The 57,671-nt window shown below is 72.7% G+C and carries 43 protein-coding genes (2 of these 43 cut by a window edge); 26 read left to right on the top strand and 17 right to left on the bottom strand.

What is annotated here, in order from left to right:
- From WME96_RS05485 to WME96_RS05470, 4 genes are all read left to right on the top strand, one after another.
- Window positions 1-573 carry the 3' end of a DUF5924 family protein gene (locus WME96_RS05485; RefSeq protein ID WP_437289114.1) on the top strand. It extends 972 nt beyond the left edge of the window, so 573 of the gene's 1,545 nt are visible here — the last part of the coding sequence; the start codon falls outside the window, past its left edge; it ends in the stop codon at window positions 571-573.
- Window positions 570-1,415, top strand: a complete 846-nt coding sequence (locus tag WME96_RS05480) for a hypothetical protein (protein WP_437289113.1) — start codon at window positions 570-572, stop codon at window positions 1,413-1,415. The genes WME96_RS05485 and WME96_RS05480 overlap by 4 nt, the downstream gene beginning before the upstream one ends.
- Window positions 1,416-1,857: 442 nt before the next feature.
- Window positions 1,858-3,585, top strand: coding sequence for a DUF1592 domain-containing protein (locus WME96_RS05475; protein WP_437289112.1), 1,728 nt, complete (start codon window positions 1,858-1,860; stop codon window positions 3,583-3,585).
- A gap of 4 nt (window positions 3,586-3,589) precedes the next feature.
- A complete protein-coding gene (locus WME96_RS05470; RefSeq protein ID WP_437289111.1) occupies window positions 3,590-5,062 on the top strand; it encodes a DUF1552 domain-containing protein in 1,473 nt (490 codons plus the stop codon).
- 23 nt (window positions 5,063-5,085) lie between these two features.
- Here the strand turns inward: WME96_RS05470 and WME96_RS05465 are convergent, their stop codons facing one another.
- The 4 genes from WME96_RS05465 to WME96_RS05450 all read right to left on the bottom strand — a co-directional run bounded on the left by WME96_RS05465 (window position 5,086) and on the right by WME96_RS05450 (window position 10,148).
- A complete protein-coding gene (locus WME96_RS05465; protein ID WP_437289110.1) occupies window positions 5,086-6,996 on the bottom strand; it encodes a sensor histidine kinase in 1,911 nt (636 codons plus the stop codon).
- Between the two features lie 164 nt (window positions 6,997-7,160).
- Window positions 7,161-8,342 carry a formimidoylglutamate deiminase gene (locus WME96_RS05460; RefSeq protein ID WP_437289109.1) on the bottom strand — a complete coding sequence of 394 codons (1,182 nt, stop codon included), beginning with the start codon at window positions 8,340-8,342 and terminating at the stop codon, window positions 7,161-7,163.
- A gap of 49 nt (window positions 8,343-8,391) precedes the next feature.
- The gene (locus WME96_RS05455) at window positions 8,392-9,012 is read right to left on the bottom strand and encodes a hypothetical protein (RefSeq protein WP_437289108.1); all 621 of its coding nucleotides are present in this window, start codon (window positions 9,010-9,012) and stop codon (window positions 8,392-8,394) included.
- 158 nt (window positions 9,013-9,170) lie between these two features.
- On the bottom strand, window positions 9,171-10,148 hold the full coding sequence (locus tag WME96_RS05450) for a YegS/Rv2252/BmrU family lipid kinase (RefSeq protein ID WP_437289107.1): 978 nt from the start codon (window positions 10,146-10,148) through the stop codon (window positions 9,171-9,173).
- 200 nt (window positions 10,149-10,348) lie between these two features.
- Here WME96_RS05450 and WME96_RS05445 point away from each other — a divergent pair, with 200 nt between their 5' ends.
- The gene (locus tag WME96_RS05445; RefSeq protein ID WP_437289106.1) at window positions 10,349-13,444 is read left to right on the top strand and encodes a PEP/pyruvate-binding domain-containing protein; all 3,096 of its coding nucleotides are present in this window, start codon (window positions 10,349-10,351) and stop codon (window positions 13,442-13,444) included.
- Between the two features lie 209 nt (window positions 13,445-13,653).
- The gene (locus tag WME96_RS05440) at window positions 13,654-14,166 is read left to right on the top strand and encodes a DUF1993 domain-containing protein (protein ID WP_437289105.1); all 513 of its coding nucleotides are present in this window, start codon (window positions 13,654-13,656) and stop codon (window positions 14,164-14,166) included.
- Between the two features lie 85 nt (window positions 14,167-14,251).
- On the opposite strand, the gene WME96_RS05435 is transcribed toward WME96_RS05440, so the two are convergent.
- Window positions 14,252-14,965, bottom strand: coding sequence for a hypothetical protein (locus tag WME96_RS05435; RefSeq protein ID WP_437289104.1), 714 nt, complete (start codon window positions 14,963-14,965; stop codon window positions 14,252-14,254).
- Window positions 14,966-15,621: 656 nt separating this feature from the next.
- Here WME96_RS05435 and WME96_RS05430 point away from each other — a divergent pair.
- The 3 genes from WME96_RS05430 to WME96_RS05420 are packed head-to-tail and all read left to right on the top strand — an operon-like array spanning window position 15,622 to window position 17,521.
- Complete coding sequence (locus tag WME96_RS05430) at window positions 15,622-15,801, top strand: hypothetical protein (protein WP_437289103.1); 180 nt, start codon at window positions 15,622-15,624, stop codon at window positions 15,799-15,801.
- 38 nt (window positions 15,802-15,839) lie between these two features.
- The gene (locus WME96_RS05425) at window positions 15,840-16,607 is read left to right on the top strand and encodes an ABC transporter permease (protein ID WP_437289102.1); all 768 of its coding nucleotides are present in this window, start codon (window positions 15,840-15,842) and stop codon (window positions 16,605-16,607) included.
- Window positions 16,604-17,521 (top strand): ABC transporter ATP-binding protein, encoded by a 918-nt coding sequence (locus tag WME96_RS05420; RefSeq protein ID WP_437292277.1) that lies wholly within the window; start codon window positions 16,604-16,606, stop codon window positions 17,519-17,521. The genes WME96_RS05425 and WME96_RS05420 overlap by 4 nt, the downstream gene beginning before the upstream one ends.
- Here WME96_RS05420 and WME96_RS05415 read toward each other — a convergent pair.
- The 3 genes from WME96_RS05415 to WME96_RS05405 all read right to left on the bottom strand — a co-directional run bounded on the left by WME96_RS05415 (window position 17,487) and on the right by WME96_RS05405 (window position 22,388).
- On the bottom strand, window positions 17,487-18,143 hold the full coding sequence (locus tag WME96_RS05415; RefSeq protein ID WP_437289101.1) for a cysteine hydrolase family protein: 657 nt from the start codon (window positions 18,141-18,143) through the stop codon (window positions 17,487-17,489). The genes WME96_RS05420 and WME96_RS05415 overlap by 35 nt on opposite strands.
- A gap of 160 nt (window positions 18,144-18,303) precedes the next feature.
- Window positions 18,304-20,337 (bottom strand): sulfatase-like hydrolase/transferase, encoded by a 2,034-nt coding sequence (locus WME96_RS05410; RefSeq protein ID WP_437289100.1) that lies wholly within the window; start codon window positions 20,335-20,337, stop codon window positions 18,304-18,306.
- A 5-nt stretch (window positions 20,338-20,342) separates the two neighbouring features.
- Window positions 20,343-22,388: a sulfatase-like hydrolase/transferase gene (locus tag WME96_RS05405; RefSeq protein ID WP_437289099.1), complete on the bottom strand. Its 2,046-nt coding sequence runs from the start codon at window positions 22,386-22,388 to the stop codon at window positions 20,343-20,345.
- 157 nt (window positions 22,389-22,545) lie between these two features.
- On the opposite strand from WME96_RS05405, the gene WME96_RS05400 reads away from it, so the two are divergent.
- The 5 genes from WME96_RS05400 to WME96_RS05380 all read left to right on the top strand — a co-directional run bounded on the left by WME96_RS05400 (window position 22,546) and on the right by WME96_RS05380 (window position 28,243).
- Window positions 22,546-23,820 carry a SprT-like domain-containing protein gene (locus tag WME96_RS05400; RefSeq protein WP_437289098.1) on the top strand — a complete coding sequence of 425 codons (1,275 nt, stop codon included), beginning with the start codon at window positions 22,546-22,548 and terminating at the stop codon, window positions 23,818-23,820.
- Window positions 23,821-23,971: 151 nt separating this feature from the next.
- Entirely contained in the window at window positions 23,972-24,436 is a 465-nt protein-coding gene (locus WME96_RS05395) for an SRPBCC family protein (RefSeq protein WP_437289097.1), read from the top strand.
- A gap of 312 nt (window positions 24,437-24,748) precedes the next feature.
- A complete protein-coding gene (locus WME96_RS05390) occupies window positions 24,749-25,417 on the top strand; it encodes a hypothetical protein (protein WP_437289096.1) in 669 nt (222 codons plus the stop codon).
- The gene (locus WME96_RS05385) at window positions 25,414-26,433 is read left to right on the top strand and encodes a hypothetical protein (RefSeq protein ID WP_437289095.1); all 1,020 of its coding nucleotides are present in this window, start codon (window positions 25,414-25,416) and stop codon (window positions 26,431-26,433) included. Before WME96_RS05390 ends, WME96_RS05385 begins: the two co-directional genes overlap by 4 nt.
- A 337-nt stretch (window positions 26,434-26,770) precedes the next feature.
- Window positions 26,771-28,243 (top strand): sensor histidine kinase, encoded by a 1,473-nt coding sequence (locus tag WME96_RS05380; protein WP_437289094.1) that lies wholly within the window; start codon window positions 26,771-26,773, stop codon window positions 28,241-28,243.
- 125 nt (window positions 28,244-28,368) lie between these two features.
- On the opposite strand, the gene WME96_RS05375 is transcribed toward WME96_RS05380, so the two are convergent.
- Window positions 28,369-30,039 carry a hypothetical protein gene (locus tag WME96_RS05375; protein ID WP_437289093.1) on the bottom strand — a complete coding sequence of 557 codons (1,671 nt, stop codon included), beginning with the start codon at window positions 30,037-30,039 and terminating at the stop codon, window positions 28,369-28,371.
- 909 nt (window positions 30,040-30,948) lie between these two features.
- Here WME96_RS05375 and WME96_RS05370 point away from each other — a divergent pair.
- From WME96_RS05370 to panD, 12 genes are all read left to right on the top strand, one after another.
- Entirely contained in the window at window positions 30,949-31,470 is a 522-nt protein-coding gene (locus WME96_RS05370; protein ID WP_437289092.1) for a hypothetical protein, read from the top strand.
- 447 nt (window positions 31,471-31,917) lie between these two features.
- A complete protein-coding gene (locus WME96_RS05365) occupies window positions 31,918-32,286 on the top strand; it encodes a c-type cytochrome (RefSeq protein ID WP_437289091.1) in 369 nt (122 codons plus the stop codon).
- A 207-nt stretch (window positions 32,287-32,493) separates the two neighbouring features.
- Window positions 32,494-33,033 (top strand): hypothetical protein, encoded by a 540-nt coding sequence (locus WME96_RS05360; RefSeq protein WP_437289090.1) that lies wholly within the window; start codon window positions 32,494-32,496, stop codon window positions 33,031-33,033.
- An 83-nt stretch (window positions 33,034-33,116) separates the two neighbouring features.
- On the top strand, window positions 33,117-35,741 hold the full coding sequence (locus WME96_RS05355; protein ID WP_437289089.1) for a transglycosylase SLT domain-containing protein: 2,625 nt from the start codon (window positions 33,117-33,119) through the stop codon (window positions 35,739-35,741).
- Between the two features lie 123 nt (window positions 35,742-35,864).
- Complete coding sequence (locus tag WME96_RS05350) at window positions 35,865-37,205, top strand: serine/threonine-protein kinase (RefSeq protein WP_437289088.1); 1,341 nt, start codon at window positions 35,865-35,867, stop codon at window positions 37,203-37,205.
- Window positions 37,202-38,278: a dipeptidase gene (locus tag WME96_RS05345; RefSeq protein WP_437289087.1), complete on the top strand. Its 1,077-nt coding sequence runs from the start codon at window positions 37,202-37,204 to the stop codon at window positions 38,276-38,278. The genes WME96_RS05350 and WME96_RS05345 overlap by 4 nt, the downstream gene beginning before the upstream one ends.
- A 44-nt stretch (window positions 38,279-38,322) precedes the next feature.
- A complete protein-coding gene (locus WME96_RS05340) occupies window positions 38,323-39,426 on the top strand; it encodes a hypothetical protein (protein WP_437289086.1) in 1,104 nt (367 codons plus the stop codon).
- The gene (locus WME96_RS05335; protein WP_437289085.1) at window positions 39,419-39,595 is read left to right on the top strand and encodes a hypothetical protein; all 177 of its coding nucleotides are present in this window, start codon (window positions 39,419-39,421) and stop codon (window positions 39,593-39,595) included. Before WME96_RS05340 ends, WME96_RS05335 begins: the two co-directional genes overlap by 8 nt.
- 102 nt (window positions 39,596-39,697) lie before the next feature.
- Window positions 39,698-40,243, top strand: a complete 546-nt coding sequence (locus tag WME96_RS05330) for a DUF1232 domain-containing protein (RefSeq protein WP_437289084.1) — start codon at window positions 39,698-39,700, stop codon at window positions 40,241-40,243.
- Window positions 40,244-40,344: 101 nt separating this feature from the next.
- A complete protein-coding gene (locus WME96_RS05325; RefSeq protein ID WP_437289083.1) occupies window positions 40,345-41,421 on the top strand; it encodes a metallophosphoesterase in 1,077 nt (358 codons plus the stop codon).
- Window positions 41,422-41,779: 358 nt separating this feature from the next.
- Entirely contained in the window at window positions 41,780-42,961 is a 1,182-nt protein-coding gene (locus WME96_RS05320) for a hypothetical protein (RefSeq protein WP_437289082.1), read from the top strand.
- Window positions 42,962-43,086: 125 nt separating this feature from the next.
- The gene (gene panD / locus WME96_RS05315; protein ID WP_437289081.1) at window positions 43,087-43,548 is read left to right on the top strand and encodes an aspartate 1-decarboxylase; all 462 of its coding nucleotides are present in this window, start codon (window positions 43,087-43,089) and stop codon (window positions 43,546-43,548) included.
- Between the two features lie 9 nt (window positions 43,549-43,557).
- On the opposite strand, the gene WME96_RS05310 is transcribed toward panD, so the two are convergent.
- From WME96_RS05310 to WME96_RS05275, 8 genes are all read right to left on the bottom strand, one after another.
- The gene (locus WME96_RS05310; protein WP_437289080.1) at window positions 43,558-44,943 is read right to left on the bottom strand and encodes an MATE family efflux transporter; all 1,386 of its coding nucleotides are present in this window, start codon (window positions 44,941-44,943) and stop codon (window positions 43,558-43,560) included.
- A gap of 379 nt (window positions 44,944-45,322) precedes the next feature.
- Window positions 45,323-47,020, bottom strand: coding sequence for a hypothetical protein (locus WME96_RS05305; RefSeq protein ID WP_437289079.1), 1,698 nt, complete (start codon window positions 47,018-47,020; stop codon window positions 45,323-45,325).
- Window positions 47,021-47,025: 5 nt separating this feature from the next.
- Window positions 47,026-49,446: an alkaline phosphatase PhoX gene (locus WME96_RS05300; RefSeq protein ID WP_437289078.1), complete on the bottom strand. Its 2,421-nt coding sequence runs from the start codon at window positions 49,444-49,446 to the stop codon at window positions 47,026-47,028.
- Window positions 49,447-49,637: 191 nt separating this feature from the next.
- A complete protein-coding gene (locus WME96_RS05295; RefSeq protein ID WP_061626777.1) occupies window positions 49,638-49,841 on the bottom strand; it encodes a hypothetical protein in 204 nt (67 codons plus the stop codon).
- A gap of 133 nt (window positions 49,842-49,974) precedes the next feature.
- On the bottom strand, window positions 49,975-52,428 hold the full coding sequence (locus WME96_RS05290) for a sodium-translocating pyrophosphatase (protein WP_437289077.1): 2,454 nt from the start codon (window positions 52,426-52,428) through the stop codon (window positions 49,975-49,977).
- 440 nt (window positions 52,429-52,868) lie between these two features.
- Window positions 52,869-54,617: a serine/threonine-protein kinase gene (locus WME96_RS05285; protein ID WP_061616903.1), complete on the bottom strand. Its 1,749-nt coding sequence runs from the start codon at window positions 54,615-54,617 to the stop codon at window positions 52,869-52,871.
- A gap of 206 nt (window positions 54,618-54,823) precedes the next feature.
- The gene (locus tag WME96_RS05280) at window positions 54,824-57,316 is read right to left on the bottom strand and encodes an ATP-binding protein (protein WP_437289076.1); all 2,493 of its coding nucleotides are present in this window, start codon (window positions 57,314-57,316) and stop codon (window positions 54,824-54,826) included.
- Window positions 57,317-57,371: 55 nt separating this feature from the next.
- A protein-coding gene (locus WME96_RS05275; protein ID WP_437289075.1) for a TonB-dependent receptor crosses the window boundary here: on the bottom strand, window positions 57,372-57,671 show its end. It continues 1,926 nt past the right edge of the window; 300 of the gene's 2,226 nt are visible here — the last part of the coding sequence; its start codon lies beyond the right edge, outside the window — the gene reads right to left on this strand; it ends in the stop codon at window positions 57,372-57,374.

The raw sequence follows: 57,671 nt of genomic DNA, 5'->3' as shown, positions 1-57,671 counted from the left end.
TTCGCGTGCCTGAACCTCGTCATCCCCGCGCTGCTCCCCAACACCCGGACGCTCTACACGCTGCTCTCCGCCGCCCTCGTGTCCGTGCTCGGCTTCTGCACGCTGCACCTGCCGTTCGGCGCCCTCTGGAGCCGCGTGGGCGTGGTGTTCCTCGTCGTGGCGGCCGCCGCCGGCGTCGGCCTCGCCTACGGGACGCGGGAGATCATCCCCCCGGTGCCGATGCACCTGTCGTCCGCGGCGGTGGGCCCTTCTATACTCCCGGACGGCCGCCTCGCCATGTCCGTGAAATCGCTGCACTTTTCTGTCATCCGGGAGCTCCGCGCCGTCACCGACGTGGTGGTGCCGGGCGGCGACGGCGACCGCCTGCTCCACGTCTGGCGGCACGAGGGGCGCGAGGTGCTCCGCGCGCCCGAGGAGACGCTGCGGGTGCCGGGGCCCGAGGGCGCGGTGCGGCTCAAGTCGCAGCTCGTGGGCGGGAGCCTGCCGCGCAAGCTGGCCGGGCACTGGACGGTGGACGTCGAGACCCAGGACGGCCAGCTCGTCGGCCGCACCGCGTTCGAGGTGACGGAATGAGCCGATCGCGAGAGGCGCTGCGGGGCGATGCGCCGGCGCGCGCGCGCGACGTCGAGCGCGCGCGCTGGGTCGACGCCGGCAACATGGCGAACGGGTTCCTCGTGTTCGGCAACGTCGTCACGGGCTTCATCGCGATCGGCAACGTCGCGCGCGGCTTCATCGCGATCGGCAACGTCGCCGTCGGCGTCGTCGCGGTGGGCAACGTCGCCTTCGGCGTCGTCGGCGGCTTCGGCGCGACCATCGCCGTCGGCGCCGTCGCCGCCTCGGGGGTGCTCGCGTTCCCGGTGCTCCGCGGGACGGCGGGCGTGATGAGCGCGCTCGACCTGAACCTGCTCCTGTCGCTGTTCCCGATCGTGCTGTGGCTCCTCGCCGCGCGCGTGTTCCGCGGCGAGCGCGCGCCCCGCCTGGGGCCGAGCCCCGCGCTCACGCCGCTCCGCGCGCTGCTCCGCGGCGAGCGCCCCGACGGCTGGGTGCGCGCGCGGGTCGAGCGCGCGGGCGGCGGCGCGCTCCGCGTGAAGCAGGGCGGCGCCGAGGTCGAGCTGCCCGCGGCGCCCGAGGCGCTCGGCGCGGTCGGGGCGCTCGTCCCGGAAGGCCGGGGAGCGCGGCTGTTCGCGTACGTGCGCGCGGAGGAGCACGTCGGCGGCGGGGGCAGCGGCTACCGCGAGGCGCAGCGGCGGGAGCGGGTCCTCACCGTCGCCGACCTGGTGCAGCCGCCGGCGTGGGTCGCGCCGTGGAGCAGCGGCGCCGAGGTGCAGTGGTGGCTCGCGCGCGCGTGGGAGGTGGGCGCGGTCGTGGCGGCGGCGCTGAGGGCGGCGCAGCTCGCCGTGGGCGCGGTGGGGTGAGCCCACGCCTCCGACGAGGAGGCAGCCCCGGCACGCCCGATCCGCTTCACCACGAGCCCGACATGCACAGGATGCATGAGGCCCATGCCTCCTGTGCGCTGGTATCGCACCGGCGAGCCGACTACGTCTCCATGATGGAAACGAGCGTCGTCCCCGCGATCGCACGATTGATCGATACATGCCTTCGGCAGGCCCGATGATCGCGACATCTGGCATGGGCGCGTCGCGCTCATGGATCATCTCACTCACGATGTAACTCATTGACAAGGAGCGAAGCTTTGCTTTGCTTCATTGCTCTGCTGGCGAGGTGCGGCTTTCTTGATCTCCCCGCGACGGCGCGAGGGCGGAAGCCATGATCATCCGCCGGCGGCGGGAGCGGCCTCCTTGCTCTTCCTGTGACAGCGAGAGGACTGAAGCCATGGAGCGGACGGAGCCTAACGGCGTGAAATCCCTCGAAGAACTCGCGCTCTTCGCCGCGTCGAGGCGGCGCGCGACGGCGCTCGTCGGCGCGCTCGTGCTCGCAGCGTCCGGCGCGACCGCGGGCTGCGTCGGCCGCGCCGGCGACAGCGACAGCGACAGGCCGCCGGCCGAGGGCGGGCTCGTCGACGTCGCTCCGGCGGGGATGCGCCGGATGACACCGGAGCAGTTCACGAGCTCGATGCGCGATCTGTTCGGCGATCCGGCGCTCGATCTGGACCTGGACGCGGACACGGGAGAGGTCACCTCGCTGCTCGCCGTGGACAAGCTCAACGCTGCGGCGGAGGCGATCGTCGCCCGGCGCCCCTCGTGGGGGACAACGGTGTTCCCGTGCGACACGAGCGGTCCTGAGGACGAGGTGTGCGTGGACGACTTCGTGCGTACGTTCGGGCGTCGCGCCTTCCGGCACTCGCTCGACGAGGCCGAGGTCGCGATGCTCAAGGGCCAGTATTCCCGGGCGCGAAAGGAGCAGTCGTTCGAGGACGCCCTGCTCGTCGTGCTCAAGACGATGATCCAGTCGCCCGGCGTCTACTACCTCGTCGAGCTCGGCCGCGACGGAGACGGGGGCGAGGCGCTCGCCTCCGGCGTTCGCCCGCTGACGGGCTGGGAGCGGGCGGCGCGCCTGTCGTATTTCCTCTGGAACACGACGCCGGACGACGCGCTGCTCGACGCCGCGGAGTCCGGCGCGCTCGACACGGCGGAGGGCGTGCGCGCGCAGGCGGAGCGGCTCCTCTCGGACGACCGCGCCCGGGCGACGGCGAGGCGCTTCTTCGCCGACTGGCTCGAGCTCGACGGCACGAACAAGCACGCATCGCTCGAGAACGCGCCGAAGAGCCCCGAGCTCTACCCCGAGGATTCACCCGCGCTGCGCGCCGCCATGCGCACCGAGATCGAGGCCCTCGCCGAGCGCGTGCTCTTCGAGGGGGACGGCCGCTTCGAGACGCTGCTCACGACGACGGACGCGTACGTGAACGGGCCCCTCGCCGCGCTCTACGGGGTCGAGGCACCGGCGGGCGACGGCGCGTTCGCCTGGGTCTCGCTCCCCGGCGACCAGCGGGCGGGCATCTTCACCCGCGCCGCCTTCTTGAGCGTGTTCGGCAGCATCGAGGTCAAATCGCCGATCCGCCGCGGCGCGTACCTCCTGGAAGAGGTGCTCTGTCGTCCCCTCGGCCCGCCGCCGCCCAACGCGAGCGACGTGCCGGTCAAGGGCGGAGTCGTCGAGGAGAACGGCGAGCTGGTCCACCGGACGATCCGCCAGGACGTCGAGGCCAAGACGTCGAGCGGCAACTGCGTGAGCTGCCACGCGGCCATCAACCCGATCGGCTTCGCGTTCGAGCATTACGACGCGCTCGGGCGGTGGCAGTCGCAGGAGACCGGCGGCGACGCGGCCGCCCCGTACACGCTCGACATCGACGCGCGCGGGTTCCTCCCTGCGGTCGGTCCGGACGGCCAGGGCGTCGAGGTCGACGGCGCCGTCGAGATGTCGAAGGCCCTCGCGGCGAGCGCCGCCGCGCGCGCGTGCCTCACGAAGCATTTCTTCCGGACGGCGCTCCGCCGCATCCCTGTCGATCAGGATCTCGCGTCGATCGAGGCGGCCACGCCGACGCCCGAGAGCGGCGGCAGCCTGCGTGACCTCATCCTCGCCCTCACGACGAGCGACGCCTTCTTGCACCTGCGCCACCCCGAGGAGTGATCCCATGAGCCGCGCCGCTTTCAGCCGAAGGAATTTCCTCCGAACCGCCACCGGCCTGTGCATCGCGCTTCCGTTCCTCGAGGCGACGCACGGCGACGTCTGGGCCGCCGACGGCAGGGCCAGGCGGTTCATCGTGTTCTTCAGCCACGGCGGCACGATCACGTCGCGCCACAACTCGGGGTCGAAGGGGGATCCGTGGAAGGAGGGCGCCTGGAGCATGCTCGACCTCTGGGCGCCCGGCGACGAGGGCCAGGCGCTCCAAGTCCTCGGCGAGGAGATGGCCCCGCTCGAGGCCCTCAAGGGCGATCTCACCCTGCTGCGCGGCGTCGACGACGCCGCCGGGCTGGTCCAGGGAGACTACGGCGGTCACCACGGCTGCTCCAACGCGACCGTGCTCACCTGCGCCGACACGACCTCGGGAGGCGACGACGCCAGGGCGCTCGGCCCCTCGATCGATCAGGTGATCGCAGCGCGGCTCGCCAGCGAGAGCCCGACGCCGTTCTCGTCGATCGATCTCATGGTCGACGGGCACAACTACGGAGAGCCGCTGTACAACGCGGCGGGGGAGCAGGTGTCCACCGAGAAGGACCCGACGAGCGCCTTCGACCGGCTCTTCAAGGATGTCGCGGAGTCCTCGTCGGGCCCCACGCCCGAGCAGCTCCGCATTCGGGCCCAGCGCAAGAGCGTGCTCGACGGCGTGAGCGAGCACCTCGCGGCGCTGAAGGGGCGCGTGAGCGCGGCCGACAGGCACCTGCTCGACGCGCACGCCGAGCACATCCGGAGCCTGGAGAAGAAGCTCGACGGCGTCGCCAACCTGGCGGCGTGCACGAAGCCGGACGTCCGCGGCGCGCCCGTGTCCCAGGGATACGGATCCTACACGGGGGAAGGGATCAAGGAGGCCGCTCCGCTCCTGGTCGATATCCTCCTGCACGCGCTGCGCTGCGGCCTCACGCACGTCGCCACCTTCCAGATCGCCGACGTCCTGACGCCCTGGCTGCCTCAGCCCTACAGTACGGATCTCGGCCACAGCCTGGGCCACGCGGGCCTCGACGTCGGTCCGAGCGGCGCGGAGCCGGACAAGCTCGAGGACTGGCGCGCGACCATCGTCGCGAACCGCGCCTGGCGCATGGAGATGTTCGCGCGCCTGCTCGACGGGCTGAAGAGCACCCCCGAGGGCGACGGCACGATGCTCGACAACAGCGTCGTGCTCTTCACGAGCGAGTTCGGGTGCGGCGGGGGACACTCACCTCGCGACGTCCCCGTCCTGCTCGCCGGCAAGGCAGGCGGCAGGTGGCCTGGCGGCCGGCACGTCAACTACAACAAGCGCGCGAGCGCAGACCCGACGCAATCGGACTACGAGACCGACGTCTCCTTGCACAACGTCTACACGTCGATCCTGCGCGCCTTCGGCCAGGAGGACGCGCACTTCGGGAACGACACGGCGTACCGGAAGGGCCCTCTGGCGGAGCTGCCGTAGGACACGGCTCCTACCGGCGCGGTTCATCCCGTTTCACGGGCGCCCGGTCGTCCTCCCCCGGGCTCGGACGCCGGAGCGACGTCGCTCCCGCCGAGGTCCGGGGGCAGCGGCAGCCGGACGCGGAACGTCGTGCCCTCGCCGGTCCCGCTCTCGACAAGGATCTCGCCGTCGTGCGCGAGGACGATCATCCTGCAGACGTAAAGCCCGACGCCGAGACCGCCGTGCGCGTCCGGCTTCCATCGGAAGGGCTCGAAGAGCCTCTCGCGCTGCTCCGGTGTGATGCCCATCCCGCGGTCTTGCACGGAGATGACCGCAAAGCTGACCTGCGAGCTGACCGACAGCGTGATCGGCTGCCCAGCCCCGTGCCGCGACGCGTTCGACAGCAGGTTCGTGATGACCTGCTCGATGCGCGACTGGTCCCAGTAGCCGAACACGGGCCCGTCGAGCAGGAGCTCCAGGGAACACCCGTCGGCCTCGATCTGCTCCGTCATCAGCCGGACGGTCCTGCGCACGATCTCGGTGAGCTCTGCCCTCTCCAGGTTCAGCGCCGGCGGGCCGCTCGAGAAGCTCGCGACGACGAACATGTTGTTGATGACCTGCGTGATCCGGGCGAGCTCGCGCGACGACACCTTCAAGAAGCGGCCGAGCTCCTTCGGGCCCATCGTCGGCACGACAGGCTGAGCGCGCGATCGCACCATGTGCTCGTACAGGAGCCGCAGGCTCGTCAGCGGCGTACGCAGCTCGTGCGAGGCGAACCGCAGAAACTCCTCGCGGATACGGACGGCCTCCTTGAGCGCCGCCTCTGCGCCCTCCAGGCGACGGACACGATCCTGGAGCTCGGTGCGCAGATCTTGCTCGCGCGCCACGCCGGCGGCCAGGTCCTTCGCGCGCCGCTGCAAGAGGAGCGTCATGGAGATCGTGATGAGCAGCGTGGCGGCACAGGCAGCGAGGACCACGCGGCGCGTCGTATAGAAGACGATGAAGGCCTCGCTCCTGTCGATCTCGGTCGCGAGGCCGAGGTCGAGCTCCGGATCCCACAGCCACGCGCCGACGACCTTCACGCCGCGATAATCGCGGTAGCCGTAGACATCGACCCCGGCGTTCCCCGCGATGGCGCTGGTCGCCATCCGTGTGAGCGGCTGCTCCGATCGGGGCAAGCGGCTCGGGACGCCGTACGACAGGTCGACCCCGGGGTCGCGCAGCTCCACGTTGAGGGCCGAGCGCTTGCCGGCGGCCAGGAGGCCCAGATCGCGCAGATTCTGAGAGAACCTGAGCTCCGAGACGACACGCCCGCGCCTGTCGAAGGCGTAGGTCTCCCCTCGTGTGCCGACCTGTCCACGTTGAATGGTCTCCGAGAACTCCTTTCCAGGATCGATGCGGAACGCGAGCGCCGCGATGATCTCCCCTCCCCCCGCGGGAGCGCGCACCGGCGCCGCGACGAGGAGCGTGGGGGCACCGCCGTCGAGGACAGGAGACCCCATCGCGAACGGCGCGCCGATGGCGACCGAGCCGCGCATGGCCGCGGCGAGGGTGCCCGGGTCGTGGTCGCTCAGGGTCCTGGTGGCGACGAAGTCACCGCGATCCGAGGCGATGTGGGTGCCGTCCATCGCGATGACGTCGAAGCCGAGGTATTCGTTCTGTCGAACGATCTCGTTCAGCTCGCGCCGCAGCTCCTCCAGGTGCGGACAATCGCGGGGCGCACCGGCGTCGCGGCGACGCTCCAGCCGCGCGGCGACCGCTCGCCGTATGCTCGGCTCGCTCGCCCAGAACGCCGTGGTGGCCTTCGTCTGTCGCGCCCATGTCAGGAGCCCTTTGTGGGTCGTCGAGAGCACGGCCTGGACAGCCGCCGCGACGTTCCTGCGGTGGACGGCCCGGATTTCATGGAGGCTCAAGAGCAAGACAAGGCCGACCGGCAGCAGCACCGCCAGGGGCATCCAGTCGTGCCAGTCTCTTCTTGGCGTCCGATGCATGGCGCAGGCGAGACGCCTGGACCTCACAAATCACACCATCGTGATGTGTGAGCGCCTTGCACGCTCGCCCGCCCGGCCCGGGCCCGCCCGGGCGCCCTGGCGCGCGACGGCCCGCCGCGCCGCCTCGATCAACGCGCGGGCGGGCCCCAGGGCGCGGCGCCGTCGTCCACGATCGCCGGGCTCCCGCTGTACACCACCGCGTCGAGCAGCCGCTCCTCCCGCACGAGCGCGAGCGCCGGCGCGTCGCGGCGGATCGAGACGGTGCCGCCCGCGTCCGCGAAGCCGCACGCCTCCGCCCCCAGCCGCGCGCCGATGTCCCACAGCGCCTCGGCCGGCGTCTCGCCGCCTGGCCCTCCGCCGCCGCCCTCCCGCCGCAGCGTCACGCGCTTGCCGGTCCGCAGCCGCTCGCCCAGCTCGACGCCGCGCAGGTCCTCGAACGGATCGGTGATCACGTGGCTGTCGATGCCCACGCACAGCCGCACGCCGGCCCCGGCCAGCGCCCCGACGTCGGGCAGCCCGTCGCCGAGGTCGCGCTCGGTCGTGGGGCACAGGCACGCGAACGCCCGCGCCGCGCCGAGGAGCGCCGGCTCGTGGGGCGCGAGGTGCGTCGCGTGCACCGCGACGAAGCGCTCGCTCAGGACCCCGCGCTCGGCCAGGAGCTCCACCGGGCGGCGACCCGTCTCGGCGACGCACGCCTCGATCTCGGCGGGCTGCTCGGCCACGTGCATGTGCACCATGAGCCCGCGCTCCGCGGCATACCGCGCGATCTCGCCGAGCCACGCCGGGGGCACCGCGCGGACGCTGTGCGGCGCCACGCCGACGCGCACGTCCTCGCAGCCCGCGTAGCGCGCCCGCAGCGCCTCGACGTCCGCGAGCGCCGCGTCGAGCGAGGCGTCCGAGAACCGCCGCTGCGCCCCCTCGGGCTCCCGGCCAGCGCCCGCGCGCGCATAGACGACCCGGAGCAGCGCGATCCGGAGGCCCGCCGCGCGCGCCGCCTCGATCACCGCGTCCGCGAGGACCGTGCGGTCCGCGTAGGGCGCGCCGCCCGGCTGGTGGTGCACATAGTGGAACTCGCCCACCGTGCGGACGCCCGCGGCGCGGAGCTCGCGATAGGCCACCTTCGAGATCGCGTGAATGGACTCCGGCGTGAGCGACTCGGCGAGCGCATACATGGCAGTCCGCCACGACCAGAAGTCGTCCGACCCCGACGGCCCCGGCCGCTGCGCCTCCCCGCGCATCCCGCGCTGGAATGCATGGGAATGGGCGCTCGCCAGCGCCGGCAGCTCGATGGCGCCCGCCGTCAGCCTCATCGCTGCTCGCCGTACCACGCCGGGGGGCCCGGCGGAAGGCGCGGGGCGGTCACTCCTCGGCGGGCTCCGCGAAGAGCGGCACGCAGCCCGGCTCGATGTTGCCGCAGGCCGCCATGACCGCATCGCTGTTCCGCTCTTCCTCGTAGAACGCCAGGGTGAGCGCGCTGCACTCGGGGAGCACGTTGCGTGAGTACTCCCCCAGGGCGGCGGCGCACGCGTCGATCTCCGCGATCGTCGCCGTGCACTGCGTGGGCTGGACGCAGGGTCGCGCCTCGAGGCCCGCGACGGCCTGCTCGATCAGCTGCTCTGCTTGCGTGGGGTCGGCCATGCAGCTCTCGTACTGCTCGGCGCACCGCGCTCGCAGCCCGGCGTCGTCGGTCCCGGGATCGTCCCCGAACCTCGCGCCCATCACGCCCATCATGCGGCAGATGTACTCCACGTCGATCGCGTCGACGCTGCACTTGCGGTATCCCCTGCACGCCTGCTCGGCCTCCGCGGGCGTGAGCTCATCGACGACAGCCGACGTGTCGAGCCCCGAGCACGACGCCTCGCCGGCCCCATCGCCGCCCGTCGTGTCCCCGGGCGCCGCCTCGCCATCGCCACAGCCGGGGCCCGAGAGACCACACGCCAGGCACACCCCCACCACACCAGCCCAGAACGTCGATCGCATATGTTCACGCTCCCTGTAAGGATTGAAGCTCGAGCTCCGCCTCGTCGGCGAAACCACGTTTCCCTACGCAGGAACGCTGTCGCTTCCTCCTCCGTGATCGACGCCACAATGCTGCTGTCATCGCGGCGCCGGGCGCGCGCATCGCGGCGCCGGGCACGTCACGCCTTCGGCTCGACCTCGAGCTCGGGCAGGCCTTCGAGCTTCACCTCGACCTCCGCGGAGGGGGGCGGCGCGGGGACGACCTCGCGGCTCGACGCCATGACCGTCAGGGCGCGCGGCAGGCACTCGACCACGAGGGGCGTGGTCCCGACCTCCTCGCCATCGATGAGCACGTGCTGGGGCGGGTCGGTGGTGATGCGGAGCCGCCGGGCGGCGAGGAACCCGATGTTGTCGCGCTCGGCCGGCTCGCCGTCGAGCGCGGTCCGCAAGAGGTGCAGGCCGGTCGCGACCGCCTCGACCAGCGTGGTGGCCGACACGATGGTGAGATCGAGCCGCCCGTCCTCGGGGGAGAGCACCGGCGGCCCCTGGGCCAGCACCGTGCGCGCGGGCGCCATGTTCGCGACCGTCACCGCGACCGCCCGGCAGTGGATCCGCTGGTCCTCCGTCTCGATATCGACCTGGAACGGCTCGAGGCTCATCAGCTTCTTCAGCCCGGTGCTGATGTACGCGAGCACGCCCCAGCGCTGCTTGGCGTCCTGCGGGGTCTCGCCCACGGTGTCGGCGTGCAGCCCGACCGCTGACAGCAAGATCATGGTCCTCCCGTTCGCGCGGGCGGCGTCGATGCGCGTCGGCTCCCCGTGGACGAGGACCTCGATGGCCCCCTCCAGGTCGTCCGGGATGCCCAGGGTATTCGCGATCGAGTTCGCCGTGCCGAGCGGCAGGACGCCCAGGCACGTGTCCGTGCCGAGGAGCGCCGACGCCACGCTCGAGATCGTCCCGTCGCCGCCCGCCGCGATCACCAGGGGGACGCCCTCCCGGCGGGCGGCCTCGGCGCACGCGGCCGCGCTGCGCTCCGCGCTCGTCTCGTAGACGCTCAGCGCGAAATCGCGCTGGAGCCGCTCCGGGAGCGACTCGACGGCATCGCCTGCGTGGCCAGCAGCAGGGTTGAAGATCAGCGCCGCTCTTCGCTCCGTCATCGCCGTATCCTAGAACGCCGAACCGGTTGAAACCCCAAGAAAAATCGACGCCGGCGCCGGATCGCCATCGCGCCCGCCCGCCACCGCTGCTGTGCCTGCATGCGCCAGTCTCGCGACATCGACGCCCCGCCGCGCGGCCCCCGGACGCCATGCGGTTTCTGGCGAGACGCTGGCACGGTAGTTGTACCTCGGTGTTGCTCATGAGGTTTCAACGAATCGGTCGACTGGCTTGCCTTGCGCTCGCGCTCCTCGGCGCAGGGAATCTCGCCGCGTGCGGCGACGGCTCATCGGGGGGCTCGGGGGGCAGCGGCGCCGCGGGCGGCGGGGGCGGCGCAGGCGGCACGGGCGGCGAAGGTGGGGGCGACGGGGGCGAGGGAGGAGGCGTCGGCTTTGAATGGCCCGTCGAGACCTACCCGATCGACATCACCCCATCCGAGGACTGGAAGAACCAGCTCGACTTCCCCTTCGACCCGTTCGTCGCCTACTCGGCGTACGACGGGCCGGGCTGGGTGAAGTTCACCGTGCTGATGCACGATCCCACCAAGGTCTACTACCAGGACAGCAACAAGTTCCCGTTCCACGGCGAGTTCGCGACGGCGCGGCTCGACCCGTTCTTCGGCATGCAGCTGGACGAGTACGACCAGGTCTCCCTGCACGCGGAGGGGCAGAAAGCCATCCTCGGCGCGGTGCTGATCTCCCCGTTCGCGAGCACCGAGCCGGAGTACGGCATCCAGCTCGTCCGGCAGGACGCGTACGATCCCGAGATGGCGCGCGTCGTCCTCGATCTCGTGAAGGACAGCATCGTCGCGCCCGACGGCACGAGGCCCTTCTATTTCCCGACCCACGAGCAGGCCGCGTCGGCCGCGGAGAACAGCGCGTTCTTCGAGCAGAGCGGGTTCCCGGTGAGCTCGGTCGAGCGGTGGTTGAACGGCGATCAGTGCTATTCGACCGGCTGGGCCGTCGGCCGGCTCCGCTACGTGCCCTCGGACATGATCGACGCCGCCTACGCGAGCGGCGATCTCCGGGCCGAGGACATCCTCCTCACAGACTCCATCCCTGCGGAGGTGCCTTATGTGGCGGGCATCATCTCGCTGTCTCCCTCGACCCCGAACGCGCACACGGCCCTCCTGGCGACCTCGTTCGGCATCCCGTTCGTGTACATCGGCGATCCGGCCGCCGCGGAGGCGGCCAAGGCGCTCGACGGCGAGGACGTCGCGCTGCGGGCCTCGCTGGAGTGGGGGGTCGTGTGCCGCGCCGCGGTGCTCAGCGCCGAGGGGAAGATCGCCCCGGCGGACCGGGAGCAGCTCCTCGCGCTGAAGCAGCCGGGCGATCTCGGGATCCAGCCCAAGCAGCCCCTGGGCGCCTATTTCGGATCCACCGAGGATCTCGGCCCCGCGGACATCGTCCACTTCGGCGGCAAGGCCGCGAACTATGGCCTGCTGCGGGACGCCATCCCGGAGAACTCCGACGTCGCGGTCGCGCTGTCGTTCGATCTCTGGGACGACTTCCTCGACCAGACGATGCCCGGCGGCAGCACCCTGCGCGCCGAGATCGCGGAGCGCCTCGGCGGGCATACCTACCCGCCGGACATGCCGGCGCTCAAGGCCGATCTCGCGGCGATCCGGGACCGGATCACCAAGGATACCGCCTTCTCCGCCGGTCAGCGGCAGGCGGTCGAGGAGGCGATCGCGGGCTTCTCGCCCACGAGGAAGATCCGGTTCCGGAGCTCGACGAACGTGGAGGACAGCGCCGTCTTCACGGGCGCGGGCCTCTACGACAGCTACAGCGGCTGCCTGGCCGACGACCAGGACGCCGACGACGCGGGGCCGAGCCTCTGCGACGCGGACGAGGTGAACGAGCGGGGCGTGTTCCGCGCGATCCGCAAGGTGTACGCGAGCTTCTACAACGACAACGCGTTCCTCGCCCGGCTGCTCTACGGCGTGAACGAGGACGAGGTCGGGATGGGCGTGCTCGTCCACTACTCCTATCCTGACCAGAACGAGATGGCGAACGGCGTCGCCACGCTCTCGCACGGCGCCGGGATCTCGCCCGGCGAGCCGGGCACGGACGAGATCAAGCTCGTGACGCAGCTCGGGGCGACCTCCGTCACCAACCCGGAAGGGGGCACGCTGCCGGAGGTCGTGAACATCAGCAGCCTTGGCGGCGAGACCTACCTCGACCTCCGCTCCGGCTCGACGCTCGTGCCGCTCGGCGGTCACGTGATGGAATGGGAGAGCGATTATCGCGCGCTCGCCGGCCTGCTCGGCCGTGTCCAGCAGCGGTTCGTCGAGGCGCACCCGGGCAAGACGTCGTACCTGCTCGATTACGAGTACAAGAAGATGAAGCCCGGTGAGCTCGTGGTGAAGCAGGTGCGCGAGGTCTCGCTGCCGGACACGACGCCGAGCCTCACGCCCTACCTGCTCGACGACCCGCGGGAGGTCTGCACGTTCCAGGGCGAGTTCGGCGACGTCTTCGCGAACCACCGGCTCAAGGTGCGCGCGCGCCTCTCGACGAAGAGCGCGTTCCTCACGCCGGCGGCCCTCGGCAGCACGCTGTTCGCGGACGCGACCCTCGATTACGTCTCCGGCGGCGCGGTGGCGACGTTGACGGGCAGCCCCGCGGCGTGGCCTGGCGCGGCGCACACGTACGCCGACGGGAGGGCCACGGACGCCTTCGTGGACGGCGAAGGGGCTGCGGCGACCACCTATGCGCTCGCCGCCGAGAGCGTGCCCGATCTGCTGCCGCCGTCGCTCGGCCCGCTGGTCGCGCTGCGCGATTTCGGGCTGACGCTCGGCGCCGAGTACGCGACGCCCGCGCCGACGCTCGACTGGGAGGGCACGCCGGTCCCCGTGTCGTCGGAGGCGGTGCGGCTCGGCGACTGCCCTGCGGAGGGTGATCCCGCGGAGGGCTCGTTGCTCCAGGAGCGCTCGCTCTCGCCGAAGTCCGGCGGCGTCGTCGTGCAGACGTCGTTCTACTGGCCACCGTACCCGTCGGGCCCCACGGCGGGGTACACGGCGCCTCTGCACAAGTGGGTGGAGACGCGCATCGAGGGGCTGACGAGCAGCCCGATCGTGCTCAGGGGCTATCACGCGCAGACCTACCGACCGGCGCACCACAACTTCTCGGAGGACTTCATCTTCGAGCCCCGCCTCGAGCCCGGCGTCGACCCCGCGCTCCTCGCCGAGCTGGAGGAGAAGGGCATCCGGTTCATCTACATCCGGACATCGGATATCCCCGGGGAGCCGCCGCAGATGTGGACCCTGGACCCGGAGGGCGTCTTCCACCCGATCGAGTGAGCGCCTCGCGGGCGATCCGCGGAGCCCCGGCGTGCCGCGCCGCCGGCCGGGGCTCCGCGTCGCCAGCGCTCCACGCCGCCGCGCGCCGTGGAGCGGGCGGTCGCGCGCGGGCACGAGGCGCGTCGCGCAGGGTTGACGCGCGACGGCCGCGGGGCGACCAGCAGCGCCGGCTGCCACCGCTGGCGTTTGCCGCTGACGAGGAGAAGACCATGAGCCTTTACGACAGCTCGTTCCCCCAGATGGCCCGCATGCTCGGCCAGGTGCCGACCTGGTTCGACAAGGCGCAAGCCCACGCCGAGCAGAAGAAGTACGACCCCGAGGTGCTGCTCACGGCGCGCCTCGCGCCCGACCAGTGGAACTTCAGGCGTCAGATCCAGAACGTCATCTCCTGGCCCCTGCGGCTGAGCGCGCTCCTGGTCGGCGCGGAGCCGCCGGCGCTCCAGACGGGAGACGAGACGATCGCGGAGCTGCGCGCGCGGATCGGAAAGACGCTCGAGCAGGTGAACGCGCTGAAGCCGGAGCAGTTCCAGGGCGCGGGCGACCGCATGATCCCGCTCTTCTTCATGCCGGGCAAGGGCATGAAGGCCCCGGACTTCGTGTTTCAGTTTGCGCTCCCCAACTTCTACTTCCACGCCACCACGGCGTACTCGATCCTGCGGCACAACGGGATCGACGTCGGGAAGATCGACTACATCGGGCCGATCGCGATCCGCGATCTCTGAGCGCGTCAGTCCTGGCGAGGCGGCCCGGCGGCTCATCCGCCGCCTGGGCCGCCGTGCCTGCCGCCGTGGTCTCCGCGGACGAAGACTAGAAGCCGCCGCTGCCGCCGACGCCGACGCCCGAAGAGCCGACGGACACCGCGATGGCGCCGCCGGCCCCGCCCGTGCCCCAGTCGCCGCCGCCCGCGCCCCCGGTGCCGCCGTAGCCGCCGTAGTATTCCTCCGGATCTTCGTAGACGTTGATGCTGAGGTTCAGCTTGCCGTTGAGCCAGAGCGCCCTGTCCCCGATACCGAACTGATACTGAGCCCAGGTCGTCGAGTGCGGCGAGACGTAGACGTAGATCATCTGCGACGAGAGCAGCGTGGCTTCCACCGCCGTCGCCGTGCCGCCCTCGACCTTCTCGAGGTGCCAGCCCGGGAGCAGCTGGACATAGTACGAGCCCTGCTCCAGATCGACGAGGATGGAGCTCGCGTCCGGATCCTCGTCCTCGGAGTTGATCGTCAACAAGGTTCCACCGGGGAAATACCCGGTGCTGCTGCTGGTGGTGCTGCCGGGGCTTCCGCCGACGCCGCTGCTGCTGCCGACCGACACCCCGTCATACCAGTAGTAATCGCTCTGGATCTGGAACGTCGCGTTGCGTAGCCGGTAGCTCACGCCGGACGGCGCCTGCGCCGCGAGCGGCAAGCTGAGCGAACCGAGCTCTGCGTCATCACCGGCTGGCATGTTGCAACCGCTGATCCCGGCCACGAACAACCCGCCCACCGCCGCGAACACCCCGAGTCCCTTAAGCATCCTGGTCATCGTGTTATCCTCCTGAAGCTACCGCTCGGGACCACCGGCCGCATGCGCCATTATCTGCCACCGGTCCCCGTGCACGAGCACCTGCCCTCAAGCAATCCGCGATCCAGTACGGATCTCTGCGATTTGCAGGCTCCTGTCAGCGGCCCGCGGGCGACATGGCGCACATTGGCTCAGCCGGATTGTGCCAAGCGTCGCGAAGCAGGTGGTGGCGGCGTGGGCTTCCGGGCGGCGCCGGAGGCGCTGGGCGCCGAGGAGGTGGGTGACGGAATCGAACTAGGAATGTATTGCCGCCAACACCCTGGCGCTACTACGCTGCTCGACGACGGGCGGTTGCACGTGGACCTGATGGCGAATGACCTTCTTCCGGCAGACGAGGCCGCCGGACATGCGCGCAGCGAGCCTGCGCTGGCCAGGATCGCGGGACGCGGAGCGCCGCTCCTGAGATCCGCCGCCGCCTTGTTTCTCGTGGCGGGCTGCGCGCTCGCGGGCTGCCGCTCCTCCGGCCCGAGGAGCGATCAGGCGGACGCGGGGGAGCCGGCTGCCGCTGCGCCTCCGGCCGCCGCCGCGCCTCCGGCGGCGCCGTTCAAGGTGGCGTTCAACACCTGGCTCGGCTACTCGCCCCTCGTCATCGCCAAACCGTCGCCGGCATCAAGTTCATGTCCCTGCCCCGCAACGCCGAGCTCTTCGGGACAGAGTCCGCGCCAGGGCAGCTGCTCGACACGGTGCGGAGGGCGAACGATGTCTGGCTGAAGGCGGGCATCACGAAGAAGCCTGTCGAGCCGGCCGCCTTGCTCGACTTCGCGTCGGTGAACAGGGCCGCGAAGGAGAAGCGCTAGCCCTTGGCCGGAAGCCAGCGCCACCGCCGCACGCTCGCATGAAGCTCTACCGTGGGATCAGCCGACGTGCCTACGTTGGGCTCGCCGCGCTCTCGTTCTCGGCTTTCCTCGCCGCCTGGGTCGTGCTGTCGAGCAGCATGGAGTCTGCTGCGGTGTTCCTCCCCTCGCCGCTCGACGTGGTGATGGCGGGCATCTCGCTGTTCCGGGAGCGGGATTTCGCGAGCGACGTGCTCGCGAGCATCTACCGGGTCACCGTCGGGTTCGCGGCCGCCGTCGCGGTGGCGCTCCCTGTCGGGCTCCTCGCGGGGACGGTGAAGCCGGTCGACGCCCTCGTTCAGCCGTTCAACGACTTCCTGCGGTATCTGCCGGTCGCGTCGCTGATACCGCTCAGCATCCTCTGGGTGGGCATCGGCGACGCCCAGAAGATCGCCATCATCTTCGTCGGCACCGTGTTCCAGCTCATCCCCCTCGTCGCCGACACCGCCGCGCGCGTGCCGAAGCACCTCGTCGAGCTCGGGTACACGATGGGAGCGCGCTCGCGGCAGGTGCTCCTGCGCGTGGTGCTGCCGTGGTGCATGCCGACGCTCTACGACCACTTCCGCGTCGCGCTCGGGTGGGCCTGGTCGTACCTCGTCGTCGCCGAGCTCGTCGCCGCGACGAGCGGGATCGGCCACGTGATCATCCAGTCGCAGCGCTTCATCCAGACGGGCAACGTCATGGCCGCGATCGTCGTCATCGGGCTGGTCGGCGTCTTCTTCGACCAGCTCTTCAGGCTCTCGAAGGGGGCGCTCTTCCGGTGGCTATGACGACCAGCCCGCCGCGCGGGCCGAGGACCGGCAAATCGCTGGTCCTCCGCGCGCTCTCGAAGACGTTCAAGGACGACGGGGGCGAGCGCCCGGTGCTCCGCGATCTCGACCTCTGCGTGGCGGAGGGGGAGCTCGTCGTCATCCTCGGCCCCTCGGGCTGCGGCAAGACGACGTGCCTCCGCATCGTGGCCGGGCTCGAAACGCCCGATCCTCGCCTCGGGACCGAGCTGCTCCTGGGCGGCGAGCCGATCCGCGGCCCCGGCCCCGACCGAGGCTTCGTGTTCCAGTCTTACTCGTCCTTTCCCTGGCTGACCGTGAAAGAGAACGTCATGTTCGGGCTGACGTTCTGTCTGCCCGACAAGGCTGAGCGCGAGCGCCGGGCTTCGGCCTACCTGGAGCTCGTCGGCCTGAAGGCGTTCGCGTCGTCGTACCCGCGCGACCTGTCCGGCGGGCAGCAGCAACGGGTCGCCATCGCCCGCACCCTGGCGACGCAACCGAGCCTCTTGCTCATGGACGAGCCCTATGCGGCGCTCGACGCCCAGACCCGGGAGGCGCAGCAGACCGAGCTGTTGCGCATCTGGCGAGAGCGCAGGCCCACCATCCTCTTCGTCACACACGACATCGCGGAGGCCGCGTTCCTCGCCGAGCGCGTCGTGATCTTCGGGGAGCGGGGGACCGGCGTCGTCGCCGAGGTGCGCACCGAGCGGGAGCTCGAGGAGAAGATCGCCCGCGAGGCGCTGGACCGCGCGGCGGCCGGGGATCGCGGGCGGGCAGACGGGCTCTCCGCGCGCCTCGGACGACCGGTGGACGCGGTGACCATCGAGCAGCGCGGTCCGTGGATCCGGGAGCAGCCAGAGTTCTACGAGCTGACGGCGCGCCTCAAGAGCCTTTTGCCGGCGGCCCGCGCCGGCTGACGGGCGCCTCGGGCGAGCGCCGCTCCCAGAGCTGCGTCACCTCGGCGCTGCTCGTGATGTACGCGAAGACGTCGCTCATGCAGAGGAGCGCTGCCTCGTGGTGCGCGGCGGAGATGCCGGCCACCGCGTCGGCCGGCAAGAGGACGCGATAGTCGAGGTTCCTGGCGGTGAGGACGGTGCTCATCACGCAGACGTTGGTGGACACGCCACAGCAGACCAGGTTCTCGATCCGCTTGCACCTGAGCAAGAGGTCGAGATCGGTGCCGAGGAAGCAGTCGTAACGCCGCTTCGCCACGATGCGGTAGTCGCTCGGCGCGACCGACAGCCCGTCCGTCAGCTCGCATCCCCGCGTCCCTTCGAGGCAGTGCACGGGGTCGAACTCCAGCTCGATCCCGTAGTCGCTCCGGTCCGGCCTGTGCATTTCATGGGTGAGGATGATCGGCAGCTGCCAGCTCCTCGCCCAGCCGATGAGCCGGTTGATGACGGGGACCAGCCCGCGCGCCCCCGGCGTCTCGCCCGGAGCGCCTTCGTCCACGAAGTCCCGCTCCATGTCGATCACCAGCAGGGCGGTGCTCTCCGGCTGGATCTTGTCGAGCGGCAGAGGACGGATGCGCGGTGTCATTCTGGCGGCGTCCGGGCGAGCTGGCGTCTCGCTCGCGGCCCCTCGTGGCGTATAGAGCCGAGCATGGCCGGGATGCTATCCAGCGCTGTCGCGGCAGGCAAGGCGCTCCGGGGATCGCGACCTCCGCGGTGAGCTCACGGGCTCACCGCCGGTCGACACCTCAGCCGCCCCAGTCGACAGGCTTCCTGCCGGGCGGCGCCACGTTCGGCATCTCGAGAAAGAGCGAGCGCGCCAGATCGGGCAGCGGCGCGCACGCCTGCTCGCCCAGGTTGGTCACCTCGAGCGGATCCTCCAGCACGTTGAAGCAGTGGAACTCGCCGTCCCACTCGCGCGCCTCGATCTTCAGCGGGCCCTGCATCATCCCCCAGTTGCGGAACGAGCACCCCCAGACCCAGGTGCAGTTCGTCAGCGGCACCGGCGCCACCGTGCGCTCCGGCCGCGTGAGCGGGTGCCCGATCATCCGGGCGCGGAACGGCGCGAGCCGCGGCTCGTCCCAGAGCCCCATCAGATCGAGGAACGTCGGCGCGAGGTCGAGGTGCCACACGAACGCGTCCCTCGCGCCGGCGATGCTCGCCTGCTCCTCCGGGGCGAGCGTCCCCTCCGGCGCGTCGATCCACGCCGGCACCAGGATCTCCTCGTCCCAGAGCGAGCTCGTGTGGCCGAGCTGCCAGTGCTCCCGGAACGACTCGCCATGATCCGACGTGTACACGATGACCGTGCGCTCTCCGCTCGGCGTCCCGCGGATGTGCTCGATGAGCCGGCCGACCGCCATGTCCGACAGGTAAACGACGTTCTTGTAGTAGTTGAAGAAATGCTCGTTCTTGTCGGGCGACTTGCTCAGCTCGCTGGGCTGAAACGGCGAATGCCGGGGATCGCTCACGTACGGGAAGTGAACGTTCGAGTAATGGACGACCGCGAAGAACGGCTCGACGAGCTCGCCCCACTCCTCGATCACGCGATCGGTGAGCTGCCGGTCGTAGGCGCCGTAATCGAGGTCGGCGCCCGGATCGAGCTGGGTGGCGACAACGCGGTGCGAGACGGGGATGTCCTGCACGTAGAGCCGGGCATTGCCGAACATGAGGTTCTGGCTCGTCCAGTACGCGGTGTCCCAGCCGGCCGCGTGGGCGTAATGCCAGAGCAGCGGGGCGGAGCCGAGCACCTCCTGGCGCTCGGTCGGCAGCACGCCGGACCAGATGTTCGAGATCGAGATGGCCGTCGTCGAGTCGTGGGCCCGCATCTGCAGGAGCGGCATGCGGCCGGGCGCGGCGGCGTTGGAGAACGGCGTCGCCTGGTCGCATTCCGGGTCGTACGCGACGCACGTCACGTCCGCGCGCTGGCTCTCCTGCAGGATGAGCAGCACGTTCCGCGGCCGCGCGGGGCGCGCCTCGAGCCGCGGCACGCGCTCCGGGTCGCGGCGCTGCACCCGCAGATCCGGCGATTCGTCCGTGATGCCGAGGTGCTCCTTCACCACGGCGGTGACGCCGTGGAAGTAGATCATGTCGGCCGACGACGACTGGATCACCCGGTAGCTCACCGGGATCATCGTCACGCCGGCCAGCGCCAGCGGCACGAACGGCGCGGCGACGCGCCGCCGGAGCCGCCGCGGGCGCACGAGGCGGCGGGACAGCCGGAGCGCGCCGATCGCCAGCCCGAGCGCGGCCGCGAGATGGGCGATCACGCGGGGATCCCCGAGCGGCAGCGTGCCCACGATCGACCACGGGATCGACTGGGAGTGAATCTGGGAGTCGATCGAACAGTAGATGTTGTAGAGGGCGTGAAAGCCCCCCTGGACGCCGCACGCGAGCGTGAAGAGCGCGACGAACAGCCCGCCGGTCACGCCGCGCATCGCGCCGCGGCGGCCCGAGGCGACGTAGAGCAGGACGCCCCAGAACCCGAGCGACGCGACCACGGTCGCGGCGTATCCGGCCGCGTGCAGCCGGTCGAACGTCGCCATGTGGCGGCCCCGCCGCAGCACGTCGGCGGCGAGGAACCAGAGCGCCGGCGCGGCGAGGAGCGCGAGGCCGGCGAGGCGGCGACGGCGTCGCGCGGCCCGGCGCGCCGCGCGCGGGCGGCCGGCGCGGCCGGCGGGCGCGGCCGGCGCGGCGGGCGCCGCGGAAGGGCGGGCGGGCGCGGCGGAAGGGCTGGCGGGCGGCTCGCTGGGCGCGCCGCCGTCTCGGTCGATGTCCGGCGTCATCCGGGTCAGTCGCGGCGAGGCCTCGACGCGAGGTCGCGGAGGTGGGCCGGGACATCGACGCTGCCGGCCGGACCGCCGTAGATCGCGTCCGCGAGCCGGGGCAGGTCGCCGCAGGCGGCGGGCCCGAGGTCGCGCTGCTCGCGGGGGTCGGCGAGCACGTCGTAGCAGTGCCAGGCGGTGTCCCAGGCGCGGGATTCGAGCTTCATGTTGCCGCGCATCATCCCCCAGTTCTTGAACGCGCAGCCCCAGATCCCGGTGCAGTTCGTGAGCGCGAGCGCCGCCGGCGCCGGGAGCGGCCGGAGCAGGCTGCGCCCGACCATCGCCGCCCGGTACCCCGCGAGCGCCGGCTCGTCCCACAGGCCCATCAGGTCGAGCAGCGTCGGCGCCACGTCGGTGTGGAAGACGAGCTCGTCCCGCGCCGCGCGCAGCGCCCCCTCCTCCGCCGCCGTCAGCGTGCCCGGCGGCGCGTCGACCCAGCCGGGCACCCGGATCTCCTCGTCGAGGATCGAGCCCGTGTGGCCGAGCTGGCCGTGCTCGCGGAACGCCTCGCCGTGGTCCGAGGTGAACACGATCACCGTGCGATCGCCGACAGGAGAGCTCCGGACGAAGCGGATGAGCTCCGCGATCGCCGCGTCCTGCCGGTAGACCGCGTTCCTGTAGAAGTTGTGGTAGGCGTCGTTGTCGTCGGGCGCCTTGCTCTCGAGCGCGGGCTGGAACGGCGCCTGCTCCGGGTCGACCAGGTACGGGACGTGGGTGTTCCCGAAGTGGGCGACCGCGAGGAACGGCTCGCGCAGCGAGAGGAGCTCGGACCGCACGTGCGCGGACAGCAGCCGGTCGTCCGCCCCGAGATCGATGTCGGCGAGCGGGTCGAGCTCGGTCGCGCCGCACTGGTGCGAGACCGGCAGGTCCTGCACGTAGAGCCGCGAGTTGGCGAACATCATGTGGTGGCTCGTCCAGTAGGCGCCGCCGAAGCCGGCGGCGTCCGCGTAGTCGAAGACGAGCGGCGCGGTGTGGAGCTCCTCGCGCGTCGCGATCGGCTGGAGGCCGGACCAGAGCACCGCGAGCCCGATCGCCGTCGTCGAGGCGTTCGACCGCATCTGCGTGAGCGGCAGCCGGCCCGGCGCCGCCTCGTCGATGCGCGGCGTGCCCGGGCACGGCGCGGGGGCGCCGCCCTCGCCGGCGGGGGCGCGGGCCGAGCAGGTGGCGTCGGCGCGCACGCTCTCGGTCAGGATGAAGAGCACGTTGCGGCGCGGGCCGGGCGCCGGGGTGACCGGCGGCAACGCGGGCGGCGTGCGGAGCCCCGGGCGCACCTGCGCCGTGGTCTGGACGCCGACGAGCTCCTTGATGAGGCCGCCGATCGCGTGGAAGTAGATGACGTCGGGCGTGGAGGCCTGCACCGTGCGGTACGAGCACGGCAGGACGAACGCGGCCACGACGGCCGCGGGCGCGGCGAGGCGCGCGGCGAGGCGCGCGGTGCGGCCGGGGCGCACGATCCGCCGGCCCAGCCAGACGAGCGCGATCGCGAGCAGGAGCGGCGGGAGGACCGAGCGGAGGAAGTTCTCCCCGTCGGCCCGGAGCTGGCCGAAGAGGCTCGACGAGAGCGAGGTGCCGAAGAGCGTGGCGTCGAGGTTGAGGTACGTCGCGTACTGGCGGTGGAAGTAGAGCTGGCCGCCGAGCGACAGCGTCGCGAGCACCACGAAGAGCAGTGCCGCGATCCAGCGCGACGCGCCCCGCCGCGCCGAGGCCGCGAAGAGCAGGAGCCCCCAGAGCGCGGCGCTCTCGGCCATCGCGCCGAGGTAGCTGGCCACGTGCTTCCCGCCGAGCGCGAGCAACCGGTCGCCGCGGACGCGGACGTCGGCCATCACGACGAGCAGCAACGGGAGCGCGAGGAACAGGCTTCCGTAGCGGCGCCGGGCGCGGGCGAGGGCGCGCAGCCGCGCGCGCGCCGCGGCGCGCTCCGCGCCCAGATCGCGGGTCAGCCCGCGCGACGAGCGGCTGGAGACGTCCGTCTCTGCCGCCTGAGGATCGTTGAACGCGTTGGACCGGGACACGTGGGGCGCGGGATTCTAGCGAGGACATGGCGTATCGGGAACGTTTCTGCGGCGGGGCGGTGGCGGGCCGATGACGTGTCCGGCCGGCCGGGGGGCGCGCCGGGGTGGAGAAATCCCTTCGACAGCCGCCCGGGGCGTGCCATGAGAGGCGTCCGAAATGGCGGAGCAGCTCTTCCTGAACGGGATGCGCGGCGCCCAGCAGGCCCCCGGGGCCGCGGCGCCATCGGCCGAGACCTCCACCGCCGCCGCGAGCTCCGAGCCGCGGCCGCCCGCCGATACGCCGCACGCGCCGCACACGCCGGCGCCCGAGCCGCCGCGCGAGACGGCGGCGAGGCTCAGCGCGGAGCTCGAGGCGGCGCTCGTGCGCGAGCTCATGGGGGCCTACCAGACCCTCAACTACACGCATTTCCGGCGGAAGCTGCGCTCGGCGTCGATCGAGCTGTCCGACGCCGCGAGCCGGCTCGGGCGCTGGATCTCGGAGCCGCGCGCGATCGAGATCTCCCGGCCGCTCGTCCTGACGCAGCCGTGGGGCGTCGTGATCGAGGTGCTCAAGCACGAGATGGCGCACCAGTACGTGCACGAGGTGCTGGGCGTCACGGACGAGGCGGCGCACGGGCCGGCGTTCCGCGAGGTGTGCACGCGCCTCGGCATCGACGCGACAGCGTCCGGGATGCCGGCCGTCGGCCCCTCGCCGGCGGCCCCCGGCGCGGCGGCGGGCAGCGACGCCGCGGCGGACGCCCGGATCCTCGACCGGATCGCGCGGCTGCTCGCGCTCGCCGACAGCCCGAACGCCCACGAGGCGCAGGCGGCGATGGGCGCGGCGCAGCGGCTGATGCTCAAGTACAACCTCGACGTCGCGAAGGCGCGCGCGGCGCGGCAGTACGGCTTCCGCCACCTCGGCGAGCCGAGCGGCCGCGTGGGCGAGAGCGAGCGGATCGTGGGGGGCATCCTCGGCAAGCACTTCTTCGTCGAGGCGATCTGGGTGCCGGTCTACGCGCCGCTCGAGGGCAAGCGCGGCAGCGTCCTCGAGATCTGCGGGACGCCGGCGAACCTGGAGATGGCGGCCTACGTGCACGCGTTCCTGCACCACACGGCCGAGCAGCTCTGGAGGGAGCACAAGCGGACGCACGGCGTGAAGGGCAACAAGGACCGGCGGACCTACCTGGCCGGCGTGATGCTCGGGTTCCTCGAGAAGCTGAACACGGAGCGGAAGGCGTCCGCGGAGCAGGGGCTCGTCTGGGTGCGAGACGCCGACCTCGACACCTACTACCGGTCGCGCCACCCGCACGTGCAGCACCTGCGGCACGCGGGCAACCAGCGGACGGCGGCGCACGCGCACGGGCGCGAGGCGGGGCGGAAGATCGTGCTGCACCGCCCGATGCAGGGCGCGACGGGTGAGCGGGGGCTGCTGCTGCCTGGCAAGAAGGGCTGAGCGCGGGCGTCCGCGGCCGGGCGGCCCGGCGCTCGGCGGAGCGGACGCCGTCGGGGCGGCGGCGCGCGCCCGACGCGCTCGTTGACGGGGAAGGAGCCGTTCCGGCACGATGGCGCCCGGTGCGCGGGCCCCCCCAGGAGAACTGACGAAGATGCCGCTCCGGTTCACGATTGAAGAGCGATTCGATGCGTCCCCCGAGGACGTGTTCCGGCTCGCGACCGACATCGACGCGTTCGGCGACTGGATGCCCAACTTCGTGCGCGCGGAGAAGCTCACGGACGGAGTCGCCGGCAAGGGCGCGATCTGGCGTGAGACCCGCAAGATGTTCGGCAAGGAGTCGACCGAGCAGTTCGAGGTCACGTCGGCGGAGCCGGGCAAGAGCCTTGACCTGTTCATCGACGGGAAGAAGGGCACCACGGGACGCGGGGAGTACCGGTTTCGCTATGTCTTCGAGCCTCAGGGCGCCGGCACGCTGCTCAAGATGGATGGCGAGATCGCGGGCATGGGGTGGTTCATGGAGACGGTGGGGCGGCTGTTCATCGGCAGCTTCAAGAAGGCCGTGCACGGCGATCTCAAGGCGATGAAGAGTCACCTGGAGCGGCGGCGGGCCGGCTGAGAGGACGCGGGGGCTCGGGGGAAGCAGGGCGCGCCACGGCGGGCCTACCGTTTGTCGAAGTTCCGTCTGGGTCGAGTCGCTCGGCGTGGGTCGCGAGCCGTCCACGGAGGGGAAACGCGGGGGGCGACCGCGCTCCGGCCTTGATGTAGGCCCATAACGCCCCGGCATTCGCCAGATCCGTTCCCGCCTGCGAGGTGGTGCGTGATCACGAACGTGGTTGTGGGGACGGTGGTCGTGCTCCACGACCCGCGGAACGTCTTGCGCGGTGACGCAGCGCGGCAGTAGGCTCGGTCATGCTCGGGAGGGAAGCACATGAAAGCGTTGTGCCTCGCAGTGCTCGTTCCGCTCGCCTTGGGCTGCTCCATCGTGGACCCCGAAGATCGCGAAGAGCTCAAGCGCCAGATCGCGACGATGCCAACCCCTGAGGCAAAGCTGTACAAGAGATGGTACATGAACTGGCGAGCGAAGGACTGGTTGACGGGCAGGAATCAATACGACCAGGTGGGCAAGATACAGTGTCGCGACAACGAGCGTGGGGCATGGAGCGGCTGGTATGACCGCCCAGATAAGGTCTTGACCGTCGCGGACGTGATCAAGTGCCTCGTCACAAAGCCCGACTTGCCGACGTATCTCTTTTGCGTCGAAGAATTCGCGTCGTGGGTCGCCGATGATGCCAGGGGAGAGCTCGAGAAGCTGCTACCCGCGTTCACCGACATCGAGTGCAAATATGTGTGGGATTCTCGATACGAGCCCGAGAAGGTGGATCCCAAGATGGTCGATCCGGACGCCATCGGGCCGGACGACTTGATCGATGCCGTGATCGCCGTCCCGGCGCCGCCTCCGGGATGGGCTCTTCCTCGGTTCGCGCCGCTCCTGTGCCCGCTCGGCGCCGGGCCGGGCTGGGGATGCCCCCCCAGGCCCTCCGACACGACCCCCACGGGAGGAGAGCCCTCGGCCCCTCCAGGCGGGGACCATCGATGAAGCCTCGATTGTTCGAGCGCGAGCTGCTCGCGGGCTACCGGCTGTTCAGCACCAGGGATCCACGAGAGTGGAAGTCCTACCTCGAAGATCTGGGCAAGCTGTGCGCCGAAGCGTGGCGAGACGACCTGTCCGAGGAGAAGGACCGCACGTGGGCCGGGGCGCATCGCGACGAATTCAAGCAGTGGCTCGACGGCAGGCCCGCGCCCCCATGGCCGATGCTGATCGCCGCCGTCAAGCGCGCCTTCCTCGCCTCCCGCGCGTCTCTCGAGCGCGAGCCCACCAGCGAGGCCGAGCTGCTGGCGCGCCTCGACCGGACCCATCTCTGGAAGACGCTGACGGCCGAGGATGTCGCTCAGGGGCACGGCCCCGAGGCGCTCCGCGCCTTTCAGCGAGGCTTCCGGCTGGGACGCTGCGAAAGAGCCCACGCCACGAAGAGGAACATCCCCCCGGTGGTGGATCCCCCCTATTCCTGGTATCGCCAGCAGGAGGACGCGAGCTTGCCGGGACCGAGCGCGGCGCGCGAGCGAGCCCTCGCGGCCGCGTGGCGCGCGAGCAAGGACCGGGAGGCCGTCCAGCAGGCCCTGCGCGAGCTCCATGCGGGCGCCTGGCGAGAGGACGTGCCCGAGGAGGACCACGTGTGGGCCGAGGCGTACCGCGAGACGTGCACGTCCTGGGTCACAGATCACCGGCGCGACGCGGTGGCGCAGAGCGCCTACGAAGCCTATCTCCAGAGCGCGAACGGACTCCTCGACGGGGAGCCTGCTCGGCCGTGGCCGAAGCCATGGCACCATGACGCGAGGCCGTGGTTGGCCTTCGCGGAGCGCGTCGAGGACGCGCCCGAGGACGAGAGCGAGCTTGCGACGGCCGAGGCCGCCGCGCGAGAGTACTGGGGTGCGCGCTGGCGGGAGGCCCCGCCATGGGACAGCGACCCCGCCCAGACGCACTGGCTCGCCGCGGTCCGCGCCGCGCGAAGGACGTCGGCGGCGCTGGCCAGCTTCGTCCCGAGGCCCTGGTAGCGCCTCGAAAGGTGCCAGCCGTCGCGCTGCGCTGTGCCCTCTTACCGGGCTCGGCGCACCCGAGCGCCGATGAAGCCTATGGCGAGGTCCTGGCCTAGCCAAAAGGGACACGGGCGCCGCAGACGGCGTCTCCAGGATCGTCGACTTCAGGATCGGCGATGGCGTGGGGCCGAGCCATCCCGGGGAAGACGAGGGCGACGACGACCAGAGCGGTTGCTCGCTCATCATTCCTCGACGCGCGCCCAGGGACATCCGCCGATGCAGCGCGGGTGATCCTCTGCGGCTCCGGCGCTCCTCCCGCGTTGCGCTCGGGCGGACGGCGGACCAGCATCCCGGCATGAAGATGCGACGGCGGAGGGACCCGGCGGGGTCGAAGTCTTCTCTCATGCTCGAGCGGCTGCCGTCTATCCTGCTGTCGCTATTTGCCGCGTTCTTCGTCGCTATCGCCAGCTTCGTGATCTCGGCCGGCTACGCAGAGCACCGAGCCGCCGAGATCGACGCGGCGGCCAGGAGCCTGGCGGAGAACGCCACGCCGAGCATCATGCACCTGGCCACCGCGCGCGCCGAGCTGAGACATAACCAGGCGCTCCTGAGCGACCTTGTCAACAACGCCGCGCTGGGCCGCCCGTTCGATCGCCACGAGCTCGACGAGGCGCGTGCCAATCTGTCCCGGAGCCTCGACGCCTACCTTGCCATGCCCGTTTATCCGGGAGAGCTCAAGCAGTGGCAGACCGTCGCTCAGGAGCTCGGAAAGCTCGCCATGGACACCGACCAGACCCTCTCGCTGCTGGCGAGCGGCCATCCGGACGAGGCCAGCAAGCTCATGGACACGCTGCGAGCGGACTTCAACGAGACGAGCGAGGCCGTGATGGCGAGCATCGAGATCAACGCGCTTCAGACACGCCGTCTGGCGGTCGAGATGGCAGCCAACCGCGTTCGCTCTCGTCGGATCGCGCTCGTGCTCGACACGGCGAGCGTGACGTTCGCGCTGCTGGCCTGCGCGGCGGCCGCCGTGCAGATCCGTCGTCATGTGAGGCTGCTCTGGGGGCAGGGCGTGCTCCTGGAGCGTCGAGCGGATGAGCTCGAGCAGTTCGCCGGCCGGGTCGCGCACGACGTGCTCAGCCCCCTCGGGTCGGTCGCGCTCTCGCTGGACCTCGCCTTGCGGCGGTGCAGCGAGGGAGATCCGGCACGAAAGGCGCTCGAACGGGGCCGGCAGGCCATCGCGCGCATCAAGCGCACGACCGACGGGCTCCTGGAGTTCGCTCGTGCGGGCGCGAGGCCGGAGCCGGGCGCGCGCGCCGAGGTGAGCCCCGTCATCGACGATCTCATGGTCGAGCTCGCCCCCATCGCGGTAGAGCTCGGCGTGGAGCTCCGTGTCGAGCCCTTCGCCCCGTGCGCGGTGACCGCGAACCCCGGCGTGCTGACCAGCATCCTCGCCAACCTGATCCGGAACGCGCTCAAGTACGTCGGTGATTCGGCGGTCTGTCGCGTCGTGATCCGGGTGCTCGACACGAGCGACGCTGTGCGGATCGAGGTGGAGGACACGGGGCCCGGCGTGGCGCCGGCCCTCGAGCAGATGGTGTTCGAGCCTCACGTCCGAGCGCAAGGCGCCCGAGTGCCGGGTCTGGGACTGGGCCTCGCCACCGTCAAACGCCTGACCGAGGCGCACGGCGGCCGCGTGGGCCTCCGCACGGTCGTGGGCAAGGGGAGCCTCTTCTGGTTCGAGCTGCCCAGAGCGAGCACCGAGGCGGCGCGCGCGTCCGAAATAGCTCCAGCACCAGCGCGTGAACTCCGGGAGACTGCCTCCTGATGACCAGGCGTGCTCCAGCGCTATCTGGGCGCTGCGCGGGCTCCCGATGCGGGCAACCAGCGGACGGTGGCGCACCCGTCCCGGCGCCGCCTCCGGGATGGGCTCTTATTCGGCACCTCGAGCGCTCATGACCGCCCGGGTCGCCCGCCACCGGCGCTCTCGATGCCGACGCGCAGCACGACCTCGCCGGCGTCCAGGTCGACGCCGAGCAGCGCGGCGTCGCCCGTGGCGAGCAGGAAGCGGAGCGCCCGCGCGGCGATCCGAAGCAGCGGCGACAGACGCAGCGCATCGCTCCCCTCCTCCACCCACGCGATCCGGCAGGCATCGCCGGCGTCGAGCGCGAGCACGAGGTGCGACGCCGAGAAGGCGTGCAGCACGGCGCGCCCGGGCAGCGGGATCCGCCGGGGCGGCGCGCCCGCCTCGCCGCGGCGGACGATCGCGCGCCCGCCCGCCTCGAGGTGATCGCGCCCCACGGCGCGCGCCGAGGGCGGCGCGCGGAGCCCGAGGTGCGCGAGCGCCTCGAACGCCTCGCGCTCCTCGGGCGCAGGGCCGAGCGGCTCACCCAGCGGCGGCGCCGCGGCCGGCGCGGACCAGGCCGCGGTGAGCGCGCGCGCGGTGGCCACCTGCTCGGGCGTCGCGGCCGGGTGCATGGCCACGAGGTTCCCCCGCGCGTCGAGTTCCTGCACGCCGCCGCCCTTGCCCACGAGCAGCCAGCCGCCCCGGACCGCGAGGACGGCGTCGCCAAGGAGCTTGCCGAGGACGGAGCGCGCGCCCCCTTCGAGGCGCACGATGTCCTGGAAATCCACCGCATAGACCGCCGCGTCGCCGGCGGCCACCGGGCGGCGCAGGTGCAGCGTGCTCGAGGCGCCGACCAGCGTGGTGGGCTCCGGCGGGACGAACGGCGCCGGGAAGAGCCGCTCGCGGAGCAGATCCGCGTCCTCCCCGGACGCGAACCTGCGTACCGCCTCGACGATCGCCTCGCGGAGCCTCGCATCGAGCGGCTCGACAAGCCCGGCGTGGGCGCCCGGGGAGAGCGGCCCGACGTCCAGGAGATGGCGCCCGGCGCCCGCGAGCGCGCGGTCGCTCGGCTGGGACTGGAGCGCCCGCTGGAGATCCTCGCCGGAGAAGCGGCCGAGCAGGAGCCGCGGGAGCAACTCGTAATCGGGCCGGCGCGCGAACGGCCCCGACCCCGCCCCGTACCATTCCAGGAGCCCTCGGGCCCTGCGCATGCTCGCGCCAGCCTGCTCGATCCACGCCGCCGCCTCCAGGATGTGCCAGGGGTCCAGGAGGCAATCCATCGAGGCGCACCAGGGGCCCTTGAGGTTCGGCGGGATCGTCTTGCGCCATTCACGCCGTGCGCTCTCGCCTTCCTGGCTGCTCCAGCGCGTCACGTCCTCGAGCGGCTCCGGTACGCCATGCGCGGCGAGCCACTCGAGCAGCGCGCGCGGGGCGCTCAGCTCGGCCCAGCCACACCATTGCTTCCAGTCGAGGCCCCGCCAGTAGATCGAATGGTTCTCCGGGTAGAGGTCCGCCCGACCCACCGGCCCGCCCTCCGCCGCGAGCACTATCCCGAGCTGCGGCAGCCCGCGCGGCGCGCGGCAACGCTCGTCGAAGTAGGGCTTGTCCTCGCGGATCTCGAGCGCCCCTCCGAGGGCCTTCAGCGCCGCTCGGTCCAGCTCGGCGAGCACGCGCTCGTCAGCGCCGACCAGTGTGCCCGCGGCCGCCGCCGCCAGCGCGCGCTGCAGATCCTCGTTTCGCGGAGGGTGACCGTACGGATAAGGATTGATGAAACGCACGAGCTCGTCTCGCTCCTCGCTCCGGGCTGATCAGCGCCGGCGCCGGCCGCGGCCCCCCTGCGGGCCGGGGCGCGTCTCGACCCAGGTGCCTTGATGCACGTACGGCGTCGTGCCGCCCGTCCAGTTCGATCTCCAGCTCCAGGACGTTGCCGTTCGGCTCCACCAGGCGCACCAGCGCAAAGCGTGAGTCGTCCGCGAACCGATAGACGCCGCCCTTCGGGGTGCGCGCCTCGACGGGGCACCCGAACAGGTCGAAGACGTACTCGTAGGCGTCACCGGCCGGCGTCTCACGGCGCGGCGGGTGTGCGGGGTGCCTTGCTCGTCGGTCGCGATCACCTCCCACCAGGCGAAGAGCCCCTGGCGCTCGAGCCGGGCGCGCCGCCCGACGGCGTCGACGATGCCCGTGAGCTCATCACCTCGCCATTCCAGGGTGGCCTTGTTGCCGAACGCGTCGCGGAGCTCGACGAGCGCGAAGCGCTCCTCCGGGGCGGCGCGGCGCAGCACCCGCACGAGGCCGTCGTCGTCTTATCCCCTCGGCCACGGTGCCCATCGTCGGGTACGGGATCGGCAGCGGGCTCGGCGCCGCGGGCGTCAGGCACACGCTGACGGCCATGCCGGTCATCTGGTGCCCCGACTTCTCCGTGATCGTGTCCATGTGAAGAGCGGTGACCTTGCCCATGGCGCTCTCGAGCGTCGCACGAGGCGTATCCCGGCCACAACCAGGATGTCGGAGCGGCGCGCGTGCGGGCTCGGTGCAAGGCCAGCACATGAGCGCGTCCAGGTGCTCGATCACCCAACCTGAGATCTCGGGGCCTGACTTGCACCGCCCCGTTGATGGGGTCCGTGCGCGCAGCGTCGCGTGGAGATCGAGCATCTGACCGCCCGGGAGACGCCCCCCGATGATCAGGCGTGCGCCAACGATATCTGGGCGCTGCGCGGGCTCACGATACTCGCCTGTTCCCGGAAGGCCTCGAGTTCCCCAAGCCCGCGATGGATCTCGAGTGGGCCGAGAGCAACGCCCTCCTCGGCCGCATCGCCGAGGACGACGCGCTCGGCAAGGACCTTGTCGCCATCACGGGCCCCGAGTTCCTGGCCGAGGTGCGCGCCGCCCATGAGGCCTATGGCGAGGTCCTCGGGATCACGAAAGCGCACGAGGCGCCCACGGACGTGGCGGCCCTGCGCGGGCCGCTCCGGGAGCTCGTGAGCGCGATCGGCGATTACCTGCTTCAGGTCGTCGCCAGCGTCGATCGCGGGAGGCCGGAGACGGTCCAGTCGGCGCGCACAGCGCTGGCCCCGCTCGACCGCCTGCGTAAGGCCTCCGCCCGGCGGGCGGCCGGCAAGAAAGGCAAGGGCGCGCCGGCCGCGGACGGGGACGACGAGGCGCTCCCCGCGCTCGGGCTCGACACGCCGGCCCCGGACGTGCCGCAGTAGCCGCCCCGTTCGAACGAAGCCGGTGGTGCCGCCCCTCACACAAGGTTGCCACGTGGGACGACCCGCGGCGCCTCGAACCTGTACAAGGTTGCCGCCGGAAACGACCGCAGCGCCTCGAACCTGTACAAGGTTGCCGCCTGTAACGACGGGGGCGCCTCGAATCTGTACAAGGTTGCCGCCTCGGACGAGCCACGACACCTCGAATCTGTACAAGGTTGCCGCCTCGAACGACGCCGCGTGCCGTCCGCTTGAACGAGACGGCCTCCCCGGACGACGGGGGATCCCTTCAATTCACGCCCTTCCGTCTTTGTTGACCCGGTGCGCGGCGCCAGGCACCATCCACGCGCGGCGCCAGGCCGGCCTGCACCGCCGGAGGCTCGACCCCCGGCTCACCACGCTTCCCTAACTCGCAACTGAGGTGCTTGGATGCACGTTCGTACGATTCTCTTGTTCTGCCTTGCCCCCCTCTTCATTGGCGCTCTCCCGGGCTGCGGCGGCTCGGATGATCCGCCGGGCGGGGACAACACCACCGGGGGAGCGCTCGGTGAGTGCCCGCCCAGCCCCGATGCCCAGGTGACGGCGGGCTTCGACACGCTCCAGGCAAGCTGCACCTCGTGTCACTCCAAGGACAAGGTCGGCCCCGTCGCCCGCGCCGGCGCGCCCGACTCCGTCAACGTCGACGACTCCGCGTCCGTCACCGCCGAGGCGGAGGAGATCTATGAGCGCGTGAAGGATGGCTCGATGCCCCCCGGCTCGCCGCTCCCCGCCGAGACCGTCGAGTCCATCCGCGTCTACCTCGCCTGCGAAGCGCTGTAATCAGCACCGCGCTCCCCTCCCCTCCACACACCACCTCCGGACGCCGGCGCGCCCTCTCACGAGACGGCGCACCGGCGACCGCACCCCGGACCGCTGCCGCGCTGCCGCTTGCAGCCCGCGCCGGAGCAGCGATAGCGTGACCGGGTTGCGCCCGGAACATCGCACATCGGACGCAAGACAACCCTCTTCAGAACGAGACGAGACGGGATGCGTTTACAGCATGGCTTCAGCTTTGTCGTGGCGCTGGCGACCATCCTCTCGGCCATCGGGTGCTCCAGCGACCCGCCTGAGAGCGAGGGCGCGGGCGGACAGGCCGGGCACGGGAGCACCACGACGAGCAGCGCCGGAGGCGACGGCGGCGGCGGGAGCGACGGCGGCGGCGGGAGCAACGACGGCGGCGGGGGCAACGACGGCGGCGGGGGCACGGCGGCGGCGGCCGACTTCGCGTTGCTCGTCGTCCCGGCGACCGTCGACATCCCGTATGGCGGGCTGACGTCGGTGCCGCTCACCATCCGTCGGATCAACGGCTTCGACGCGCCGATCGACGTCATCGTCAACGCGCCTCCGGAGGGGCTCGTCGTCTCGCCGCTCGTGATCCCGCCCGACGCCACCTCCAGCGCCCTGGAGGTCGGGGCCTCGGGAGAGCTCACGGCGGGCACGACGTTCAACCTCGAGCTCGTGGGCCGCTCGGACGACCTGCTGCGCTTCGCAGCGGTCACCGCCACGGTGGTCTCCACCGCGCCCTGATCGCCGCGGGCTCGCCGGCGCGCCGCCCCCCGGATCGGCGCCGGATCGCTGTGCGAGCGCGCGATCCGGAGTATGGTGCGGGCATGCCCAGGCTGGATGCCCGCTCCGGGGCCGCGGCGCTCGCGCTGGCCGCCGCGCTCGGCGCCTCCTGCGCCGGCACGCCCGCCGCGCAGCGCGGCGCGACCTGCCCGCCGCTCTGCCCCGCCGCCCCGCAGCCGACAGGCTCGCCGCCCGCAGCATCGGCGGGGCCGGTCGTGCCGGGCGCGGCGGGCGATGCCCCGGTGTTCGATCCGGAGCGCCTCACCCCCGTGCTGGGCGACCCGCGGCTCGCGCCGGTGCAGAAGCTCGTCGAGCAGGAGGCGTACGCCAGCGCGGCCGCCGCGCTGGCCCAGGTGCTCGCCACACCCCTGCCGCCCGCGGACGCGGCGTCGCTCCGCTACCAGCTCGCGCGGCTGCGCGCGCTCGCGGGCGACCCGGCCGGCGCCGCGCGGGAGTACGACGCGGCCGCGGCCGCCGGAGGGCCGCTCGCCGACCACGCGCGGTTCGCGGCGGCCGACCTCCTCGCGAAGATGGGTCAGCCCGACGCGGCGCTCGAGCGCGCGCGCGCCGTCGCGTCGGACGTCGCGATCGCCGACGAGATCGATCGCATCATCGCGGGCGCGCTCGCCGACAAGGGGGACATCGAGGGCGCGGCCGCGCACTGGCACGCGTACCTCGGCCGGAGCTGGCCGGCGTCGACGTGGGTGCCCGAGGCGCTCCGCTTCGCCCGCGCGCTGCTCCGCCACCCCGGCGAGCAGCGCGCGGAGGAGGCGATCCGGATCGCCCGGCGCGTCATCGACGAGGCGCCGGGCGGCGCGGGCGTGGGCGAGGCGAAGGAGATCCAGGAGCAGGCCCTGTCGACGCTGCCGTTCGCGCGGCGCAAGCCGTTCCTCGACCCCGGCCCCGCCGACCTGCTCGCGCGCGCGCGCGCGCTGCTCGCCTCGCGGCAAGACAAGGAAGCGCTCGCCGTCGCCGACGCGCTGGTCGCGCTGCCCGAGGCGCAGGCGCCCTCGGCCTTCGCCTGCGACGCGTTCGCGGCGCGCGGCGAGGCGCTCGGGCGCCTGCGGCGGAGGCCCGAGGCCGCCGACGTCTACGGCACCGCGATCGAGCGCTGCGGGCCGGCCGCGCCTGCCGGCGCCACGCCGGCCGCGGCGACCGCGCCGGCCGGGGCCGCCACGGCAGCCGCGCCGGCCGGGGCTGCGACCGCCGTCGCCGTCGCGCCCGTCGCGCCCGCGGTGAGCGGCGGCGCCGCCGGCGCGGGCGCCCCCGCGCCGCGGCGGCCCGAGACGCTCTACAACGCCGGGCGCGCCTCGCTCCGCGTCGACCGGCACGCGGAGGCGGCCGCGCGCTTCGCGCTGCTCGAGAAGGAGTACCCGGATCACCGGCTCGCGGACGACGCGCGCTACCTCGGGGCGCGGGCGCTGCTCGCGCTCGGGGACCAGGCGCAGTTCGCGCAGATGCTCACCGCCATGCCCGACGACTTCCCGTCGGGCGACATGGTCGCCGACGGGCTGTTCGAGCTCGCGCTGTTCGAGATGGAGCGCGGCGGCTGGGCCGGCGCGGTCCGGCCGCTCGAGCGCGCGCTCGCGCGCTTCCCGCACGAGCGCGCGTACCAGGCCGCCGGCAGGCTCCCGTACTACCTCGGCCGCGCCCACATCGAGACCGGCTCGCCCGACAAGGGCAAGGCGCTGCTCGAGCAGGTGATCCGCGACTACCCGCTGTCGTTCTACATGGCGCTCGCCCACGCCCGGCTCGCCGAGATCGACCCCGCCGCCGCCCAGCGCGCCCTCGCCGCGGCCATGGATCGCGACGCGAGCGCGCCGTACGCCGAGCTGCGGAGCCCCGCGTTCGCGCAGCCCGCGTTCACGCGCGCGGTCGAGCTCGCGCGCCAGGGCGAGGCGCGGCTCGCGCGGCGCGAGCTCGACCTGCTCGGCGTCGGCAGCCGCACGGCGCCGCGCGAGGTGATGTGGGCCTCGGCGTTCCTGCTCGCGCGCGCGGGCGCGCTGCCGCAGTCGTACAGCATCCTGCGCACCGCGATGGCGGCGCCGGCCGACGGCCGCGCCGAGCTCGCGGGCGAGTGGGTCGACCACTACCCGGTCGGGCGCTGGCGCGCCGCCTGGGAGCTCGCGTACCCGCGCCCGTTCGCGGATGTCGTCGCCGCGGAGACGAAGCGCAGCGGGATCCCCGAGGCGCTCGCCTACGCGATCATGCGCGAGGAGTCGGCCTTCGACCCGAAGGTGGCCTCGCACGCGGACGCGTACGGGCTGATGCAGCTCATCGTGCCGACCGCGAAGCGCATGGCCAAGCCGCTCGGGCTGCCGTGGAGCGCCGAGGCGCTGAAGCGCCCCGAGATCAACGTCGCGCTCGGCTGCCGCTACCTCTCGGTGCTGCGCGGCCAGTTCTCGGACAACCCGCTGCTCGCCATCCCCGCCTACAACGCGGGCGGCGGCGCGCCGAAGCGGTGGATCGCGGAGCGCCCCTCGCAGAGCTTCGACCTGTGGGTCGAGCGCATCCCGTACGAGGAGACCCGGCTCTACACGAAGCGCGTGATGACGAGCCTCGCCGTCTACGAGCTCCTCTACGGCGGCGCGCAGCCGGGTGAGGCGCTGCGCACGCCGCTGCCGGCGAGCCCGGCGGCGCGCTCGGCGGTCGCGAACGCCGCGCCCTGACGCGCGCGCTCAACGTCGACGCGCGTGGAGATCGGGCGCGCGCCCACGTCAACAGCTTGCTCGCGCGCCCGGCGCCGAGGTTTCGACGAGCGGGCCACGCTGGAGCTTTGGTACAGTCCGCGCGTGGTCGACCCGTCGAGCCCCTCCCATCAGCTCGTGGGCGCCGTTCTGAACGGGCGCTTCCGGATCGTGCGCCTCCTCGGCGAGGGGGGCATGGGCGCGGTCTACGAGGCCGACGGGCTGCGCGGCGAGGGCAAGCGCGCGATCAAGGTGCTGCACCCGGAGTTCACGCAGGACGAGCAGGTCCTCCACCGCTTCTTCGCCGAGGCCGAGGCGACGAAGGGCTTCGTCCACCAGAACATCGCCTCGGTCTTCGAGGCGGCGCGGGCCGAGGACGGCACGCCGTACCTCGTGATGGAGCTCCTGCAGGGCGTGCCGCTCTCCGCGTACATCAGCGCGGGCAACCCCATCCCCCCGCAGCAGGCCGTGCCGATCATCCACGAGGTGCTCCAGGCGCTGATGGCGGCGCACGGCCACAAGGTGATCCACCGCGATCTGAAGCCGGAGAACCTGTTCCTCGTGCGCGACCCGCGCGGCGGATTCCGCGTCAAGGTGCTCGACTTCGGCATCGCGAAGGTGATGGACGCGGCCGGCGGCATGGGCCTGAAGACCCGCGCGGGCACGCTCCTCGGGACGCCCGGCTACATGAGCCCCGAGCAGATCAAGAACGCGCAGGGCGTCGACGCGCGCACCGATCTCTGGAGCGTGGGCGTGATCTTCTACGAGATGCTCACGGCGACGCAGCCGTTCCCCGCCGAGAACGAGTTCGCGCGGCTCACCGCCGTGCTCGCGAAGGAGGTGCGCCCGATCGAGCAGGTCGCGCCGCACCTCGCGGCCTGGAGCCTGTTCTTCCAGCGCGCCCTCTCCAAGGACATGAACGGGCGCTTCCAGACGGCCGAGGAGATGGCGCAGACGCTCGGCGCCATCGCGCACCGCACCGGCGTCCCGATGCCCGGCGCGTGGTCCGAGCCGCACGCGTCGCCCCCGCCGCACCACCTGCCCTCGCTGCCGCCGCCGCCGCATCAGCCGCCGCCGCCGCACACGCCGCAGCCGGCCCAGGGCGCGACGGCGAGCATGCCGGTCGCGCCGCGGCCCCCGACGGTGCCCCCGCCGCGCGGGACCACGCCGCCGACGCAGGCGACCCCGTCGATCGCGCCGACGGCGACGTTCCCCGCGGCGCCTCCTCCCGTGGCCCCGGTGGCCGCCGGGTCGACGTACATCAGCGCGCAGCGGCCCACGGGCGTGCCGACGCTCGCGGGCGGCCACTACGACGTGCGGGTCGTGGAGGTCCCCCTCCCCTCCGAGGCCGCGGCCTCCGAGGGCGCGCCCTGGTGGCTCGTGGGGGTCATCGGCCTCGTGTGCCTCGCCGTCGGCTTCGCGATCGGCGTGCTGGTGAGCGGATGAGCGCCGCGGGCCGCGTCCGCGCGCTGCTCGCCGTCACGTGCGCCGCCGGCGCCCTGGGCGCCCCGCGGAGCCTGCGCGGCGACGCGGCCGACGCGCGCGACGGCGCCGCGCGCGAGCCGCCCGTGCACGTGGTCGATCTGCACGTCGACGTGCCCTGGCAGGTCCACTTCAAGGGGCGCGCCGCTCGCCTCGACGAGGGCCACGCCCGCAGGGACACGCTCGTCGCGGGCAACTACCTCGGCATCGTCCTGCCGATCTACCTGCCTGACCGCGCGCGGCCCGAGGGCCCGCAGATCGAGGACGCCGGCGCGATCCTCGCGACCATCGAGGCGATCATCGCCGCGAACCCGGTGCTCCTCCCGCTCGGCGCGGCGCGGGCCGAGCCGGGGAGGATCAGCACCTTCCTCTCCATCGAGGGGGCCGGCGCGTTCGCGGCGGACATCGCGCAGATCGACCGCTTCATCGCGCGCGGCGTGCGGCTCATCAGCCCGAACCACGCGCAGAACACGCGGCTCTCGTCGTCGGCGACCGGCGAGCCGGCGGCGTTCGGGCTCACCGAGCTCGGCAAGCGGTTCTGCGAGCGCGTGTACGCGCAGGGCGCGCTCATCGACGTCTCGCACCTCTCGGACGCCGCGTTCGCGGATCTCGTCCCGATCGCCGCGGCGCACGGCGCGCCGATCGTCGCGACCCACTCGAACGCGCGGGCGATCGCGAACCGACCGCGCAACCTGACCGACGAGCAGCTCCGGCTCATCGGGCGGAGCGGCGGGGTCGCGGGGCTCAACTTCCACGCCCCGTTCGTGAACGGCGCGAGCGAGGCCGACCTCGACGACGTGATCGCCCAGGTCGACCACATGGTCCGGGTGGCCGGCGTCGATCACGTCGCGATCGGCTCGGACTTCGACGGAGGGATCATCCCGCCGAAGGGGCTCGGCGACGCGTCCGCGCTGCCGGCCCTGGCCGCGCGGCTCCGGCAGCGGGGGATGTCGCGGGACGACGTGGAGAAGGTCTTCTCCCGGAACGCGCTGCGCATCCTCGGCTGGCGGCCGGCGGGCGGGAGCGCGGGCGGGTAGCGCGGCCGCCGCGCGCCGCCGGGGCGGTCGTGGTAAGGGCCCGCATGCGCACGCATGTCGCCCGGTCGTTGCGGGGGCTCGCCGCCCTCGCTGTCGTCGCGTTTGCCGCAGGCCTGAGCTGCGCGGAGCTCGGTCACCTGGAGGGCGTGGGCGAGGCCGTCTGCCCCGAGCTGCGCGGGCCGGGCGACGTCCTCGGCGCCCAGTTCTCCGCGGACGCGCGGGCGAACGCGAAGGTGAGGACGTTCGTGCAGGCGGCGAAGGACATGGCCGACGTGTCCGCGGCGATCGAGGCGCAGGTGGCCGACGCCTGCCGCCGGATGGGCGCGGACCTCGGGATCCACCCCGCGCAGATGGCGCCGCGCGACGAGGCGGGGGGCCAGGCGAGCGGCGCCTGCGGCCCTGTCGCGGCGGCGATCGACACGATCCTGCGCCAGGGCGCCGGCGTGCAGGTCGCGGTGACGCCGCCGGCGTGCCAGGCGAACGCCCAGGCCGGGGCGCGCTGCAGCGGCGCGTGCGACGTGCAGCTCGATCCGGGGCAGATCGTGGCGCAGTGCGAGCCCGCGCGGCTGTCGGGCTACTGCCAGGGCCGCTGCGCGGGGCGGTGCGAGGGGCGCTGCGCCGGGCAGTGCCGCGGGCAGTGCTCGGCCCACGACGCGCAGGGGCGCTGCGTGGGGTACTGCAACGGCGAGTGCGACGGCGGCTGCGACGCGACCTGCCACGCGCGCTGCGAGGGCACCTGGCAGGCGCCGCAGTGCGCGGGGATGGTGCGGCCCCCGAGCGCCGACGCCGAGTGCGAGGCGAGCTGCCGCGCGCACGCGGACGTCTACGCGGCCTGCACGCCGGCGCTCGTGCAGGTGCGCCCGTCGCAGGGCGCCGAGATGGCCGCGCGGCTCGCGGCGACGCTGCAGGCCAACCTGCCGGCGCTGCTGCACGCCGAGGTGGCGCTCGGCCGGAGGCTCCTCGGCGACGCCCAGACGGTGGTCCAGGTCGGCGCCGCGCTGCCACGGGTCGTGGGCGACGCGGGCGCGCGCGCGCTCGCGTGCGTCGCCGGGGCGGCCGAGGCGTCGACGAGCGCGTCGGTGCGGATCCAGGTGAGCGTCCGCGCCAGCGCGAGCGTCACGGGGCGCGTCGGGGCGACCGGTGGGTAACGGCAGGGGCACGGTGCTCGATCTGGCCGTGGCCGAGCCCGGCGACGAGCTCGACGACGAGGAGCGCGCCGAGCTGCACGCGGCCCTGGCGGCGGGGCTCGCCGAGCTGCGAACGGGGGGAGGCATCGACGCGGAGGAGCTCCTGTCCGAGCTGCGGGCCCGCGGGTGAAGATCCGGTTCCGGCGCCGCCGCGCCTGCCGTCCTTTGCATCGACGGCGTGGACGGCGCCGCGCCGGTCGGACTACCCTCCCGCTCCCGCCGGGAGGATCCCATGACCGATCTCGACGACCGCTGTCTCGATACGTTCCCCGAGTGGCTGCGCAGCCTCGCCGCCGACGCCGCCGACCTGGCGGGCCTGCTCGCCTCGCCGGACATCCCGGAGCCCGCGCGCCGGTCGCTCGCGGCCGGCCTCAACTACCTCTTCAAGTCGCTCGACCTCATCCCGGACGGCATCGAGGACCTCGGCTTCCTCGACGACGCCTTCGTGCTGCGCGTCGCCGCGTCGTTCGCGGCGGGGGAGAGCCCGGAGCTGCGCGACCAGGCGCCGACCGTCGCGCGGCTCGCCCGCGACGCGGAGCTCATCGCGGAGCTGCTCGGCGCCGATCACGCCCGGCTCAAGAACTACGTTCGCTCGCTGGAGAAGGGCGCCGCGCGCGGCCGCACCGTCGACGACATCCTGGGCGACGAGCAGGTCCGCACCTCGTTCATGCACGAGATCACCGGCTGGGCGTCGAGCTACACCGCCCCGACCTTCAGCCGCGACGCGAAGAACCTGATCAAGCTGAAATCCTTCCTCTCGGCCAAGCTCCCGGCCTGAACCTCCCCGTCCGATCGCGCGACGGCGCCCCGCCGCACGACGCGGCGCGATCGCCGGCCGCGGTGTACACCAAGCGCAACCCCCCCGGAGGACCGCGTCCGATGTCAGCCGCCCCCCGCCTCTCCGCGCTGCTCGCCGCGCTGCTCGCCGCGGCCTGCGACGCCGAGCGCCCGGCCACGCCGGCGCAGCGCCCCGCCCCCGCCGCCTCGACGCCCGCCCCGGCCTCCGCCGGCGCCGATCCCGCGCCGCCGCCCGACGCCGATCGCTCCTATGCCCGCCCCGCCGCCGAGCGCGTGGTGGCCATCGGCGACGTCCACGGCGACCTCGCGGCCACGCGCGCGGCCCTCCGGATCGCGGGCGCGATCGACGGCTCGGATCGCTGGATCGGCGGGAAGCTCGTGCTCGTCCAGACGGGCGACGAGATCGACCGCGGCGACGGCGAGCAGGCGATCGTGGACCTCTTCGACCGCCTCGCCGAGGAGGCGCGCGCGGCCGGCGGCGCGGTCTACGCCCTGAACGGCAACCACGAGATCATGAACGTCCAGCTCGATTTCCGCTACGTCACCGAGGGCGGCTTCAAGGACTTCGAGGACGCGCCCGGGCTCGACACCGCGGCCCCCCGGCTCGCGCCGGTGCCGCCGCCCGCGCGGGCCCGCGCCGCCGCGTTCGCGCCCGGCGGCCCCTACGCGAAGAAGCTCGCGGCGCGCGACGTGATCATCACGGTCGGCGACACGGTCTTCGCGCACGGCGGTGTGCTCCCGTCGCACACGCGCTACGGCGTGGGGAGGATCAACCGAGAGGTGCGCGCGTGGATGGAGGGCAAGGCCTCGCCGCCGGCCGTCGTCGTCGCCGAGGACAGCCCGGTGTGGGCGCGCCTCTATTCGAGCGATCCGCCCCCCACCCCGGGATCGAGCCCCTGCGCGGCGCTCGACAAGACGCTCGCCGCGATGTCCGCGAAGCGCATGGTCGTGGGCCACACCGTCCAGCGGAACGGCATCACCTCGGCCTGCGGGGACAAGGTCTGGCGGATCGACGTCGGCATGGCCTCGCACTACGGCGGGAAGCCAGCAGCGCTGGAGATTGCCGGTGACACGGTGCGCATCTTGACGGGCGACACCAGCGACGCGACCGGCGACAAGGGCGAGAAGAAAAGTAGCGCTGGCAGCGAGAAAAAGTGAGCCGCGGACGCAATGAATCGACACCGGACACGTGACGCGTGACACGCGTCGGCCAGCGGAACGCATACACGAACGAGCGCGCGCCGCCCCGGCGCGCCTCGGGTCCATTGACGGGCGCCGAGCGGACCGGATAACGTCGTTGGCAAACTGGGGCGTTTCAAGCCGCAGGGGAAGGGAATCAGATGCCTGAGCTACCGCTCGCGCTGATCCACGAGGCGAATCGGGGCGTACGGGACCCCGCCCTGGAGCGCGGTGAGCGACTCCTCCCCCTCCTGGCTCCTTGGGTCTCACCTTCTCCGCTGCCCCGATGCCGGCAGCTCGGGCGCGGCGCAGCGCGGCCCGACACGGAGAGCCGCTGATGGACGACGATGAGCTGTTGCGCGCCCTGACGCGCATCGCGCAGCAGGATCCGGGGAAGGATCCGCGCAGGCGCAAGCTCGCCGACGACGCGCTCCCGGGGGGCGAGCAGGGCGCCGAGGGCGGCGCCGCGGCGCGCGCGGGCGAGGAAGGGGCGGAGCGCGAGGCCCGGGTGCCCCTCGACGACGAGACGCGCGCCCGGCTCGCCGACCAGCTCGTCGCACAGCTCCGGGAGCCGCGCGGCGACGCGCCCGCGCCGCTGTCGAGCCCGATCGTCGACCGGAAATCGGGGATCCGCATCCGGGGCCCCCACGAGTGGGACAGCGAGGCGGAGGAGCCGGACGACGCCGTCGAGCCGCCGCAGCTCGGCGCCGACGCCGACTCGCTCAGCGGCACGAGCTCGCCGCTCAACTCGGACGCGCCGGTGTGCCGCTCGATCGGCGGCGAATCGGAGCCGCCCGGCGCGTCGGATCCGCCCGGCGCGCTGGAGCCGCCGCGCGGCGCATGTTCGAGCGCGGCGCCGGGACCGGCCGCCGCGTGCGCGCTGGACGGAGCGGATGCCGTCGTCCTGGCGCCGCGCGCCGTCGTGCTGGCGCCGCGCGAGCGCCCGCTGTGCCCCGAGCTGCGCGTCGAGCGGCGGACCGCGCGGCGGTCGCGGTCGCGGTCGGTCGCGGGCGCGGTCGGCTGGGCCGCGGCGGCGGCGCTCGTATCGCTGCTCGCGCTGCGGCCGGCGCCGTTCGCGCCGGGCGCAGCGCCGCTCCCCCAGTACGCGATCGCGACGACGCTCGGCGACGTCCCGCTGCAGGGCGATCGCGAGCCGGGCGCCTCGGCCGACGTCGCCCACGTCGCCCACGTCGGCCGAGGCGCCCGGCTCACGATCGCCCTGGCGCCCGGCGGCCGCGTGCACGCGCCGGTCGACGTGAAGGCGTTCCTTGTGCAGGGCGGGAGCGCGCGCCCGTGGCCCGTGGCGATCGATCTGGACGAGCGCGGCGGCGCGATCGTCTCGGGGACGCGCGAGGCGCTCTTCAAGGACGTCGCGGCGGGCGCGTGGGAGGTCGTCTTCGTGATCGGCCAGCCGGGCTCGCTGCCGGAGGACGCGGACGACGAAGGAGCGCTGCCCGACGAGCGCGCCGTCCACCTGGCGGGAGGCCGGCTCCTCCGGCAGCGATTGTTCCTTGACTGACCGCCACTTGGACTAAGAGGAAAGCTGTTCTTCCTGCGGCGAGCGAGGCGCGCGCCGGGCGTCCCACCGGCGCTCGCCCGAGGGCGCGCGGCGCCGGCCGGAGCGGGGGGCAGAGGGCAGCACGCATGAACCGACGGATGTTCAAGAGCAAGATCCACCGCGCGACCGTGACCCACGCGGATCTGCACTACGAGGGCAGCGTCACCATCGACGCCGACCTCCTGGAGGCCGCCGACATCCTGCCCTACGAGGCGGTCGACATCTGGAACGTGACGCGCGGCTCCCGGCTGACGACCTACGCGCTCGAGGGGGCGCGCGGCTCCGGCGTGGTCTGCATCAACGGCGCCGCGGCGCACCTGAACCAGCCCGGCGACCTCGTGATCATCGCGACGTTCGCGGACATGGACGACGTCGAGGCGCGGCGGCACGCGCCGCGCGTGCTCCGCGTCGACGGGCAGAACCGGCCGCTCGCCGAGCAGCCGCCCGAGACGCCGGGGCCGCTCGCGCCGGGGAGGCCGCTCGAGGGCTCGCCCCGCGCCGGCGCCGCGCCCGAGGCGCCCGCGCCGGCGCCGCGCGCGTCGAACTGATCGCGCGCCTCACCCGGAGCGCGGCAGCGCCCGCGCCACCGGCGCGCGGGCCAGCCGGAGGAAGCGCGCCGTGAGCACCGCCGCGACGGCCATGAGCCCCGCGGTCAGCCCGAACCAGAGGCCGCGGACGCCGAGGTCGAGCCCGAAGGCGAGCCCGATCGAGAGCGGCAGGCCGAAGGCCCAGTGGGCGCCGAGGTTGGCCCAGAACGGGAACCGCACGTCGCCCGCGCCGCGCAGCGCGCCGGCGGCGACCGCCTGGATGCCGTCGAAGATCTGGAAGAGCGCGGCGATGCGGAGCAGCGGGACGCCGATGGCGAGGACCTCCGCGTCGGGGGTGAACGCGCCGATCAGGGTGCGGGGGAACGCGGCGTACGTCGAGGCGCTCACGCACATGATGCCGGCGCCGAGCAGGACGCCCAGCAGGCCGGGGCGCAGCGGCGACCGGCCCGCGCCGACGGCGTGCCCGACGCGGACGGCGGTGGCGCCTCCGACGCCGATCGCGCCCATGAACGCGAAGGCCGCGAGCCCGATCGCGACCTGGTGCGCCGAGACGACGGTGGCGCCGAGCCGCCCCGCGAGCAGCGCCGTCATGCCAAACACGCCGACCTCGGCGAGGAGCTGCAGCCCGATCGGGACGCCGAGCCGGTAGACCGCCGCGACCGGCACCGCGCCCGCGTCGTCCTGGGAGGCGCCGCGCCGGCGCCGCGCGGACCAGAGCACGATCGACGAGAGCACCGCGCTGGCCAGGCTCGCGGCGAGCCCCGCGCCGAGCGCGCCGAGCTGCGGCAGGCCGAGCGGCGGGAGGCCGACCCAGCGCAGGACCTCGTCGCCGCGGACCATGAGGTTGCAGGCGACGAGGTTGACGGCGTTCGCCACGATCACGGCGATGAGCGCGGGCCGCGTGGCGCCGTGCGCCTGGAGGAAGCTCTTGCTGGCGAGGAAGACGGGCCAGAGGAAGATCCACAGCGCGTGGCCGAGGATGTACCGGCGCACGCCGGGGACCAGCGCGGGGTCGACCCCGATGGGCGCGAGCGCGAAGGTCGCCGCGAGCGCCGCAGCGAACGCGACGACGCTGACGAGCACGCTGGCGCGCAGGGTCGCGCGCAGCGCCGCCCACGCCTGCCCGGGTCGCCCGGCGCCGATCGCCTGCGACGCGAGCGGATCGACCGCGGCGGAGATGCCGATCCCGAGCGCGTTGCAGGTGTGGACGATCGTCCTGCCCATGGCGCAGGCGGCGAGCTCGTTGACCGAGACGCGCCCCACGATCGCGACGTCGACGAGCGACATCGCGACGAGCCCCGCCTGCGCGACCGCGATCGGCAGCGCGAGGCGCGCGAGGGCCCGCAGCTCGGACCGCGCGCTGTCGGCGGCGAGAGGGGCGGGAGCAAGGTTCAACGGTTCACCGGCTGGAGAAGGGGCGCCACCATAGCGCGCCGGGGTGGGAGCGCTCGCCGGAGGTGGGGCAAAGACCTAAAAGGTCAACGATTACGATGATTTATCAACAAGCAAACGAGCTGACTCGAGAAGAGAAGGAGAAGAAAACGCAAAGGCGCAAAGGCGCAAAGGCGCAAGGGAGAGAGATAGGGCCTCTCTCAGCTCCGGGCCTCGTCTTGGACAGACAGCACATCTAGGTGCTTCGGGACGACGCCCTGCGCCCGGCAGCGCTCGATCATTCCTCTCTCTCTTTTTTGCGTCTTTGCGCCTTTGCGCCTTTGCGTTTTTTCTTCTTCTCGCCGCGCGTCGCTCCGCCCTCTTCGCGCCGGCGCCCCAACCCTCACCAGGCGAGGTGAACCCTCCCGTCCAGATACACCCTCTGCGCCTCGCCGAGGCCCGTCGACTCGCCCTCCACGACGCGCAGGATGCCCGTCGCGGGCCCCAGCATGACGTCGCGCCCCGCCTCGAAGCGCTGCGCCCGGACCAGGGCGCGGTAGGCCTTGTCGAGCAGGAGCGCCCGCTCGCGCGACGGCGCCACGAGGTACGCCAGGTCGCGATCGCCGCCGGGCGCGCCGCGGCGCACCTCGGCCTCGTCGAGCGCGCCGCCGGGGAAGAAGCGCGCGAGCATCTCCGCATTCCCGCGGTAGTCGTCAGCCCCGCCGGCGCGGCGAAGGTACGTCAGCACCTCCGGCTCCGCGTGGCCGGCCTGCGGCACGTCGGGCATGCCGCGCAGATCCTGGTGCCGCCAGCCGGCCGCGCCGGGCACCTTGCGCGCCAGCGAGAAGGTGTGGTCCACCGTGACGCCGACCGCGCTGTGACACCCCATGCACGCGCGGTGCTCCTCCGCTGTCTGCAGCCGCAACCGGCCCCGCTCGTCCTCGATGAACCCCTGGATCTGCCAGCCGAACGCGTTGCGCAGGCCGACCTCGGGCGCGCCCGCGTAGCGCGGCGGGAACCCCTCCTCCTTCTCCTCGGCCTCGCGCTCGTACGCGCGCGCGATCGCCCAGTCGTCCGGCTCGTCGACCTTGCGCGCGTAGCGCAGCTCCTTCATCCGCGCCGCGAGCAGCGACGGCCGGTCGGGGTCGAGGTAGCGCACCGAGTGCAGGAGCTCCGTCCCCCGCGGGTAGATCCACGCGCGCACCGGGACCGCGGCCGCGCCGCCCGCGTAGCGCGCCGGCAGGCGCCGGATCCGCGTCACCGCGGCCTCGATCGCGCCGTCGCCGTCGAGATCGACCCCGGCGACGACCTCGCTCACCGGCTCGACCTCCCGCCCTTCCGGGGCGCCCGCGGGCCCCACCTCGCTGGCCCCGGGCAGCGGCGACGGCGACGCGATCGCCGCCTCGATCAGCGCGAGGTTCAGCTTGTAGACATCGCGCGACGGGGCGCCGGACGCGTCCTCGCGGAACGCGGCCGGCAGCCGGATGAACACGTCGCCCGAGCTGCCGTTCGTGGGCCAGAAGCTCCCCGGGAACGGCTTGTACCGCACCGCCCGGAATCCGCTCCCGTCGGCCGCGAAGCCCTCGTCGTCGAGGCCGGCCGCGAGGTCGAGATCCGGCACGTAACCCGGGTAATCACGGCGCTCCGACGGCGCCCGCAGCGCCTCGCGCAGCGGCGCGTAGTTGTCCTCCCGGATGTACTCGAGGATCTCGGCGTCGCTCGTCCGCGCGGCGGCCGCCGCGAGGTCCTCGAGCAGGTGGGTCCAGGGGTTCGTCCGCGCCGCGTCGGAGAAGCTGTACGCGCGCTGGAGGTCGTGATCCGCGAGCGTGTTCGGGCCGAACCCGGTCGTGTGACACGTCCAGCAGCCGTTCGCGCCGCCCGCCGTGCTCGCGTAACACATCGGCGGGATCGACGCCTCGAGGTTGCCCGGGCGCCCGGCGCGCGCGGCCGCGGTCGCGAGCGGGTCGTACGCGTCCCCGCCGCAGCTCGATCCCGCGGCGAGGACGGCCGACGCCGCGGCCAGGACCAGCGACGCGGACAGCAGGCCCTCGCGGCGCTCACGGAGGGGGCGCGCGGGGCGCATCGGACGCTTGCGTCGCACGGGGCTCACTCGGGCAGGAAGCTGACCGCGATCACGCTCGACAGCGCGTCATTGCCCCCGGGCCAGGCGCTGTAGGCGTCCTCGCCGGGGTGCTGCACGGACATGAAGATCGTGCCCATGTCCGGGGTGAACTGCGGGCCGGTCGCCTCCGCGTCGCTCGGCATCGCCACGACGCGGAACGCCTTCCCGAAGCTCGGCGCGACGACGCCCGGCGCGCCCTCCCGGTGCGCGGGGTCGAGATCGAGGTAGTAGAACGCGTCCGCGTGCGGGTTCGTCCCGAAGTTGCCGTCCGTCCCGAACCACACGCCGCCCTCGCGATCGAGGAGCAGGTTGTCCGGGCAGGCCGCGTCGAAGTCGCCCTGCCCCTTCGACCCGTGCCACACCTCGAAGAACCGGAACGTCGCCGACGCGCCGGGCGCCGCGGGATCCTCCTCCTCCATCGCGAAGATCGAGCCCACCTCGTCCGCGCGCTTCGGGGATGCCGTCGCGTGGACCTCCGGCGCGAAGAGGACGCCGCGCTGGTCGAGCGCCGTCGGCCGCGTGTGGTTCGTGAACGTGACGTAGATCCGCGGCGCGCCGCTCGGATCGCGCGGGTTCCACTCGATGTCCTCGGGCCGGTTCAGCTCCATGATCCCGACCTTGTTGCTCGCCGTGAACAGCGCGCGCCGGACGTCATCGTCCGTCGCGAAGCCGCCGATCCCGTTCCAGCTCACGTCGCGCAGCGCCTCGCCGACCGTGGTCGCCGCCGCCCCGAGCGCGGCCGCGTTCGGCGCGACCGCCGCGCTGCTCACGGAGAGCTCGATCCAGCGGCCGACGCCGGGGGCCGCCTCGGTCGGGGCCGCGCCGGTCGCGAGCAGGGTGTCGCCGGTCGCGTTGTCGAGGCCCTCGAAGTGCGCCGCGTAGAGCTTGCCGGCCTCGAGCAGCGCGCGGATCTCGGCCCGCGCCATCCCGGCCGTGTACTTGCCGGCGGTCACGTACTTGTAGATGCGACCGCCGCGGCGGTCGTCGGAGCCGTAGATGACGATCGGCTGGTCCGGCAGGAGCTTCCAGTCGCCGTCGACAGCGAACGTCGCGGCCTCCCAGCGGGCGCGGCCCATGAAGCCGAACTTCATGTGGCCCACGCCGGGCTCCGTCGCGCCCTCGAACTCGCCCGCGGGCTGCCCGGGGTCGATCTCGGCGAGGTACCCGTAGTGGTCGCGGAGCTGCCGGCCGTTCTGGTCGGCGATGCGCCCGAACTCCGCCGTCGCGCTCGCCTCGACGACCGGGCTCACGTTGGCGCCCGGGTCGAAGCCCCTGCCGGTGAGGAACTTCTGGTCGCCCGACCAGCTCGCCTCGAGGTCGCCGAAGTAGTCCTGCACGTTCTCCTCGGCCGAGATCACCGTGCCCCACGGCGTCAGCCCGCCGGCGCAGTCGCCCATGATGCCGGCGACGACCCCGCCGGGGAGCGCCTCGCCGGTCGCGTCGTCCTTGCCCGGGCCGAGCAGGGCCTGCCCCGCGACCCGGGTCCGCGTGGCGCTCGTGGCGTCGTAGCGGACCGCGGCCGCGCTCCGATCGACGGACCACGCGCCGGTCGACGGGTCCTGCACGGCGCGGAGCCACGAGCCGCCGACCTGCTTCTTCTCCCACCGGATGTACGTGTCGACGTCCTCCTGCGACCAGACGCTCGACGCGACGTCGTTCGTGAGGACCCCGAGCTCCCGCAGGTGCCGGGCGAGCAGGAGGTGCTGCCCGGTCGGCGCGGAGCTGACCGTGGGGCTCTTTCCCGAGACGTACTCGTGGTTCACCCAGAGCCAGCCCGCGGTGCCCGAGCCGTTCCACTGCGGTGCGTTGCCCGCCGTGGCGTCCCACCCCTGGCCGAAGAAGGCGATGTAATCGTTGTTGGCGCCGAATCGGGGCGCGTCCGGCGCGGTGCTGAACGTCAGCGGATCGAGCCAGCTCACCAGCACGTCGGAGCGCACGCCGGCGAGCGCCCGGATGGTGTCGGTCGCGGCCGCGTGGAGCGGGAACTGCTCGCCCGCGGGCAATGCGCCGGCGGCGAACAGCTCCACGCGCTCCTTCACGTAGTCCGCGAGGCTCGCGGCGCTGGTCCGCGGCGGCGCGTCCTCGCCGGGATCGCCCTTCGGACCGGGCTGCCCGTCCTGGCCCGGCGCGCCGTCGGCGCCGTCCTGGCCCGGCGCGCCGTCCTTGCCGGGCGCCCCGTCCTTGCCGGGCGCCCCGTCCTTACCGGGCGCCCCGTCCTTACCGGGCGCCCCGTCCTTACCCGGCGCCCCGTCCTCGCCCTGGACGCCGTCCGCGCCGTCCTGGCCTCGGACGCCGTCCTGGCCAGGCGCGCCCTGCGCCCCCTCCTCGCCACAGCCGCTCCCGAGGGCGGCGAGGCCGCCCGCGAGCACCAGAAGGAACGCCGACCTGAGGGACTGCTTCTTCATCATCTCATCGTCTCCGCCGGGTAATGGCCGCAGACGATGCCCGGCGATGATGTCGCCCGGGTGCGACGAGCGCGACGACTTCTTGTCAGACGTCGCGCGCGCCACGAGCGCGCGAGGCGCGCACGCGCGCCCGGCCGGACGACGAGCTCACGGAGCGAGAGGGGGAGAACGCACCGGCGCCGGGCGCCGCGCTACTCGTCGTCGTCGTCGGGCACGACGACGTCCTGATCGAAGCGCGCGCGCGCCTCGAGCAGCTCCTTGTCGGAGATCCAGGTGCGCTCGCAGCCCTGGAGCGGCGCGACCTGGTAGACGTCCTTGCGCTGCTCACCGTGTCCGTCGTCGAGGACCCGGACTACCTCGTGATGGAGGCCGCAGGAGGGGCAGAGCGCTCGCATGAGGGGTCACTATAGTGCGAGCGCGCTGGGTGCAAGGCCCTCCCCCGCGCGCCGCCGAGGGACCGGACGGCGGCGGGGGGACGTCAACGCGTGAGGGGGGAGAGGCGGGACGAGGCGGGAAGGGACGGCCGGATCAGGCCGTGACGCGAGCGCCCGCCGCGGCGGGGGTCTCCTTCTCGCCCGACTTGATGCGCATCGAGTAGAAGGAGCGGTACACGAACACCATCGAGAGCACGAAGAAGATGGCCGCGAGCACGAGGCTCGTCGTGCGGTCGATCTCGATCGCCAGCTCGACCGCGAGGAGGCCGAACAGGGTCGTGAACTTGATGATGGGGTTCATCGCGACGGACGACGTGTCCTTGAAGGGGTCGCCCACGGTGTCGCCGACGACCGTCGCCGCGTGGAGCGGCGTGCCCTTCTCCTTCAGCTCCACCTCGACGAGCTTCTTCGCGTTGTCCCAGGCGCCGCCGGCGTTCGCCATGAAGATCGCCTGGTAGAGCCCGAAGAGCGCGATGCTGATGAGGTAGCCGATGAAAAAGAACGGCTCGAGGCAGGCGAAGGCGAGCGTCGAGAAGAAGACGCCGAGGAAGATGTTGAACATCCCCCGCTGCGCGTACTGCGTGCAGATCTCGACGACCTTCTTGCTGTCCGTGATCGAGGCCTTCTCCACGCCTTCGAGGCGGATGTTCGCCTTGATGAACTCGACCGCGCGGTAAGCGCCCGTGGAGACCGCCTGGGTCGACGCGCCGGTGAACCAGTAGATGACCGCGCCGCCCGTCACGAGGCCGAGCAGGAACGGCGGGTGGAGCAGCGAGAGCCGGTCCACGTTCGCCGTCAGGCCCCTCGTGAGCACGACGATGATCGAGAAGATGAGCGTCGTCGCGCCGACGACCGCCGTCCCGATGAGCACCGGCTTCGCCGTCGCCTTGAACGTGTTGCCCGCGCCGTCGTTCTCCTCGAGGTAGTGCTTGGCCTTGTCGAAGTTCGGCGTGAAGCCGAAGTCCTTCTTCAGCTCGGCCTCGACGTTGGGGACGCTCTCGATGAGCGAGAGCTCGTAGACCGACTGCGCGTTGTCGGTCACCGGGCCGTACGAGTCGACCGCGATGGTCACCGGGCCCATGCCGAGGAAGCCGAACGCCACGAGGCCGAAGGCGAAGACGCTCTCCGCCATCATCAGCTGATCGAGGCCCTGGGCCGCGATGAGGTACGAGGTGCCCATCAGCACGACGAGGACGATGCCCATCCAGTACGCGCTGAAGTTGCCGGCCGTCAGGCCCGACAGCACGTTCAGCGAGGCGCCGCCCTCGCGCGACGCGGTCACGACCTCGCGGACGTGGCGCGACTCGGTCGAGGTGAAGATCTTGATCATCTCCGGGATGATCGCGCCCGCCAGGGTGCCGCAGGTGATGATCGAGGAGAGCTTCCACCAGAGCGACGGGTCGCCCCCGAGGTTCGGGATCATGAACGCCGAGACGGCGTAGGTGAGCGCGACCGACACGATCGAGGTCAGCCAGACGAGGCGCGTCAGGGGAGCCTCGAAGTTCATCTTGTCGGCGTTCCCGTAGGACGCCTTCGCGATCGTCTCGTTGAGCAGGTACGAGCCGATGCTCGCGAGGACCATCACGATGCGCATCACGAAGATCCAGACGAGGAGCTGGACCTGGGTGGCCTGGTCGGGGACGGCGAGGAGGATGAACGAGATGAGCGCGACGCCGGTCACGCCGTAGGTCTCGAAGCCGTCGGCGCTCGGGCCGACCGAGTCGCCGGCGTTGTCGCCGGTGCAGTCGGCGATGACGCCCGGGTTGCGCGCGTCGTCTTCCTTGATGTTGAAGACGATCTTCATGAGATCGGAGCCGATGTCGGCGATCTTCGTGAAGATGCCGCCCGCGATGCGGAGCGCGGAGGCGCCGAGCGACTCGCCGATGGCGAAGCCGATGAAGGACGGGCCGGCGTAGTCGGCCGGGATGAAGAGCAGGATCATCAGCATGAGCATGAGCTCGGTGCTGATGAGGACCGCGCCGATGCTCATGCCCGCCTTGAGCGGGATGGCGTAGGTCGGGAACGGCTTGCCCTTGAGGCTCGCGAACGCGGCGCGCGAGTTCGCGAACGTGTTGATGCGCATGCCGAACCAGGCGACGCCGCAGCTGCCGGCGATGCCGACCAGGCTGCTCAGCAGGATGACCACGACCTTCGTGGCCTCCATGTGCCGCAGCACGCCGAAGTAGAGGACCATGACCGCGCCGATCAGGACCTCGAGCACCAGGATGAACTTGAACTGCGTGACGAGGTACGTCTTGCAGGTCTCGTAGATGAGCTCCGAGATCTCCCGCATCGCGCGGTGGACCGGGAGCTTGTTGAGCTGCGAGAAGATGACGATCCCGAACACGAACCCGAGGGCGCAGACGCCGATGCCGCCCAGGAGGAGCGTGCGGCCGTCGATGCCGCCGAACGACTGGGAGCTTAGGTCGGGGAGGACCAGATCAGATTCACTGGCGCTGGCGAGCCCGCCGCTGAGCAGCAGGGCGAGCGCAGCGAGCCCGGCCAGCAGCGGTGCAAGCCAGGCCTTTTGAGACCGGATGACGTTCATGGACGGTGTGCCTCCATCGCAAATGCCGAGGCAGAGGGAGGCGCCATCGCCGCCCGCTGCTTCGTGGTTCCGAGGGGTTGGCCGCCTGCGTAAAGGGGAAGGAGAACCGGCGTGCCGCCGGATGGATTCTTGCTCTAACGCCGACGCTTCAGCACAGCCTCGCCCCTCGGCGGCCGGTGGTGTGTCGGAGTGCTCGGATCTACCGAGCGCCCCCCCCACCTCGACCAGGACCGCCGAGGCGCGCGCTTGGTACCATGCGTGGCAGACGCCGTCGAGAGGGTGCGACGCGCGCGCACGACGAGAGTTCCTGTCGTCGCCGCGGCGTCAGGAGATCACTTAGGGAGATTACGTAGGATCGTGTCGTGGCGTGAGGCAGCGGAGAGGAGCGCGCATTACCGCGCTCCTTCACGAATTGTCGTGTTCCGTTGCGCTGGTCGCGTTCAGTTGCGCTCGGTCGCGTTCTGCCGCCGGTCCGAGCCCGACAGCCGCTGATCGGAGCCCGAGTCGGCGTTGGGGCTCGCGTGCGAGGTGAGGAGCTCCGCCACGAGATCCCGACACTCCGGTTTGTTCCGGAGGTGGCTCAAGAGCAGGTTCGACGCCTCGCTGAACGACTTCTCGTACGCGAGCCCCTCGCGCGTGCGCGCGGCGACGCGCTCGCGCCCCTGCGCGAGGTCCTCCTCGAGGGCCTCGGCGTAGCGGGCGAGCTGGGCGCGGAGCTCGTCGATCTGGCGGCGGAGGTCGCGCGCGTTCGCCTCGCGCGCGTTCTTCTTGTGCTCGTAGCGCCCGAGCTGCTCGCGCTTCGCCTGCGCGGTGGCGCCGGCCGCGCCCGCGCGCTCGTAGACGAGCGGGTCGTGGTTGCCCTGACGGGCGGCCGCGTCGGCGAGCTGGCGCGCGGAGAGCGCGAGCTTCTCGGCGGCGGCGAGCTCCACGCGGACCTTCTCGACGTCCTCGCCGTCGGCCATCGCCTCGCGCATCACGCGCGACTCCTCGTGCGCGAGCTCCTCGACCTTGCGGCCGATCTCGGCGCGCAGCGCGCGGCCGCGGCGCTCGAGCGCCTCGAGCTTGCGGGTGAGGCTCGCGACCTCGCCCTCGAGCTTGTTGGCGCGCGCGGCGAGATCCCAGGCCTGCGCGAGGCCGTTCTGGACCTCCTGCGGCACCTGCCCGGACGGGTAGGCGCGGGAGACCATGCGCGAGAAGAGGGCCGCGCGGCTCGCCCACTCGATGACGCCCGCGCTCTGCGGCGGCGGCGGCGGCGGCGGCACCGGCACGCCGTCGCCCCCCTCGACCTCCCACGCGTGGGCTGGCAGCCCGCGCTGGAGCGCCTTCAGCTCCTCCTGGAGGTGGTGGGCGTCGCGGTAGCGCTTGCGGATGTCCTTCTCGAGCAGGCGCAGCACGATCGCCTCGCCCTGCGCGTGCGCGTCCGGGCGGATCGAGCGGGGGCGCGGCGGCGCGTGGGTGCGCTGCATCTCGAGGAGCGTGTCGCGGTCGTTCGCGCGGAAGGGGAGCTGCCCGGTGAGCATCTCGAAGAAGAGCACGCCGAGCGCGTAGAGGTCGGACTGCGCGGTCGCCTCCTCGCCGCGGGCCTGCTCGGGCGACATGTACTCGGGCGTCCCGAAGACCGCGCCCTTCGGGGCGAGGCGCGGGTCGCGCGCGATGGCGGCGAGGCCGAAGTCGAGGATCTTGACGAAGTCCTTCCGGCCGCCGCGGTGGGTGAGCAGGATGTTGTCGCTCTTCAGATCGCGGTGCACGACGCCGAGGTCGTGGGCGCGCGCGAGCGCGGCGCACATCTGCTCGAGGATGTCCACCGATCGCGCGATCGGCATCGGGCCTCGCGCGAGCTCCGCCGACAGCGGCGTGCCGACGAGGTACTCCATGACGAGGTAGAGCTCGCCCTCCTCGGTCTCGCCGATGTCGTGGATATCGATGATGTGGGCGTGATCAACGCGGTTTGCGGCGCGCGCCTCGCGCAGCATCCACGCGCGGAGATGGGTCTCTCCGCGGAGATCGGGCCGGATGAGCTTCAGGGCGACGACCCGGTCGATCAGCACGTGACGGGCGCGGTAAACGACGCCCATGCCGCCTTCGCCAAGCCGTGCCTCGAGCCGGTACCGGCCGGCCACGACCTTCCCGATCAACGGATCGGTGCTCGAAGCCTTGGGACCTGCCGGTCGCTGAATCGCGCGCTCCATGGTGCCTTCGTTTCTCCTCAGCGCTCCCCGAAGTGCGTTTCGCCTGTCTAAGGGGCCTTATTGCGCTGTGCGGTGAGTCGGATCGCTCGCTGAAGGTATCCGGTTTGAAACAGCCGGTCTACGGGCCCGCGGCCCGGGTGGAGATGAATCTCGCGCGCGCTCCGCGTGGGGGCGGGGTGGGAGATCGGCGCCGCTTGCGCGCGCCTTCAAGCGTCCGCGGAGGGCCGCGCGGCCGGGGGCGCGTCCGCTTGCGGGCGGGCGCTGACCGGGCGAGGATCGAGGGGCAAGCGACAGACGAAGCGCGCCCCGGCCAGCGCGCCGCGGCGCGGATCTCCGCCGCGGCCGCCCTCCGCCGGCGCGGGCGCGAGGGTGAGGGTGCCTCCGTGCCGACGGACGATGTCGGTCGAGATCGAGAGCCCGAGGCCCGTCCCCTGCCCTCGCGGCTTCGTGGTGAAGAACGGATCGAAGATGCGCTGCGCGAGGTCGGGCGGCACGCCGGGGCCGCTGTCGACGATGGCGACCGCCGCCATGTCCTCGTCGATCCAGGTCTCGACGCAGATCGCCGGCGCGCCGGGCGCGCGCGGGGCCGCCCCGCCCGCGCCGGCTCCCCCGCCGGTCGAGGCGGCGCTCGCCAGGTCGGCGGGGGTGGACGGCGCGGCGTCCGGTCGGGCGGCGCCCGGCGATGAGGGCGCGGCGGCGCTCGCGTCCTCCAGCGCCTGGATGGCGTTCACGAGGAGGTTCATGAACACCTGGTTGATCTCGCCGCTCCGGCAGGTGACGGGCGGCAGCTCGCCGTAACGCCGGATCACCTCGATGCGCGCCTGGCGGAGCCGCGGGCCGAGCAGCAGCAGCGTCTCCTCGAGCCCGGCGTGCAGGTCGACGGGCAGCGCCTCGCCCGAGATGCGCGAGAAGCTCTTCAGGTTCGTGACGATGCGGACGCTGCGCTCGACCGCCCGGTGGACGAGGGTCGAGATGCCGACGAGGTCGTCGAGCGCCGCCTCGGCCTGGAGCCGCTCGCGGAGCGCCGCGAGCGCGCGGCGGCGGTCGTCCGGGAGCTCGGGCTCGGCCGCCCGGTAGGCGTCGAGCACGGCGCGCAGCTCGGCGGCGCGCTCCTCGATCGGCTGGGCGGCGCCGGCGATGGCGTTCAGGGGGTTGTAGATCTCGTGCGCGACGCCGGCGACGAGCTCGCCGATCGAGGCGAGCCGCTCGCCCTGGATGAGCGCGGCCTGCGCCCGGCGGAGCTCGGTGAGCGCGCGCGTGAGCTCGGCGGTGCGCGCGGCGACGTTCTCCTCGAGGCCGGCGCGCTCGCGCTCGAGCTCGGCGATGGTGCGGGACAGCGCCTGGCGCATGCGCTCGACGCTCTCGCCGAGGCCGACGACCTCCCGCGGCCCGGACAGCTCCGGCACGACCGCGTCGAGCTCGCCGCGGGCGACCTCGTCGGCGGCGCGGGCGAGCTGCGCCATGGGCCGGGAGAGCTCGCGCGCCGCCCGCGCGACGACGCCGAGGGCGGCGAGCACGAGGAGGGAGAACGAGGCGAAGAGCGCGGTGACGGCGTTGAAGTCCTCGTTGAAGGAGGAGCCGGTCGCGAGCGCGCGGTAGAGGCCGATCGACGAGAAGAGCGAGAGGAGCCCCGTGAACAGGAGCGGCAGCCCGAAGTCGCGGAGCATGCGCCGCCGCAGGGGCATGGGCGCCGCGCCGCGCCGCGCGCCGTCGCCCTCCTGCGCGCCCGTCCACGCGCGCAAGAGGTCGACGGCCCGCGCGACCGAGTCCTTGTGCCACGCGCGCTGGTAGAACGAGACGCCGAAGCCGAAGAGCGCGCCGAAGCCGAGCTGCATGAGCCCGTCGGCGAGGGTGAAGGCGGCGCCGGGGCGCACGTAGGCGATGCCGATCGCGGTGCACGCGAGCCACAGCGCGAAGTTGAGGTACGCGAGCACGTCGGGGAGCCGCTCGGCGCGGGCGAGGCCGCGGGCGAGCAGCGCGCGGTCGCCGGACGGGCCGGCCTCGAGGGCGGCGACGATCGCGCGCGTGGCGGGGCGCACGGCGAGGGTGAAGCCGAGGGTGCCGGAGAGCGCGAGGAGCGGGACGACCTCGAACCACGCCTGGAACACGACCTGGCTCTGGGTGCGGAGGAACGCGACGGCGAAGAGCAGCATCACGTGCCCGCCGACGATGCCGGCGGCCGTGGCCGACTCCGCGAGCCGCGGGCGGAGCGCCGCGGCGAGGGCGCGCGCGGAGGCGGCCTCGGAGGCGCCGCTGTCGGCCGCGTCGGCGCGGAGCACGGCGCGGTAGATGGCGCGGCGCATGCCGCCGGCCATGACGCCGAAGGCGACCGCGGTGACGATAAGGCCGAGCCACGCGGGCGGGGTCGCCTGGCCGATCCCGAGCGGGCTGGGCCACGAGGAGGGGGGCGCGGCGGGGGCGCCCCGGCCGGCGAGCGGCAGGACGGCGAGCGGCCAGGAGAGGGTCCGGATCGCCGCCGCGATGGCGAAGCCGCGGTCGCCGCGCCGGACGAGCGCGCCCGAGAGGGCGGCCGAGAGGGCCATCGAGGCGAGCAGGAGGATGGCCGGCCACGGCGTCGTGAGGGCCGCGGGGACGACGGCCGAGAGGAACAGGAGCGCGGAGAACAGCTCCCAGCCGTTCGCGACGAGCTCCGCGCGGGCGCGGGGCGTGCGGAGCAGGGAGAGCGGGGGCGAGGACACGGGCGGGCGGCATGGAAGCCCAGGGCCCGCGCCTTCGCAACGGGCGCCGCGCCGCTCACCGCCAGTACAGCGTCGCCCGCCCGATCGCCGTGAACGGCCACCCCGGCGAGTAGTGGATCCCGGTGACCGCGGCCGGCTCGTGCGGCAGGCGCGACTCGCTCGCGAACTGGACCTCGCGCCACGTCGCGTCGAGGAGGTTCTGGACGTCCACGGCCACCTCGACGTCCCTCCACCGCAGCCCCGCGTTGGCGTCGATCACCGTGAACCCCTCGGCCGTCAGCGACTCGTCCTCGGTCGCGGGCCGCGCGCCGATCGACTTGACCCGGAGCGCGGCGAACGGCGTGAACGCGCCGAA

Source organism: Sorangium sp. So ce406 (assembly GCF_051474675.1).
In the GTDB taxonomy this organism is placed as follows: Bacteria; Myxococcota_A; Polyangia; order Polyangiales; family Polyangiaceae; genus Sorangium; species Sorangium cellulosum_G.
This window is presented reverse-complemented; position numbering and strand designations above follow the sequence as displayed.

Excerpts from the sequence above, each read along its gene's own strand:
- WME96_RS05300 (WP_437289078.1), bottom strand. The coding sequence starts at position 49,446 with ATGAAGAAGCAGTCCCTCAGGTCGGCGTTCCTTCTGGTGCTCGCGGGC.
- WME96_RS05410 (WP_437289100.1), bottom strand. The coding sequence starts at position 20,337 with ATGACGCCGGACATCGACCGAGACGGCGGCGCGCCCAGCGAGCCGCCC.
- WME96_RS05400 (WP_437289098.1), top strand. The coding sequence starts at position 22,546 with ATGGCGGAGCAGCTCTTCCTGAACGGGATGCGCGGCGCCCAGCAGGCC.
- WME96_RS05355 (WP_437289089.1), top strand. The coding sequence starts at position 33,117 with ATGCCCAGGCTGGATGCCCGCTCCGGGGCCGCGGCGCTCGCGCTGGCC.
- WME96_RS05440 (WP_437289105.1), top strand. The coding sequence starts at position 13,654 with ATGAGCCTTTACGACAGCTCGTTCCCCCAGATGGCCCGCATGCTCGGC.
- WME96_RS05320 (WP_437289082.1), top strand. The coding sequence starts at position 41,780 with ATGGACGACGATGAGCTGTTGCGCGCCCTGACGCGCATCGCGCAGCAG.
- WME96_RS05380 (WP_437289094.1), top strand. The coding sequence starts at position 26,771 with ATGAAGATGCGACGGCGGAGGGACCCGGCGGGGTCGAAGTCTTCTCTC.
- WME96_RS05415 (WP_437289101.1), bottom strand. The coding sequence starts at position 18,143 with ATGACACCGCGCATCCGTCCTCTGCCGCTCGACAAGATCCAGCCGGAG.
- WME96_RS05445 (WP_437289106.1), top strand. The coding sequence starts at position 10,349 with ATGAGGTTTCAACGAATCGGTCGACTGGCTTGCCTTGCGCTCGCGCTC.
- WME96_RS05340 (WP_437289086.1), top strand. The coding sequence starts at position 38,323 with ATGCGCACGCATGTCGCCCGGTCGTTGCGGGGGCTCGCCGCCCTCGCT.
- WME96_RS05425 (WP_437289102.1), top strand. The coding sequence starts at position 15,840 with ATGAAGCTCTACCGTGGGATCAGCCGACGTGCCTACGTTGGGCTCGCC.
- WME96_RS05330 (WP_437289084.1), top strand. The coding sequence starts at position 39,698 with ATGACCGATCTCGACGACCGCTGTCTCGATACGTTCCCCGAGTGGCTG.
- WME96_RS05460 (WP_437289109.1), bottom strand. The coding sequence starts at position 8,342 with ATGAGGCTGACGGCGGGCGCCATCGAGCTGCCGGCGCTGGCGAGCGCC.
- WME96_RS05420 (WP_437292277.1), top strand. The coding sequence starts at position 16,604 with ATGACGACCAGCCCGCCGCGCGGGCCGAGGACCGGCAAATCGCTGGTC.
- WME96_RS05395 (WP_437289097.1), top strand. The coding sequence starts at position 23,972 with ATGCCGCTCCGGTTCACGATTGAAGAGCGATTCGATGCGTCCCCCGAG.
- WME96_RS05290 (WP_437289077.1), bottom strand. The coding sequence starts at position 52,428 with ATGAACGTCATCCGGTCTCAAAAGGCCTGGCTTGCACCGCTGCTGGCC.
- WME96_RS05450 (WP_437289107.1), bottom strand. The coding sequence starts at position 10,148 with ATGACGGAGCGAAGAGCGGCGCTGATCTTCAACCCTGCTGCTGGCCAC.
- WME96_RS05470 (WP_437289111.1), top strand. The coding sequence starts at position 3,590 with ATGAGCCGCGCCGCTTTCAGCCGAAGGAATTTCCTCCGAACCGCCACC.
- WME96_RS05345 (WP_437289087.1), top strand. The coding sequence starts at position 37,202 with ATGAGCGCCGCGGGCCGCGTCCGCGCGCTGCTCGCCGTCACGTGCGCC.
- WME96_RS05430 (WP_437289103.1), top strand. The coding sequence starts at position 15,622 with ATGTCCCTGCCCCGCAACGCCGAGCTCTTCGGGACAGAGTCCGCGCCA.
- WME96_RS05435 (WP_437289104.1), bottom strand. The coding sequence starts at position 14,965 with ATGACCAGGATGCTTAAGGGACTCGGGGTGTTCGCGGCGGTGGGCGGG.
- WME96_RS05295 (WP_061626777.1), bottom strand. The coding sequence starts at position 49,841 with ATGCGAGCGCTCTGCCCCTCCTGCGGCCTCCATCACGAGGTAGTCCGG.
- WME96_RS05285 (WP_061616903.1), bottom strand. The coding sequence starts at position 54,617 with ATGGAGCGCGCGATTCAGCGACCGGCAGGTCCCAAGGCTTCGAGCACC.
- WME96_RS05385 (WP_437289095.1), top strand. The coding sequence starts at position 25,414 with ATGAAGCCTCGATTGTTCGAGCGCGAGCTGCTCGCGGGCTACCGGCTG.
- WME96_RS05360 (WP_437289090.1), top strand. The coding sequence starts at position 32,494 with ATGCGTTTACAGCATGGCTTCAGCTTTGTCGTGGCGCTGGCGACCATC.
- WME96_RS05480 (WP_437289113.1), top strand. The coding sequence starts at position 570 with ATGAGCCGATCGCGAGAGGCGCTGCGGGGCGATGCGCCGGCGCGCGCG.
- panD (WP_437289081.1), top strand. The coding sequence starts at position 43,087 with ATGAACCGACGGATGTTCAAGAGCAAGATCCACCGCGCGACCGTGACC.
- WME96_RS05465 (WP_437289110.1), bottom strand. The coding sequence starts at position 6,996 with ATGCCCCTGGCGGTGCTGCTGCCGGTCGGCCTTGTCTTGCTCTTGAGC.
- WME96_RS05455 (WP_437289108.1), bottom strand. The coding sequence starts at position 9,012 with ATGCGATCGACGTTCTGGGCTGGTGTGGTGGGGGTGTGCCTGGCGTGT.
- WME96_RS05325 (WP_437289083.1), top strand. The coding sequence starts at position 40,345 with ATGTCAGCCGCCCCCCGCCTCTCCGCGCTGCTCGCCGCGCTGCTCGCC.
- WME96_RS05390 (WP_437289096.1), top strand. The coding sequence starts at position 24,749 with ATGAAAGCGTTGTGCCTCGCAGTGCTCGTTCCGCTCGCCTTGGGCTGC.